56 protein-coding genes (1 of these 56 running past the window's edge) are annotated in these 54,923 nt (G+C 64.5%); 29 read left to right on the forward strand and 27 right to left on the reverse strand.

Features of this window, described 5'->3' with window-relative positions:
* The coding region (locus tag IVA74_RS13850) for a hypothetical protein (RefSeq protein WP_247344380.1) at nucleotides 1-211 on the forward strand (211 nt) is incomplete at its 5' end.
* Here the strand turns inward: IVA74_RS13850 and IVA74_RS13855 are convergent.
* Nucleotides 169-2,379, reverse strand: a complete 2,211-nt coding sequence (locus IVA74_RS13855) for a primosomal protein N' (RefSeq protein ID WP_247344383.1) — start codon at nucleotides 2,377-2,379, stop codon at nucleotides 169-171. The two genes, IVA74_RS13850 and IVA74_RS13855, sit on opposite strands and share 43 nt — an antisense overlap.
* A gap of 111 nt (nucleotides 2,380-2,490) precedes the next feature.
* Between IVA74_RS13855 and IVA74_RS13860 the strand changes: the two genes are divergently transcribed.
* The gene (locus IVA74_RS13860) at nucleotides 2,491-3,456 is read left to right on the forward strand and encodes a tyrosine recombinase XerC (protein WP_247344385.1); all 966 of its coding nucleotides are present in this window, start codon (nucleotides 2,491-2,493) and stop codon (nucleotides 3,454-3,456) included.
* Between the two features lie 4 nt (nucleotides 3,457-3,460).
* Here IVA74_RS13860 and IVA74_RS13865 read toward each other — a convergent pair whose 3' ends face one another.
* A complete protein-coding gene (locus IVA74_RS13865; protein WP_247344388.1) occupies nucleotides 3,461-4,024 on the reverse strand; it encodes a hypothetical protein in 564 nt (187 codons plus the stop codon).
* A 120-nt stretch (nucleotides 4,025-4,144) separates the two neighbouring features.
* Between IVA74_RS13865 and IVA74_RS13870 the strand changes: the two genes are divergently transcribed.
* Nucleotides 4,145-4,735 carry a DUF4337 domain-containing protein gene (locus tag IVA74_RS13870; protein WP_247344391.1) on the forward strand — a complete coding sequence of 197 codons (591 nt, stop codon included), beginning with the start codon at nucleotides 4,145-4,147 and terminating at the stop codon, nucleotides 4,733-4,735.
* A 97-nt stretch (nucleotides 4,736-4,832) separates the two neighbouring features.
* On the opposite strand, the gene IVA74_RS13875 is transcribed toward IVA74_RS13870, so the two are convergent.
* The 10 genes from IVA74_RS13875 to zapE form a co-directional block, all read right to left on the reverse strand.
* Nucleotides 4,833-5,363, reverse strand: coding sequence for a hypothetical protein (locus IVA74_RS13875; RefSeq protein WP_247344395.1), 531 nt, complete (start codon nucleotides 5,361-5,363; stop codon nucleotides 4,833-4,835).
* A 33-nt stretch (nucleotides 5,364-5,396) separates the two neighbouring features.
* Nucleotides 5,397-6,797, reverse strand: coding sequence for a dihydrolipoyl dehydrogenase (lpdA, locus tag IVA74_RS13880; protein WP_247344397.1), 1,401 nt, complete (start codon nucleotides 6,795-6,797; stop codon nucleotides 5,397-5,399).
* A 57-nt stretch (nucleotides 6,798-6,854) separates the two neighbouring features.
* Nucleotides 6,855-7,604, reverse strand: coding sequence for an SDR family oxidoreductase (locus IVA74_RS13885; RefSeq protein ID WP_247344400.1), 750 nt, complete (start codon nucleotides 7,602-7,604; stop codon nucleotides 6,855-6,857).
* A gap of 64 nt (nucleotides 7,605-7,668) precedes the next feature.
* Nucleotides 7,669-8,916: a 2-oxoglutarate dehydrogenase complex dihydrolipoyllysine-residue succinyltransferase gene (gene odhB / locus IVA74_RS13890; RefSeq protein ID WP_247344402.1), complete on the reverse strand. Its 1,248-nt coding sequence runs from the start codon at nucleotides 8,914-8,916 to the stop codon at nucleotides 7,669-7,671.
* Between the two features lie 181 nt (nucleotides 8,917-9,097).
* A complete protein-coding gene (locus tag IVA74_RS13895; RefSeq protein ID WP_247344404.1) occupies nucleotides 9,098-12,067 on the reverse strand; it encodes a 2-oxoglutarate dehydrogenase E1 component in 2,970 nt (989 codons plus the stop codon).
* A 137-nt stretch (nucleotides 12,068-12,204) separates the two neighbouring features.
* Nucleotides 12,205-13,089 (reverse strand): succinate--CoA ligase subunit alpha, encoded by an 885-nt coding sequence (sucD, locus tag IVA74_RS13900; protein WP_247344406.1) that lies wholly within the window; start codon nucleotides 13,087-13,089, stop codon nucleotides 12,205-12,207.
* Between the two features lie 34 nt (nucleotides 13,090-13,123).
* The gene (locus tag IVA74_RS13905) at nucleotides 13,124-13,603 is read right to left on the reverse strand and encodes a DUF1579 family protein (RefSeq protein ID WP_247344408.1); all 480 of its coding nucleotides are present in this window, start codon (nucleotides 13,601-13,603) and stop codon (nucleotides 13,124-13,126) included.
* A 4-nt stretch (nucleotides 13,604-13,607) separates the two neighbouring features.
* The gene (gene sucC, locus IVA74_RS13910; protein ID WP_247344410.1) at nucleotides 13,608-14,804 is read right to left on the reverse strand and encodes an ADP-forming succinate--CoA ligase subunit beta; all 1,197 of its coding nucleotides are present in this window, start codon (nucleotides 14,802-14,804) and stop codon (nucleotides 13,608-13,610) included.
* A gap of 202 nt (nucleotides 14,805-15,006) precedes the next feature.
* Nucleotides 15,007-15,975: a malate dehydrogenase gene (mdh, locus tag IVA74_RS13915; protein ID WP_247344412.1), complete on the reverse strand. Its 969-nt coding sequence runs from the start codon at nucleotides 15,973-15,975 to the stop codon at nucleotides 15,007-15,009.
* A 241-nt stretch (nucleotides 15,976-16,216) separates the two neighbouring features.
* Nucleotides 16,217-17,401, reverse strand: a complete 1,185-nt coding sequence (gene zapE, locus IVA74_RS13920) for a cell division protein ZapE (RefSeq protein ID WP_247344414.1) — start codon at nucleotides 17,399-17,401, stop codon at nucleotides 16,217-16,219.
* 139 nt (nucleotides 17,402-17,540) lie between these two features.
* Between zapE and IVA74_RS13925 the strand changes: the two genes are divergently transcribed.
* Nucleotides 17,541-17,795 carry a type II toxin-antitoxin system VapB family antitoxin gene (locus tag IVA74_RS13925; protein WP_247344416.1) on the forward strand — a complete coding sequence of 85 codons (255 nt, stop codon included), beginning with the start codon at nucleotides 17,541-17,543 and terminating at the stop codon, nucleotides 17,793-17,795.
* Between the two features lie 40 nt (nucleotides 17,796-17,835).
* On the opposite strand, the gene thpR is transcribed toward IVA74_RS13925, so the two are convergent.
* Together thpR and IVA74_RS13935 are read right to left on the reverse strand one after the other, a co-directional pair.
* Complete coding sequence (gene thpR / locus IVA74_RS13930) at nucleotides 17,836-18,372, reverse strand: RNA 2',3'-cyclic phosphodiesterase (protein ID WP_247344420.1); 537 nt, start codon at nucleotides 18,370-18,372, stop codon at nucleotides 17,836-17,838.
* Between the two features lie 175 nt (nucleotides 18,373-18,547).
* On the reverse strand, nucleotides 18,548-19,183 hold the full coding sequence (locus IVA74_RS13935) for an arylesterase (RefSeq protein ID WP_247344592.1): 636 nt from the start codon (nucleotides 19,181-19,183) through the stop codon (nucleotides 18,548-18,550).
* Between the two features lie 55 nt (nucleotides 19,184-19,238).
* On the opposite strand from IVA74_RS13935, the gene IVA74_RS13940 reads away from it, so the two are divergent.
* From IVA74_RS13940 to IVA74_RS13955, 4 genes are all read left to right on the forward strand, one after another.
* Nucleotides 19,239-19,961, forward strand: coding sequence for an ABC transporter ATP-binding protein (locus tag IVA74_RS13940; protein ID WP_247344424.1), 723 nt, complete (start codon nucleotides 19,239-19,241; stop codon nucleotides 19,959-19,961).
* Nucleotides 19,958-22,528 carry an FtsX-like permease family protein gene (locus IVA74_RS13945; protein WP_247344427.1) on the forward strand — a complete coding sequence of 857 codons (2,571 nt, stop codon included), beginning with the start codon at nucleotides 19,958-19,960 and terminating at the stop codon, nucleotides 22,526-22,528. Before IVA74_RS13940 ends, IVA74_RS13945 begins: the two co-directional genes overlap by 4 nt.
* 269 nt (nucleotides 22,529-22,797) lie before the next feature.
* The gene (locus tag IVA74_RS13950; protein WP_247344431.1) at nucleotides 22,798-23,589 is read left to right on the forward strand and encodes a Bax inhibitor-1/YccA family protein; all 792 of its coding nucleotides are present in this window, start codon (nucleotides 22,798-22,800) and stop codon (nucleotides 23,587-23,589) included.
* Nucleotides 23,590-23,880: 291 nt separating this feature from the next.
* Nucleotides 23,881-24,411, forward strand: coding sequence for a GNAT family N-acetyltransferase (locus tag IVA74_RS13955; protein ID WP_247344434.1), 531 nt, complete (start codon nucleotides 23,881-23,883; stop codon nucleotides 24,409-24,411).
* Nucleotides 24,412-24,527: 116 nt separating this feature from the next.
* Here the strand turns inward: IVA74_RS13955 and IVA74_RS13960 are convergent, their stop codons facing one another.
* The 3 genes from IVA74_RS13960 to acnA all read right to left on the reverse strand — a co-directional run bounded on the left by IVA74_RS13960 (nucleotide 24,528) and on the right by acnA (nucleotide 29,231).
* Complete coding sequence (locus tag IVA74_RS13960; protein ID WP_247344437.1) at nucleotides 24,528-24,896, reverse strand: DUF2794 domain-containing protein; 369 nt, start codon at nucleotides 24,894-24,896, stop codon at nucleotides 24,528-24,530.
* A gap of 617 nt (nucleotides 24,897-25,513) precedes the next feature.
* A complete protein-coding gene (locus IVA74_RS13965) occupies nucleotides 25,514-26,290 on the reverse strand; it encodes a DUF1223 domain-containing protein (protein ID WP_247344440.1) in 777 nt (258 codons plus the stop codon).
* A gap of 220 nt (nucleotides 26,291-26,510) precedes the next feature.
* Nucleotides 26,511-29,231: an aconitate hydratase AcnA gene (acnA, locus tag IVA74_RS13970; protein WP_247344443.1), complete on the reverse strand. Its 2,721-nt coding sequence runs from the start codon at nucleotides 29,229-29,231 to the stop codon at nucleotides 26,511-26,513.
* Nucleotides 29,232-29,474: 243 nt separating this feature from the next.
* Between acnA and ccmA the strand changes: the two genes are divergently transcribed.
* The 5 genes from ccmA (at nucleotide 29,475) to IVA74_RS13995 (ending at nucleotide 32,435) form a co-directional block, all read left to right on the forward strand.
* Nucleotides 29,475-30,077, forward strand: a complete 603-nt coding sequence (gene ccmA, locus IVA74_RS13975; RefSeq protein ID WP_247344446.1) for a heme ABC exporter ATP-binding protein CcmA — start codon at nucleotides 29,475-29,477, stop codon at nucleotides 30,075-30,077.
* A 76-nt stretch (nucleotides 30,078-30,153) separates the two neighbouring features.
* On the forward strand, nucleotides 30,154-30,822 hold the full coding sequence (gene ccmB, locus IVA74_RS13980; RefSeq protein WP_247344448.1) for a heme exporter protein CcmB: 669 nt from the start codon (nucleotides 30,154-30,156) through the stop codon (nucleotides 30,820-30,822).
* 76 nt (nucleotides 30,823-30,898) lie between these two features.
* Nucleotides 30,899-31,669, forward strand: coding sequence for a heme ABC transporter permease (locus IVA74_RS13985; RefSeq protein ID WP_247344451.1), 771 nt, complete (start codon nucleotides 30,899-30,901; stop codon nucleotides 31,667-31,669).
* Nucleotides 31,666-31,851, forward strand: coding sequence for a heme exporter protein CcmD (gene ccmD, locus IVA74_RS13990; RefSeq protein WP_247344454.1), 186 nt, complete (start codon nucleotides 31,666-31,668; stop codon nucleotides 31,849-31,851). The genes IVA74_RS13985 and ccmD overlap by 4 nt, the downstream gene beginning before the upstream one ends.
* Nucleotides 31,848-32,435, forward strand: a complete 588-nt coding sequence (locus IVA74_RS13995; RefSeq protein WP_247344457.1) for a DsbE family thiol:disulfide interchange protein — start codon at nucleotides 31,848-31,850, stop codon at nucleotides 32,433-32,435. Before ccmD ends, IVA74_RS13995 begins: the two co-directional genes overlap by 4 nt.
* A 102-nt stretch (nucleotides 32,436-32,537) precedes the next feature.
* On the opposite strand, the gene IVA74_RS14000 is transcribed toward IVA74_RS13995, so the two are convergent.
* A complete protein-coding gene (locus IVA74_RS14000) occupies nucleotides 32,538-33,140 on the reverse strand; it encodes a septation protein A (protein WP_247344460.1) in 603 nt (200 codons plus the stop codon).
* A gap of 127 nt (nucleotides 33,141-33,267) precedes the next feature.
* A complete protein-coding gene (ftsY, locus tag IVA74_RS14005; RefSeq protein WP_247344464.1) occupies nucleotides 33,268-34,215 on the reverse strand; it encodes a signal recognition particle-docking protein FtsY in 948 nt (315 codons plus the stop codon).
* Between the two features lie 60 nt (nucleotides 34,216-34,275).
* Here ftsY and IVA74_RS14010 point away from each other — a divergent pair, with 60 nt between their 5' ends.
* Both IVA74_RS14010 and IVA74_RS14015 read left to right on the forward strand, forming a co-directional pair.
* Nucleotides 34,276-34,977: an RNA pseudouridine synthase gene (locus tag IVA74_RS14010; RefSeq protein WP_247344467.1), complete on the forward strand. Its 702-nt coding sequence runs from the start codon at nucleotides 34,276-34,278 to the stop codon at nucleotides 34,975-34,977.
* 254 nt (nucleotides 34,978-35,231) lie between these two features.
* Nucleotides 35,232-36,341, forward strand: a complete 1,110-nt coding sequence (locus IVA74_RS14015; protein ID WP_247344470.1) for a DUF2336 domain-containing protein — start codon at nucleotides 35,232-35,234, stop codon at nucleotides 36,339-36,341.
* A gap of 133 nt (nucleotides 36,342-36,474) precedes the next feature.
* Here IVA74_RS14015 and mtaB read toward each other — a convergent pair whose 3' ends face one another.
* Both mtaB and dapF read right to left on the reverse strand, forming a co-directional pair.
* The gene (gene mtaB / locus IVA74_RS14020) at nucleotides 36,475-37,728 is read right to left on the reverse strand and encodes a tRNA (N(6)-L-threonylcarbamoyladenosine(37)-C(2))-methylthiotransferase MtaB (RefSeq protein WP_247344473.1); all 1,254 of its coding nucleotides are present in this window, start codon (nucleotides 37,726-37,728) and stop codon (nucleotides 36,475-36,477) included.
* A complete protein-coding gene (gene dapF / locus IVA74_RS14025; protein WP_247344475.1) occupies nucleotides 37,728-38,603 on the reverse strand; it encodes a diaminopimelate epimerase in 876 nt (291 codons plus the stop codon). Before dapF ends, mtaB begins: the two co-directional genes overlap by 1 nt.
* 220 nt (nucleotides 38,604-38,823) lie before the next feature.
* Between dapF and IVA74_RS14030 the strand changes: the two genes are divergently transcribed.
* Nucleotides 38,824-39,621 carry a GyrI-like domain-containing protein gene (locus IVA74_RS14030; protein WP_247344478.1) on the forward strand — a complete coding sequence of 266 codons (798 nt, stop codon included), beginning with the start codon at nucleotides 38,824-38,826 and terminating at the stop codon, nucleotides 39,619-39,621.
* Nucleotides 39,622-39,626: 5 nt separating this feature from the next.
* Nucleotides 39,627-40,346 carry an SIMPL domain-containing protein gene (locus IVA74_RS14035; protein WP_247344481.1) on the forward strand — a complete coding sequence of 240 codons (720 nt, stop codon included), beginning with the start codon at nucleotides 39,627-39,629 and terminating at the stop codon, nucleotides 40,344-40,346.
* Nucleotides 40,347-40,491: 145 nt separating this feature from the next.
* On the opposite strand, the gene IVA74_RS14040 is transcribed toward IVA74_RS14035, so the two are convergent.
* Nucleotides 40,492-41,556 carry an MBL fold metallo-hydrolase gene (locus tag IVA74_RS14040; protein ID WP_247344485.1) on the reverse strand — a complete coding sequence of 355 codons (1,065 nt, stop codon included), beginning with the start codon at nucleotides 41,554-41,556 and terminating at the stop codon, nucleotides 40,492-40,494.
* Nucleotides 41,557-41,886: 330 nt separating this feature from the next.
* Between IVA74_RS14040 and ffh the strand changes: the two genes are divergently transcribed.
* The 7 genes from ffh to IVA74_RS14075 all read left to right on the forward strand — a co-directional run bounded on the left by ffh (nucleotide 41,887) and on the right by IVA74_RS14075 (nucleotide 47,905).
* Nucleotides 41,887-43,434 carry a signal recognition particle protein gene (gene ffh, locus IVA74_RS14045; protein WP_247344487.1) on the forward strand — a complete coding sequence of 516 codons (1,548 nt, stop codon included), beginning with the start codon at nucleotides 41,887-41,889 and terminating at the stop codon, nucleotides 43,432-43,434.
* Nucleotides 43,435-43,520: 86 nt separating this feature from the next.
* On the forward strand, nucleotides 43,521-43,853 hold the full coding sequence (gene rpsP / locus IVA74_RS14050; RefSeq protein ID WP_247330959.1) for a 30S ribosomal protein S16: 333 nt from the start codon (nucleotides 43,521-43,523) through the stop codon (nucleotides 43,851-43,853).
* 9 nt (nucleotides 43,854-43,862) lie between these two features.
* Nucleotides 43,863-44,399: a ribosome maturation factor RimM gene (gene rimM, locus IVA74_RS14055; protein ID WP_247344490.1), complete on the forward strand. Its 537-nt coding sequence runs from the start codon at nucleotides 43,863-43,865 to the stop codon at nucleotides 44,397-44,399.
* A 107-nt stretch (nucleotides 44,400-44,506) separates the two neighbouring features.
* On the forward strand, nucleotides 44,507-45,262 hold the full coding sequence (gene trmD, locus IVA74_RS14060; protein ID WP_247344493.1) for a tRNA (guanosine(37)-N1)-methyltransferase TrmD: 756 nt from the start codon (nucleotides 44,507-44,509) through the stop codon (nucleotides 45,260-45,262).
* Between the two features lie 107 nt (nucleotides 45,263-45,369).
* On the forward strand, nucleotides 45,370-45,753 hold the full coding sequence (gene rplS / locus IVA74_RS14065) for a 50S ribosomal protein L19 (RefSeq protein ID WP_247344496.1): 384 nt from the start codon (nucleotides 45,370-45,372) through the stop codon (nucleotides 45,751-45,753).
* A 441-nt stretch (nucleotides 45,754-46,194) separates the two neighbouring features.
* Nucleotides 46,195-47,601 carry a 3-isopropylmalate dehydratase large subunit gene (gene leuC / locus IVA74_RS14070; RefSeq protein ID WP_247344499.1) on the forward strand — a complete coding sequence of 469 codons (1,407 nt, stop codon included), beginning with the start codon at nucleotides 46,195-46,197 and terminating at the stop codon, nucleotides 47,599-47,601.
* 94 nt (nucleotides 47,602-47,695) lie between these two features.
* Nucleotides 47,696-47,905: a hypothetical protein gene (locus IVA74_RS14075; protein WP_247344503.1), complete on the forward strand. Its 210-nt coding sequence runs from the start codon at nucleotides 47,696-47,698 to the stop codon at nucleotides 47,903-47,905.
* A gap of 54 nt (nucleotides 47,906-47,959) precedes the next feature.
* On the opposite strand, the gene IVA74_RS14080 is transcribed toward IVA74_RS14075, so the two are convergent.
* From IVA74_RS14080 to IVA74_RS14090, 3 genes are all read right to left on the reverse strand, one after another.
* Nucleotides 47,960-48,511 carry a hypothetical protein gene (locus tag IVA74_RS14080; RefSeq protein WP_247344506.1) on the reverse strand — a complete coding sequence of 184 codons (552 nt, stop codon included), beginning with the start codon at nucleotides 48,509-48,511 and terminating at the stop codon, nucleotides 47,960-47,962.
* Between the two features lie 152 nt (nucleotides 48,512-48,663).
* Nucleotides 48,664-48,930, reverse strand: a complete 267-nt coding sequence (locus IVA74_RS14085; protein ID WP_247344509.1) for a hypothetical protein — start codon at nucleotides 48,928-48,930, stop codon at nucleotides 48,664-48,666.
* Between the two features lie 51 nt (nucleotides 48,931-48,981).
* Nucleotides 48,982-49,263 carry a hypothetical protein gene (locus IVA74_RS14090; RefSeq protein ID WP_247344596.1) on the reverse strand — a complete coding sequence of 94 codons (282 nt, stop codon included), beginning with the start codon at nucleotides 49,261-49,263 and terminating at the stop codon, nucleotides 48,982-48,984.
* 155 nt (nucleotides 49,264-49,418) lie between these two features.
* Here IVA74_RS14090 and IVA74_RS14095 point away from each other — a divergent pair, with 155 nt between their 5' ends.
* The 3 genes from IVA74_RS14095 to IVA74_RS14105 all read left to right on the forward strand — a co-directional run bounded on the left by IVA74_RS14095 (nucleotide 49,419) and on the right by IVA74_RS14105 (nucleotide 51,382).
* Nucleotides 49,419-49,820 carry a metallopeptidase family protein gene (locus IVA74_RS14095; protein WP_247344511.1) on the forward strand — a complete coding sequence of 134 codons (402 nt, stop codon included), beginning with the start codon at nucleotides 49,419-49,421 and terminating at the stop codon, nucleotides 49,818-49,820.
* Nucleotides 49,821-49,910: 90 nt separating this feature from the next.
* Complete coding sequence (gene leuD / locus IVA74_RS14100) at nucleotides 49,911-50,516, forward strand: 3-isopropylmalate dehydratase small subunit (RefSeq protein WP_247344514.1); 606 nt, start codon at nucleotides 49,911-49,913, stop codon at nucleotides 50,514-50,516.
* Nucleotides 50,517-50,596: 80 nt separating this feature from the next.
* The gene (locus IVA74_RS14105) at nucleotides 50,597-51,382 is read left to right on the forward strand and encodes a hypothetical protein (protein WP_247344517.1); all 786 of its coding nucleotides are present in this window, start codon (nucleotides 50,597-50,599) and stop codon (nucleotides 51,380-51,382) included.
* A 229-nt stretch (nucleotides 51,383-51,611) separates the two neighbouring features.
* Here IVA74_RS14105 and IVA74_RS14110 read toward each other — a convergent pair whose 3' ends face one another.
* A complete protein-coding gene (locus IVA74_RS14110; RefSeq protein WP_247344520.1) occupies nucleotides 51,612-52,775 on the reverse strand; it encodes an MFS transporter in 1,164 nt (387 codons plus the stop codon).
* Nucleotides 52,776-53,081: 306 nt separating this feature from the next.
* On the opposite strand from IVA74_RS14110, the gene IVA74_RS14115 reads away from it, so the two are divergent.
* The gene (locus IVA74_RS14115) at nucleotides 53,082-53,600 is read left to right on the forward strand and encodes a hypothetical protein (RefSeq protein ID WP_247344523.1); all 519 of its coding nucleotides are present in this window, start codon (nucleotides 53,082-53,084) and stop codon (nucleotides 53,598-53,600) included.
* Between the two features lie 17 nt (nucleotides 53,601-53,617).
* Here the strand turns inward: IVA74_RS14115 and IVA74_RS14120 are convergent, their stop codons facing one another.
* A complete protein-coding gene (locus tag IVA74_RS14120) occupies nucleotides 53,618-54,505 on the reverse strand; it encodes a CoA ester lyase (RefSeq protein WP_247344525.1) in 888 nt (295 codons plus the stop codon).
* Nucleotides 54,506-54,616: 111 nt separating this feature from the next.
* Between IVA74_RS14120 and IVA74_RS14125 the strand changes: the two genes are divergently transcribed.
* Nucleotides 54,617-54,923: the 5' portion of a carbonic anhydrase gene (locus tag IVA74_RS14125; protein WP_247344528.1), read on the forward strand. It continues 338 nt past the right edge of the window; 307 of the gene's 645 nt are visible here — the first part of the coding sequence; it begins with the start codon at nucleotides 54,617-54,619; the stop codon falls past the right edge of the window.

Here is a 54,923-nt window from a genome sequence, read left to right on the forward strand (position 1 = left end):
TCCGAAAGACCCAGCGGTCGGGACGAAAAGCTGGCAGCAATCAAACAAAAAGCTGAACATCCGCCTTGACACACCAAATCCCCATGTGAGCAATCCAGACGGCTTCCGTGGAGAGAATCTGGATTGCTTCGCTGCGCTCGCAATGACGGGGAGAGAGTTTTGTAGTCCCTATAAAAAGCTCTGCGGATCGACGTCGACTTCGAGCTTTTGATTGCCTTTCGGCTTCGGGCACACGGCAAGCCAGTTGCGCAAATAATCCGACAGGTCGAAGCCGCGCGCCGATTTCACCAGGATGCGGAAGCGGTAGCGGCCTTTGATGACCGCGAGCGGGGCTTCCGCCGGGCCCAGCACCACCACGCGCTCGTCGCGCGGCGCGAGCGCCACGAGACGGCGGCCAAATCCTTCGGCGCTCGGTCGGTCGCCGGCGGAAATGATCAGGCTCGCGAGCCGCCCGAACGGCGGATAGAGCGTGCGCTCGCGCAAGTCGATCTCGCTGTCGTAGAAGGCTTCGCGGTCGCAGGCGATCAACGCCTTCATCACGGGATGGTCGGGCTGGTGGGTCTGGAGATAGCCGACGCCGCGGCCCTGCTCGCGCCCGGCGCGGCCGATCACCTGGTTGAGCAATTGCCAGGTGCGTTCCGATGCACGCGGATCGCCATTGGACAGGCCGAGATCCGCATCGACCACGCCGACGAGATTGAGCCGCGGGAAATTGTGGCCCTTGGCGACCAGCTGCGTGCCGATGATGATGTCGACGCGGCCCTCCGCGATATCATTCAGCTCGGAGCGCATCGTCTCGATCGAGGTGATGAGATCGCTCGACAGCACCATGGTGCGCGCTTCCGGGAATAGCGCGGCCGCTTCCTCCTGCAAGCGCTCGACGCCGGGACCGACCGCGACCAGCGTTTCTTCCGCCGAACAATGCGGACAGATCTGCGGACGCGGCATCGAGAAGCCGCAATGGTGACAGACGAGCCGCTGGCGAAAGCGATGATCGACCAGCCAGGCATCGCAGATGGTGCACGCGAAGCGATGACCGCAGGCGCGGCACAGCGTCAGCGGCGCATAGCCGCGGCGATTGAGGAACAGCAGCGCCTGCTCGCGCTTTTCGATCGCGATTTTGATCTCGGAAGCGAGTCGCGGCGAGATGAAGCGGCCGCGCGCCGGCGGCCCGCGGCGCATGTCGATGGCCTCGATATGCGGCATGTGCTGACCGCCGAAGCGCGACGGCAGCGCGATGCGCTGATAGCGGTTCTTGCGCGCATTGACCTCGGATTCGACCGACGGCGTCGCCGAGGCCAGCACGATCGGGACCTTTGCGATATGCGCGCGCACCACCGCCATGTCGCGCGCGTGATAATGGACGCCCTCGTCCTGCTTGTAGGCCTGGTCGTGCTCTTCATCGACGACGATGAGGCCGAGATTGCCGTAAGGGAGAAACAGCGCCGAGCGCGCGCCGACCACGACCGGCGCGCTGCCCTCGGAGATCGCCGCCCAATTGCGCGCGCGGGTGCGCGGCGTCAGCTCCGAATGCCATTCCAAGGGGCGCACGCCAAAACGCTGCGCGAAGCGGTCGAGGAACTGGCCGGTCAGCGCGATCTCCGGCATCAGGATCAGCGACTGTCTTCCGCGGCGGATCGCCTCGGCCACGGCTTCGAAGTAAACCTCGGTCTTGCCCGAGCCGGTGACACCGTCGAGCAGCGCGACGTGGAAGGTGCCGTTGGCCGCGAGCGCGCGCATCGTATCGACAGCAATGCACTGGAGCTGTGTGAAATCCGGCCGGCTGAAATCCGGATCGGGAGCCGGCGGCGGCGGAGGCGGCGGCATCGGCTCGACCGTCAGCGTGCCTTCGTCGACGAGGCCGTCGATCACGCCGGCCGAAACGCCGGCTTCCTTGGCGGCTTCCGATTTGCCGTGCAGCAGCCGGTCCGACAGCACCTCGATCAGGCGCTGCCGCGCCGGCGTCAGCCGCCGCGGGGAATCACCGACCAGGCGCACGCCGGCGCGCACCCGCTCTGGGCCGAGGTTCTCGCCCATTCGCAGGCACATGCGCAGCACCATGCCGCGCGGGCTCAGCGTGTAATTGGCGACCCAATCGACCACGGAACGCAGCTCGGGCTTCAACGGCGGGATGTCGAGCTTTTCGCTGACCTCCTTGAGACGGTTGTGCAGGCGCGGATCCGGATTGGCGTTTTCGGCCCAGACCACCGCGATCACCTCGCGCGGGCCGAGCGGCACGCCGACGAGATCGCCCGCCTTCAGCTCCATCCCGCGCGGCACCTTGTAGGAATAGGTCTGGTCGAGCGCGACCGGCACCAGCACGTCGACCATGCGGGTCGCGTTGGCGGGGGCGGTCTGGCTGCGCGACGAATGATCCATGAGGGAGAATCGGAACCTGGGGGCCTTGAAGCTAACGCCTGGGGGAGGCCTTAGCGAACAGTAAACGGGTGTGATGCGATATACTGAGTGGAATCATTACGTCCAGAGCGCATGAGCAAAGCGGCCGCCCCACAAATCGAGCTCGCCAGCGCCGATCCCTCGATCGCGCAGGAGATGACGCGCTGGCTGTCCCATCTCGGCGCGGAGCGGCGGCTGTCGCCGAAGACGCTGGAAGCCTATAGCCGCGACTTGCGGCAGTGCCTGGATTTCCTCTGCGCCCATTGGGGCGAGCGCGTCACGCTCAAGCGTTTCGCCGCCCTTGAGGCCACCGACATCCGTGCCTTCATGGCGATGCGCCGCGCCGACGATATTGCCGGCCGCTCGCTGATGCGCGCACTCGCGGGCCTGCGCTCGTTCGGCCGCTTTCTCGAACGCGAAGGCAAGGGCAAGGTCGGCGCACTCTCGGCGATCCGCGCGCCGAAAGTCGCCAAGACCCTGCCAAAACCGTTGCCCATGGCGTCGGCCAAACGTCTTGCGGACGCCGACGAACGCGCCGGCGAGGATCGCGAGACCTGGATTTTGGCGCGCGATGCCGCGGTGATGGCGCTTCTGTATGGATCAGGCCTGCGTATCTCCGAAGCGCTTGGCCTGACGCGCCGCGAGGTGCCGCGTCCCGGCGAGGGCGACGTGCTGATCGTGACCGGCAAGGGCAACAAGACCCGCATGGTGCCGGTGCTCCAGAACGTGCTCGCGCTCGTGCAGGAGTACGTCGCGATGTGCCCGTATCCGCTGCCGGCCGAAGGCCCGATCTTCGTCGGCGCACGCGGCGGGCCCTTGAGCCCGCGCATCATCCAGCTCGCGATGGAGCGGCTGCGCGGCGCGCTCGGCCTGCCCGACAGCGCCACGCCGCACGCGCTTCGCCATTCCTTCGCGACGCATCTGTTGTCACGCGGCGGCGATCTGCGCGCAATTCAGGAATTGCTCGGCCATGCCTCGCTCTCGACCACGCAGATCTATACCGGCATCGATTCCGAGCGGCTGCTGGAAGTCTATGCCAGCGCGCATCCGCGGCGGTGAGGCATCAGTCGGCGAGATACTCAATGTCAAAGATGTAGTTCGAGCCGCGGCCGATCTCGGCGCGAACATAGGGCTTGAACTTGAGGCGGTCATAGACCGGCGTCGTCGCCTTCACCGTGTGACCCCCGATATCGGCAAGATGTTCGGCGATTCGCTTGCCGGACCCGCGTAAGCTCTCCACGCGCCCCTCAATCACGAGGCGCGGCTCGGCATAGTCCGAATACAATGTGCTGGCGAATAGCCAAGTCCCGGCAGCACCAAGCACAAGGGCGACCACAAGCTTCCACTTGGAAAGCCGTGGCGAACCCTGGCCGCCGTTCATCAACCTGCGCAGGGCCAATCCAAACATAGTCAGCGAGAACATCACGCCGAACAGATAGGCATCCGTGACGCCCGCGATCGAGCTGCGCCAGTAGAGAAGGCCGAGGACGAAGTAGACGAAGAACGCGCTGATCGCGGCCACGATGACGTAGAGGCGCAGCCGGGGATGGCTGATCGCCGCCAGCAGGACGACGAAAAGGGCCACGATCGGCCAAAACGCCCAGGCGATGAATTCCGCTGTAGTCATGCGCTGAACGTAAGACGCATGACAAAAAAATCCCTTAAAGCATCCGCTCAAATGATCGCTTGGCGCTTGCGCCGGAACAACGGTTCGGTCAATCGTGGGGAACCGAGCCAGGAGGGACTTATGAGCGCACATGAAAGCATGGAGCATGCCGAGCATGCCGAGCACGCGTCCGGCTCGAACAAGAAGATCGCCCTCCTGATCGCCGTGCTGGCGCTGTTCCTGGCGATCTCGGAGACGCTCGGCAAGGGCGCCCAGACCGAATCGATCAGCAAGAACGTCGAGGCCGCCAATCTCTGGGCGTTCTTCCAGGCGAAGAGCGTTCGCCGCACCGTGGTGCTGACCGCGTCCGAGCAGGGCAAGCTCACGCTCGGCGCCACCACCGACGACGCCATGAAGGCGACGGTGCAGAAGCAGATCGACGACTGGACCAAGACCGCGGCGCGCTATCGCTCCGAGCCGGAGACCGGCGAAGGCACCGAGCAGCTCGCCGAAAAGGCCAAGCACGCCGAGCACGAGCGCGACGAGGCGACCGCGAAATACCATCACTTCGAACTGGCGTCGGCCGCCTTCCAGATCGGCATCGTGCTGGCCTCGGCCACCATCATCACCGGCATCATCGCGCTCGCCTATGTCGCCGGTGTTTTGACCCTGGCCGGCATCTTCATGACGGCGCTCGGCCTGTGGATGCCCCATCTGCTGCATTTGCATTGATGCGCTGAAGAGACGTACACCGCTGTCATGCTCCGCGAAGGGGCACCCAGTAGGCCGCCCGCCTTCGCGGGCAATGACACCGAACAAGTGGCGATGATCAGCGCGCTTCGTGCACGCTCTTGCGAAAACGCTGGATCAGGCGGAGCGTGCGGGAGGACCAGCCTTCGCCGTTGCCGGCGATCAGCTCCCTGATGCGGCGCTTGACCGGATCGACCAGCTCGGCGGCCTTGGCGCGCAGCTTCATCACGAGCTGATAGAGCCGCTCGAACCAGCCCATCTCCATCAGCTTGTCGCGCGTCACGTCGAACACGAAAGCGGTGACGCCGACCCCGAGCAGCTTTGCGAACAGGATCGTGACGACCGCGCTGGTCCAGTATTCGTGCGTGAGCAGCCACAGGCCGACCAGCTTGAGCGGAAACAGCGGAACGATCGGGACCGCGAACACGATCAGCGTCATCGCCGGCGACAGCGCGTCGACACGCTCCGACAGCCATTGCTTGAACCGCGCGAGCGGAATGATTGCGACAGCCCGCGCGACGATCGGTTCGAGATGATCCCACAGCCAGGCTTCGATCAGGAAGATGATCGCAAGCAGGACCCAGACCGGTTGAAGCAGGCGGCGCAGCATGTGTTTCCCGCCCGATTCGGAGCTGGGCGCGACCTACATATGGATGGCCCGCTTGCCGACTGCAAGCGCGGCCTCCTTGATGGCCTCCGAGCGGGTCGGGTGCGCGTGACAGGTGCGGGCAAGATCCTCGGCGCTGCCGCCAAACTCCATGAGAACGGCCGCTTCATGGATCATTTCGCCGGCTTCGCGGCCGATAATGTGCACGCCGAGCACGCGATCGGTCTTCGCATCTGCGAGAATCTTCACAAAGCCGTCGGTGGTCTGGTTGACCTTGGAGCGGCCGTTGGCGGTAAAGGGAAACTTTCCGACCGTATAAGCCACGCCCGCCTGCTTCAGCTCCTCCTCGGTCTTGCCGACGCAGGACACTTCCGGCGTGGTATACACGACGCCCGGGATAACATCGTAGTTCACGTGACCGGCCTGCCCGGCGATGATCTCCGCGACCGCGACGCCTTCATCCTCGGCCTTGTGTGCAAGCATCGGGCCCGCCACGACGTCACCGATGGCATAGACGCCCTTCACGCTGGTGGCGAAATGCGGATCGATCTGCACGCGGCCGCGATTGTCGAGCGCTACACCCGCTTCCTTCAGCCCCAGCCCGTCCGTGTACGGCGCGCGGCCGATGCAGACCAGAACGACGTCGGCTTCCAGCGTCTCGGCAGCGCCGCCGGCGGCGGGCTCGACCCTCGCCTTCAGCATCTTGCCGGAGGTGTCCACGCCTGTGACCTTGGCGCCGAGCTTGAACGCAAAACCCTGCTTCTCCAGGATGCGCTGGAATTGCTTGGCGATCTCGCCGTCCATGCCGGGCAGGATGCGATCCAAAAATTCGACGACGACCACTTCGGCGCCGAGACGATGCCAGACCGAGCCGAGCTCAAGGCCGATCACGCCGGCGCCGACGATCAGCAGCTTGCCGGGGACCTTGTCCAGCGAGAGCGCGCCGGTCGACGACACGATGCGGGTCTCGTCGATCTCGATGCCCTTCAGACGCGCGATGTCCGAGCCGGTGGCGATCACGATGCTCCTGGTTTCGACGACCTGCGACTTGCCGTCGGCGGAGATCTCGACCTTGCCGGTGCCCAAGATCTTGCCGGTGCCCTTGAGCACGTCGATCTTGTTCTTCTTCATCAGGAACTCGACGCCCTTGACGTTGCCGTCGATGCCCTGCTGCTTGAAATTCATCATCGAGGGCAAATCGAGCTTCGGCGCCGACACCGACACGCCCATCTTGGCGAAGGAGTGCCCGGCTTCCTCGAACATTTCGGAGGCGTACAGCAGCGCCTTCGACGGCATGCAGCCGACATTGAGGCAGGTGCCACCGAGCGTGGCGTTCTTTTCGACCACGGCGGCTTTCATGCCGAGCTGGCTTGCGCGCACCGCGCAGACATAACCGCCCGGTCCGGTGCCGATGACGACGAGATCGTAGGTAGCCATGAGAGAAAGTCCCGTGAGTTTAGCGTGATGAGGATGTGTCAGCGTCCGCGCGGCGCGTCAGCGTCCGCCGGACACATCGAGAGTGGCTGCGGTGACGTAGGAGGCCTCGTCCGACATCAGCCAGACGATGGCGTTGGCGATTTCGTCGGCGGTGCCGACGCGCTTCATCGGCACCATATGGGCCAGACGATGATGCCGATCGGGCTCACCGCCGGAGGCGTGGATTTCGGTGTCGATCAGCCCGGGGCGGATGCCCGCGACGCGGATGCCTTCGCTTGCGACCTCGTAGCCAAGGCCGATGGTGAAGGAATCGATCGCGCCTTTGGAGGCAGCATAATCGACATAGGTATTGGGTGCGCCGAGCTTGGCGGCAACCGATGACAGATTGACGATGACGCCGCCCTGGCCGCCATGCTTGGTCGACATCCGCTTCACCGCTTCGCGGGCGCAGAGGATAGAGCCGGTGACGTTGACCGCCATGACGCGCTGGATGCGCTCGGCCGACATCTCGTCGACACGCACGCCGCTGGTCCCGACGATGCCGCCATTGTTGACGAGCGCGCCGAGCGTGCCGAACTTGTCCGCCGCCTGGAACAGCGCGAGGATGTCGCTTTCCTCCGCGACGTCGCATTTGACCGCGATCGCCTTGCCGTTGCTGGCCTCGATCGCGGCAACCACCTCGTCGGCGGCCTGCTTGTTGCTGGCATAGCCGACCACGACGCGGAAGCCGCGCGCGGCCGCCGCAATCGCGGTCGCGCGGCCGATGCCGCGGCTGCCGCCGGTGATGACAACGACTTTATCCGTCACGCGCGCCTCCATGGTTCGACACGCGCCGCCGCGAAAGGCGACGGCGCTCGCAGAGCATTAGGGATCAGAGATCGAGCACCAGGCGAGCCGGATCTTCCAGGCTCTCCTTGACGCGAACCAGGAAGGTGACGGCTTCCTTGCCGTCGATGACGCGGTGATCGTAGGACAGTGCCAGGTACATCATCGGGCGGACCTCGACCTTGCCGCCGATCGCCATCGGCCGCTCCTGGATCTTGTGCATGCCGAGGATGGCCGACTGCGGCGCATTCAGGATCGGGGTCGACATCAGCGAGCCGTAGATGCCGCCATTGGTGATGGTGAAGGTGCCGCCCTGCATCTCGTCGATCTTGAGCTGGCCGTCGCGGGCGCGGCGGCCGAAATCGGCGATGCCCTTCTCGATGTCGGCGATCGACTTGTTGTCGCAGTCGCGCACCACGGGCACGACGAGGCCCTTGTCGGTGCCGACGGCGACGCCGATGTGGTAGTAGTTCTTGTAGATCAGATCGGTGCCGTCGATCTCGGCATTGACAGCCGGGATGTCCTTCAGCGCCTGCACGACGGCCTTGGTGAAGAAGCCCATGAAGCCGAGCTTCGAGCCGTGCTTCTTCTCGAACGCATCCTTGTAGTGGGCACGCAGCGCCATGACGTTGGTCATGTCGACCTCGTTGAAGGTCGTGAGCATCGCCGCGGTGTTCTGCACGTCCTTGAGGCGGCGCGCGATGGTCTGGCGCAGCCGGGTCATCTTGACGCGCTCTTCGCGGGCGGCGTCATCGGCCGGCGACGGCGCGCGGACCTGAACGGCGGCGGCGGGCTGGTTGACCGGGGTCGGCGCAGACGCCGCACGCTCGATCGCGGCGAGCATGTCGCCCTTGGTGACGCGGCCGTCCTTGCCGGAGCCCGGAACGGTCGAGGCGTCGATGCCGGTCTCAGCCGAGAGTTTGCGCACGGACGGGGCGAGCGGGGCGTCGGCCGGCGGCGCCTTTGACGCCGCAGCGGGAGCAGCCGCGGCGGCGGCGGCAGGAGCGGCAGCCGCGGGCTTTGCGGGCGCAGCGGCAGCCGGCTTGGCAGCGCCAGCGGCGCCCTCGGTGATCTGGCCGAGCAGCGCACCAACCGCAACGGTCGCGCCATCGGCGGCGACGATCTCGCTCAGCGTGCCGGCGGAGGGCGCCGGGACTTCGATGGTGACCTTGTCAGTCTCGAGCTCCACCAAGGGCTCGTCGACGGCGACGGGATCGCCGGCCTTCTTGAACCAGCGGCCGATGGTGGCCTCAGTGACGGATTCGCCGAGGGTCGGCACACGAATTTCAGTCATGGTCTTTTCCTTAAGGAGATCGCCAATGCGGTCGGGAATTTTCAGGTGTCATCGGCCGGCGAAAAGCAGGCCATCCAGCAAGCCCAAACGTTCGCATTCACCACGGACGCCACGGTTTGCCGGATGCCCCGCTCCAGTGCGCCATTGCGCACAAGGCGGGGCATGACGCAGCTCGAAAAGCTCAGCTCAATGCTTCGTCCAGGAACGCCTTCAACTGCGCCTGATGCTTCGACATCAAGCCAGTGGCGGTCGCGGCGGAAGCGGCGCGGCCGACATAACGCGGACGCCGGCTCACACCGTTCACCTGGTTCAGGACCCATTCCAGATAAGGCTCGATGAAGTGCCAGGCACCCATGTTGCGCGGCTCTTCCTGGCACCACACCATTTCGGCCTTCTTGAAACGCGACAGCTCGGCCACCAGCGCCTTCAGCGGCACCGGATAGAGCTGCTCGACGCGCATCAGGTAGATGTCGTCGATGCCGCGCTTCTCGCGCTCCTCGTAGAGATCGTAATAGACCTTGCCGGTGCAGAGCACGATGCGACGGATCTTCTCGTCGGGAACGAGCTTGGTCGCCTCGCTTGGCTGCATCTGGGCGTCATCGTAGAGGATGCGGTGGAAGGTCGTACCCTTCGCAAGCTCCTCGAGACGCGACACCGCCCGCTTGTGACGCAGCAGCGACTTCGGCGTCATCACGATCAGCGGCTTGCGGATCTCGCGATGAAGCTGCCGGCGCAGCACGTGGAAGTAGTTCGCCGGCGTGGTCGGATAGACCACCTGCATGTTGTCTTCGGCGCACATCTGCAGGAAACGCTCGAGCCGCGCCGAGGAATGCTCCGGTCCCTGGCCCTCATAGCCGTGCGGCAAGAGGCAGACGAGGCCGGACATGCGCAGCCATTTGCGCTCGCCCGAGGAGATGAACTGATCGAACACGACCTGCGCGCCGTTGGCGAAGTCGCCGAACTGGGCTTCCCACAGCGTCAGCGTGTTCGGCTCGGCGAGCGAGTAGCCGTACTCGAAGCCGAGCACCGCTTCTTCCGACAGCAGCGAGTTGATGACCTCGTAATGACCCTGCTCGTGGCCGAGATGGTTGTACGGCGTGTAGCGGCTCTCGTCCTCCTGGTCGATCAGGACGGAGTGGCGCTGCGAGAAGGTGCCGCGCTCGGAATCCTGACCCGACAGGCGGACATGGTGGTTCTCGTTGAGCAGGGTGCAGAACGCCAATGCCTCGCCGGTCGCCCAATCGATGCCAGCGCCGGTGTCGATCGCCTTGGCGCGGTTGTCGAGGAAGCGCTGGATGGTGCGGTGGACGCGGAAACCGTCCGGCACCTTGGTGATCTTGCGGCCGATATCCTTCAGTTCTGCGGTGTCGACGCCAGTGACGCCGCGCCGCGCATCTTCTTCCTGATCGGCGATCTTGAAGCCGGCCCATTTGCCGTCGAGCCAGTCGGCCTTGTTGGGCTTGTAGCCCGAGCCGGCTTCGAGCTCGGCATCGAGCCGCGCGCGCCAGTCCGCCTTGGCCTTCTCGACCTCGCCCTCGGTCAGCACGCCTTCGCTGATCAGGCGACGGGCATAGAGTTCGAGCGTCGACGGATGGGCCGCGATCTTCTTGTACATCACCGGCTGGGTGAAAGCCGGCTCGTCGCCCTCGTTATGGCCATGCCTGCGGTAGCAGAACATGTCGATGACGACGGGCTTGTGGAATTTCTGCCGGAACTCGGTCGCGACCTTGGCCGCGAACACCACGGCCTCCGGATCGTCGCCGTTGACGTGGAAGATCGGCGCGTCGATCATCTTCGCAACATCCGACGGATACGGCGAAGAACGGGAATAACGCGGATAGGTGGTGAAGCCGATCTGGTTGTTGACGATGAAGTGCACGGAGCCGCCGGTGCGGTAGCCCTTCAGGTCCGACAGGCCGAAGCATTCCGCGACCACACCCTGGCCGGCAAACGCTGCGTCGCCGTGCATCAGGAGCGGCATCACCGAGATGCGCTGGTCCGGCGGATCGCCGTGCTGATCCTGCTTGGCGCGGACTTTTCCGAGCACGACGGGATCGACGATCTCGAGATGCGAGGGGTTGGCAGTCAGCGACAGATGGATGCGGTTGCCGTCGAACTCGCGATCCGAAGATGCGCCGAGGTGATATTTGACGTCGCCCGAGCCTTCGACCGCGTCAGGGTTGGCCGAGCCGCCCTTGAACTCGTGGAACAGCGCGCGATGCGGCTTGCCCATCACCTGGGTTAGCACGTTGAGGCGGCCGCGATGCGGCATGCCCAGCACGACCTCCTTCACACCGAGATTGCCGCCGCGCTTGATGATCTGCTCGAGCGCGGGGATCAGCGATTCAGCACCGTCCAGGCCGAAGCGCTTGGTGCCGGTGAACTTGGTGTCGCAGAATTTCTCGAAACCTTCGGCTTCGACTAGCTTCATCAGGATGGCGCGACGGCCTTCGCGGGTGAAGGAGATTTCCTTGTCCGGCCCCTCGATCCGCTCCTGGATCCACGCCTTCTGCGCCGCGTTGGTGATGTGCATGAACTCGACGCCGAGCGTCTGGCAGTAGGTGCGCTCGCAGATCGCGGTGATTTCGCGCAAGTTGGCGTATTCGAGACCGAGCACATGGTCGAGGAAGATCTTGCGGTCGAAATCGGCTTCGCTGAAGCCGTAGGTCCGCGGATCGAGTTCTTCGCGATTGCGCTGGGCTTCGATGCCGAGCGGATCGAGCTTGGCGTGGAAATGACCACGCATGCGGTAGGACCGGATCAGCATCAGGGCGCGGACCGAGTCGCGCGTGGCCTGGAGCAGGTCGGCGGAGGAGAGGCCGCCGCCCTTGTCGCCGCCCTTGGCCTGCGCCTTGGCGGCGATCTTGGCACCGACCGACTTCTCGACTTCCGCCCAATTGCCGTCCAGGGCGGAGGTCAGATCGTCCTGCGGGGTCAGCGGCCAGTTGGCGCGCTCCCAGGACGGGCCTTCGGCATTCTTGCTGATGTCGGCCGGCTGGTCGTTGAGGCTCTTGAAGAAGTCCTGCCACTCGGCATCCACCGACGACGGATCCTTCTCGTAGCGGGCGTAGATTTCATCGATGTAGGTGGCGTTGGTGCCCTGCAAAAAGGAGGAGAGGGCAAAGGCTGCGTTCGCGTCTTGGCGAGACATACTTGAGTTCCTGGCGATTTCGGTTCGCGCATAACAAACGGCGCTGGCGCTGGGCTCCCCGGCAGAGGACCAGCGCGACAGGCACCATTTACCCTATTTGCTGCGAAACTTCGCCCGGAAAAGTGCGAAGGAGTGAATTAGCCCTTCAATTTTTCGGCAAGCGTGTGCCCAAGGCGGGCGGGAGACGGAGACACTGTAATTCCTGCCGATTTCATCGCGTCGGTCTTGGAACCCGCGTCGCCCTTGCCGCCCGAAATGATCGCGCCGGCATGGCCCATGCGGCGGCCGGGAGGGGCCGTAACACCGGCAATGAAACCGACCATCGGCTTCTTGCGGCCGCGCTTGGCTTCGTCCTTGAGGAACTGGGCGGCGTCTTCCTCGGCGGAACCGCCGATCTCGCCGATCATGATGATCGACTCGGTCTTGGGGTCGCCCAGCAGCATTTCCAACACGTCGATGAACTCGGTTCCCTTGACCGGGTCGCCACCAATGCCGACCGCGGTGGTCTGGCCGAGGCCTTCCTGGCTGGTCTGGAACACGGCTTCGTAGGTCAGGGTGCCGGAGCGGGAGACGATGCCGACGCTGCCGGTCTTGAAGATGTTGGCCGGCATGATGCCGATCTTGCACTCGCCGGCGGTCATGACGCCCGGGCAGTTCGGCCCGATCAGGCGCGACTTGGAACCGGCCAGCGAACGCTTCACGCGCACCATGTCGATGACAGGAATGCCCTCGGTGATGCAGACGATCAGCGGGACCTCGGCATCGATGGCTTCGCAGATCGCATCGGCCGCGCCCGGCGGCGGCACGTAGATCACGGACGCGTCGGCGCCGGTCTTCTCACGCGCCTCGCGCACGGTGTCGAACACCGGCAGGCCCAGATGCGTCGCGCCGCCTTTGCCCGGCGAAGTGCCGCCGACCATCTTGGTGCCGTAGGCAATCGCGGCCTCCGAGTGGAAGGTGCCGTTCTTGCCGGTAAAGCCCTGGCAGATGACCTTGGTGTTCTTGTCGATCAGGATGGACATGAGGTCTGCTTTCGGGAAACTAACGTGTGAGAGGTCAGTGGATGCGGCGGTAGACGCCGGTGAGGACGTCGGCCCAGCCTTCCGCGTCCGGCGAGAACTGGATCTTCAACGAATAGGAATCGTCGTCGATGATTTCGTAGACGTGGCGCGCATTGCCGCGGAGCGAGCCGCGCACCAGTGTCAGGGTCTTCCCGACCCAGCCGCCGGAGGCAGGCGAGGGCGGCGTGTAGCCGAGCGAGTCGTACCAGAACAATTTGTAGGTCCGGTCCTCGCGGTCGAAGGTGAAGATACCGTGGGTGGCGAAGACCTGCTTGCCGTCGCGCATCTGAACCGAGTCCTGGATCAGGTAGAACCCGTTGAGATCCATTTGCGCCACGACGTGCGAGGTCGCCGGCCCGCCTTCCGTCCAGCGCGACGGAAAGACCACCTCTTCGCCATTCCATTCGCCGGCGAACGCGGCAAGACGCGCGTGCTCCGGCAGCGGGGATGATGCGGCGAGATGGTCCTGGGTCATGGCCTTAGCCTCCCTTGACGGCCTTCACGATCTTCTGCGCGGCGTCGTCGAGATTGTCAGCCGGCACCACGTTGAGGCCGGATTCGCGGATGATCTTCTTGCCCAGTTCGACATTGGTGCCTTCAAGGCGAACCACCAGCGGCACGCTGAGGCCGACTTCGCGCACCGCAGCCGTGACGCCTTCGGCGATCACGTCGCACTTCATGATGCCACCGAAGATGTTGACCAGGATGCCCTTCACGTTGGGATCGGCGGTGATGATCTTGAAGGCGGCCGCGACCTTTTCCTTGCTGGCGCTGCCGCCGACGTCGAGGAAGTTCGCCGGCGCCATGCCGTAGAGCTTGATGATGTCCATCGTCGCCATGGCGAGACCGGCGCCGTTGACCATGCAGCCGATGTTGCCGTCGAGCGTGACGTAGTTGAGATCGTACTTCGACGCCTCGATTTCCTTGGCGTCTTCCTCGGTCTCGTCGCGCAGCGCCAGCACCTCGGGGTGACGGAACAGCGCGTTGTCGTCGAACGACACTTTTGCGTCGAGCACGCGGAGCTGGCCCTGCTTGGTCACGACCAGCGGGTTGATCTCCAGCATCGACATGTCCTTGGCGACGAACGCCGCGTAGAGCTGCGCGGTGAGCTTCTCTGCCTGCTTGGCGAGATCGCCGGAAAGCTTCAGCGCGTTGGCGACGGTGCGGCCGTGATGGCCCATGATGCCGGTCGCGGGATCGATCGAGAAGGTCACGATCTTTTCGGGGCTGTTGTGCGCGACGTCCTCGATGTTGACGCCGCCCTCGGTCGATACCACGAACGAGACGCGAGAGGTCTCGCGGTCGACCAGGATCGAAAGATAGAATTCCTTGTCGATGTCGGAGCCGTCCTCGATGTAGAGGCGGTTGACCTGCTTGCCGGCGGCGCCGGTCTGGATCGTCACGAGCGTGGCGCCGAGCATCTGCTTGGCGAACTCGGAGACCTCCGCGGCCGACTTGGCGATGCGGACGCCGCCCTTGTCGCCGGCGGATGCTTCCTTGAACTTGCCCTTGCCGCGGCCGCCGGCGTGGATCTGGCTCTTGACCACCCAGACCGGGCCCGGGAGGGCCTTGGCCGCTGCGTCTGCGTCTGCCGCCTTCAGGACCGCAACGCCCTTGGAGATCGCCACGCCGAACTCATTCAGCAGCGCTTTGGCCTGATATTCATGGATATTCATATGGTCGCTCCCTGAACCCGCGGGCGGTGACCGCAGGGGCCCACCTCAGTCTTGTGGCTGGCATACCATATACCACAGGAACTGCAACTCGGATTCTTTGACATCGATCTCTGGACCTGCGGACCCGGAACCCGCCCGACGCGGCCCCCGGAAATGAAACCGCCGAAGACCGGTTTCGGTCTTCGGCGGGGACGTTTTGACCTTAGCGGCCGAGAAGATCGGGTGCGATCTTCTTGCAGGCGTCGACCAGGCCTTGAACCGCGCCGACCGACTTGTCGAAGGCCTCGCGGTCCTTGCCGACGAGTTCGATCTCGACGACGCGCTCGACACCCTTGGAGCCGATCACGACGGGCACGCCGACATACATGTCCTTCACGCCGTATTCGCCGTTCAGGTAGGCGGCTGAGGCCAGCACGCGCTTCTTGTCGCGCAGATAGCTCTCGGCCATCGCGATCGCGGAGGCCGCGGGCGCGTAGAAGGCCGAGCCGGTCTTGAGCAGATTGACGATCTCGGCGCCGCCGTTGCGGGTGCGGTCGACGATCTCGTCGAGGCGCGCCTGCGAGGTCCAGCCCATCTTGATGAGGTCGGGCAGCGGGATGCCGGCGACGGTGGAGTACTTCACCAGCGGCACCATGGTGTCGCCATGGCCGCCCAGCACGAAGGCGGTGACGTCTTCGACCGAGACGTTGAATTCGTCGGCCAGGAAGTAGCGGAAGCGCGACGAATCCAGCACGCCGGCCATGCCGACGACCTTCTTGTGCGGCAGGCCGGAAGCCTTCTGCAGCGCCCAGACCATCGCGTCGAGCGGGTTGGTGATGCAGATGACGAAAGCGTCGGGGGCGTACTTCTTGATGCCGGCGCCGACCTGCTCCATGACCTTGAGGTTGATGGAGAGGAGGTCGTCGCGGCTCATGCCGGGCTTGCGCGGCACGCCGGCGGTGACGATGCAGACTTTTGCGTTGTCGAGCGCCTCGTAGGAGTTCGCGCCGGTGAAATGCGCGTCAAAGCCGTCGACCGGCGAGGACTGCGCGATGTCGAGCGCCTTGCCCTGCGGCACGCCCTCGGCGATGTCGAACATCACCACATCGCCCAGCTCTTTCAAGCCGATGAGATGAGCCAACGTTCCGCCGATCTGACCGGAGCCAATCAAAGCAATCTTGTCGCGCGCCATGTGAACCTGTCCTTTAGACACGTCAGGAGGGGAAAACTGAGACGGGTGGTTATCCCTTTAGCCTCCCCCGTTCAAGTCGCCGGTTGCCCATTTGTCGGGCTTGCCGCGTATTGGAGCGCATCCCTGTCATTCCAGAGCGCATCCAACCGGTTTGCACGAAACATGGCCCGATGACGGGCTCCGTCGCGGCCCCCGGAATGACAGCGCTGGCAAATAGGACTTAAGTCTCCACCAAGCCCTTTTAAGTCTCCACCAAGCCCTTGGTCGAGCCGCTGGCGGTGGAATCCTTGCGGCCGTGGGGCAGCGCCAGATAGGATTCCGAGCTCATTTCAATCAGGCGCGACGACGTCCGCTTGAACTCGTTGGCCTCGTTGCCCTCGTGGGCGAGGTACAGCGAGATCGGGTTGGCATCGGCGGAAGCCATCAGCTTCACGGCATTGTCATAGAGTGTGTCGATCAGCGTGATGAAGCGCTTGGCGGCGTTGCGCTGGGAGAGGTCCATCACTGGAATATGGTCGACCAGGATAGTGTGATAGTCGTGCGCCAGCCTGAGATAGTCGGATGCGCCGAGCGGCTTCTCGCAGAGATCGGCGAACGAAAACCGCGCCACGCCGGGGGCCGAGCACGGCACGTGCAGGATGCGCCCCTTGATCGAAATATCGCGCGGCTTGCATTTGGCGCTGCCGGACATCTTCGACCAGGCGCGGTCGAGCGCGGTGTCCGCCTCAGTGTCTGCCGGCGTCAGCCACATCGGCACGCCCTGAAGTTTTTCCAGCCGGAAGTCGGTGCGCGCGTCGAGCCGCAGCACGTCCATGTGGTCGGTGATCTGCTGGATGAACGGCAGGAACAGCGAACGGTTCAGGCCGCCCTTGTAGAGATCGTCAGGCGCGACGTTGGAGGTCGCGACCACCACGGTGCCGAGTTCCAGCAGCTTTGCGAACAGGCGGCCGAGGATCATCGCGTCGGCGATGTCGGTGACGTGGAATTCGTCGAAGCAGAGCAGCCAGCTCTCCTCGAAGATGGCGTTCGCGGTCAGCATGATGACGTCGCCGTCGGCGATCTCGCCGCGCGCGATGCCCTGGCGATAGTCGTAGATGCGCTCGTGCACATCGGCCATGAACTCGTGGAAATGCGCGCGCCGCTTGTGCTCGACGGTACTGTGCTGAAAGAACAGGTCCATCAGCATGGTCTTGCCGCGGCCGACCTCGCCATGGACGTAGAGCCCGTGCGGCGCCTCGTCCTTGTCGCTGCTGAACAGGCGACTGAGCAGGCCCTGCTTGCGCGGCGGCTTGTAATCGGCGAGCCGCTGGTCGAGCGCCGTGTAGGCTTCGGCGATTTCGGCCTGCGCAGCGTCGGGCTCGATCGCGCCTGATACGATCAGGGCCTGATACGCCTCGCGGAATGGGGAACTGGGAGTCGAAAGCATGGCTCTTTACGGCCAGAGACCGGCGTGAATTGCAACTGTGTATTGGCGCAACGGGCGTATGCGCTTACCCTCGTCCACGTGGGTGCGGGCGGATGATTGAAATATCAGAGAGTTAAGCGGCTCCTTTGAGGTTCCTGACATGGCTCTTAGTATCGAGGACCCCGAGACCGAGCATCTCGCGTGGAGGCTGGCGCAACTCACCGGCGAGACCGTTGTTGTCGCGACGAAGCGAGCTATCGAGGAGCGGCTTAGCCGGATCGACAATCAGCATCGCAAAACTGCTCTCTTGGACGACATGGCCGCGATCCGCCGACGCTGGAGCGAGCTACCTGTGGTAGCCGACCAGACGGCAGGCGAAATCGTTGTCTATGACAAACACGGATTGCCATCCTGACGCGACAGACGCCACGCGCCATATGGCTTGCGAGCCAAGCTCACTCACACAACTCGTAAGCGTCTTCGACCACATACGGCCCGCCGCCGGTGGAGGCGCGGGACGAGAACAGCACGAAGCGTTCGGCCGTGAACGCCTTGCTGGGAAAATAGCCGCGCAGCGAGAGATAGTCGGCGACATCTCGGTCGGTGGCGTCGTGCAGACGAGCCAGCGTGACATGCGGGATGAACTTGCGGCCTTCAGGGTCGAGGCCGATCCGCTGCATCATGCGCTCGAGCTCGGCCTGCAATTCCATCAGCGGCTTGCTTGGCACGATGGTTGCGACCACCGCGCGCGGCTTGCGCCCCCCGAAACTGGTGAGGCCCTGCACCTTCACCTCGAACGGCTTGCGGTCGACGCGAAACAGCATCGAGGCGATTTCGTTGGCGGACATGCCGTCGATATTGCCGATGAAACGCAGGGTGACGTGGTAATTTTCGGGATCGATCCAGCGGGCGCCGGGAAGCCCGCCCCGCAAATTGGAAAGCGACTGGCCAATCTCGGCCGGAATTTCCAGACCGGTGAACAAACGCGGCATCGTTTCGCACTCCCGATGCTTGGGCATGATCCCTTCGGAAAGACCATATCCAAATTTTAGAGCCGGCGACGAATCACCGGTACCCCAATTCCTATCGCAGTTGTGTGACCCTGCGAAGCATCGCGCGCCTTACCCCGGTAAAACCCTGGGAATTACGGTCGGCGCTGCCTGCTTTTCAACGCCGTTGCTCAGCTATCGTGCCAAGGAATGCCTCAACCGTGGGCAAGATATTCTTGACGATGATGTCGACGCCCGCCGCGGTCGGATGAATGCCGTCGGCCTGGTTGAGTTTGGCGTCGGCTGCGACACCGTCAAGAAAAAACGGATAGAGCGGCACGTCGAATTTTTTCGCCAGATCCGGATAAATCGAATTGAAGCGTGCCGCATAATCCGGGCCGTAATTCGGCGGCGCCAGCATGCCGCACAGCATCACCGCGATCTTGCGCGCCTTGAGGCGCTGGACGATCTCGGTGAGCGCGGTGCGCGTCAAATCGGGATCGATGCCGCGCAACGCGTCGTTGGCGCCGAGCTCGATGATGACACCGTCGGTTCCGTCAGGGACCGACCAGTCGAGCCGGTCACGGCCGGCGGACGAGGTGTCCCCGGACACCCCCGCGTTGGTCATGTCGATGTCTATGCCTTTGGCCTGCAAGGCTTTTTTAAGCTTTGTGGGGAATGCTTCCTGGGCCGGGAGACCGAGACCGGCGCTTAAAGAATCGCCCAGAACGACAAGCTTGACCGATTTTGTCGATTCCGCCCAAGCCGGATTTGCGACCGTCATCAAAGCGAACATCAACACGGCTATGTGCATGAACAATCCGTAACGCCTCTCGACCGCGCGTACGGAGTTGCCATATGACCGGACCATGGACACTCGCATCTCTTCCTCTTCGCTCGCCGCCAGCTCGGCAGACACCATCGCCATCTCCAACGTCAATCTGTCATTGGGTACGGGCGCGGCACGCGTTCACATTCTCAAGGATATCAGCTTGCGCGTCGGCCGTAGCGAGACGATCGGGCTGATCGGCCCGTCAGGCTCGGGCAAATCCACGCTGCTCATGGTGATGGCTGGGCTGGAGCGTCCTGATAGCGGAGAGGTGGTGGTCAGCGGCACGCCTTTCAATGGCCTCGACGAGGACGCGCTGGCCCGCTTCCGCGGCCGCCAAATCGGCATCGTCTTCCAGTCCTTCCATTTGATCCCGACGATGACGGCGCTGGAGAACGTCGCCGTGCCGCTCGAGCTCGCCGGCAATCCCGACGCCGCCAAGCGCGCGGCGCAGGAGCTGCAATCGGTCGGGCTCGGCGATCGCCTGCATCATTACCCGACACAACTCTCCGGCGGCGAGCAGCAGCGCGTTGCGCTGGCGCGCGCGCTGGCGCCCGATCCCGCGATCCTCGTTGCCGACGAGCCGACCGGCAATCTCGACGAAGCCACCGGCAAGCAGATCGTCGATCTCCTGTTCAGCAAGCATGCCGAGCGCGGCATGACCCTGGTGCTGGTGACGCACGATTCCTCACTCGCGCATCGCTGCGATCGTGTCATCCGCCTGCGTTCGGGGCGCATCGACACGCAGGCTGCACCCGCATGAGCGCAGCAGTCGAACCGTTCGCGAAGCCCAACGGCGTCGCGCTGTCGCTGCGCTACGCGCTGCGCGAATTGCGCGGTGGCCTGCGCGGCTTTTATGTATTCATTTCCTGCATCGCGCTCGGCGTGATGGCCATCGCCGGCGTCGGCTCGGTCTCGGCGAGCCTGAGCGACGGCCTCGCTCGCGAGGGCCGCACGCTGCTCGGCGGCGACGTGTCGTTCGTCTTGTTTCAGCGCGAAGCGAAGCCGGAGGAAGTCGCCTTCCTGCGTTCGCGCGGCACGGTCTCGAGCGCCGCCACACTGCGCGGCATGGCGCGGTCGGCGGAGGGCCAGCTCGCACTGGTCGAGATGAAGGCGGTCGACGACACCTATCCGATGCTCGGACAGTTGACGCAGGCGCCGCCGCTGCCGATGTCCGACCTGCTCGCGGAGCGCGACGGCGCGTTCGGCGCCGCCGCCGATCCGACGCTGCTGGCGCGGCTCTCGCTCAAGACCGGTGATCGCGTCACCGTCGGCGCAGCAACGTTCCAGATCCGCAGCACGGTCGAGGCCGAGCCCGACAAGCTCGCTGGCGGCATCGGCTTCGGCCCGCGCTTCCTGATCAGCGAGGCAGGCCTGCGCGCGACAGGCCTGATCCAGCCCGGCAGCCTGGTGCGCTGGGTCTATCGGGTGAAGCTGCCGGAGATCGCCAACAGCGAGCGCGACACCGAAACCTTCATCGCGGATGCGCGCAACGCCGCGCCGCAGGCCGGCTGGGAGGTCCGCAGCCGTTCCAATGCCTCGCCGCAGCTCGAACGCAATATCAGCCGCTTCACGCAGTTTTTGACGCTGGTCGGCCTCGCTGCGCTGCTGGTCGGCGGTGTCGGCGTCGCCAATGCCGTCAAGAGCCATATCGACCACAAGCTCGAGGTGATCGCGGCCTTGAAGGCCGTCGGCGCCACCGGGCGCGACGTGTTCGGCATCTATCTCGCGCAGGTTCTCTTGCTCGCAGCGATCGGCTCGTTGATCGGCCTTGCGCTCGGCGCCGCCATGCCCTTTGCGATCGTCGGCCTGTTCGGCAAGCTGCTGCCGCTGCCGGTGGTCCCGGCGGTGCATGCCGACGAGCTCGCGCTGTCGTTCGTCTACGGGCTGCTCACTGCGCTTGCCTTCGGCCTGTGGCCACTCGGGCGCGTGCACGACGTGCCGGTGGCCGCGCTGTTCCGCGACACCATCAGCAACGAATGGCACCGGCCACGCTGGAGCTACCTCGTTTTCATGGCCGTCGTGGTCGCGCTGCTCGTCGCGGTCGTGATTGGCCTGTCGTTCGACAAGCGCATCGCTGCGGTGTTCGTGGCCTCCTCCGTCGTCGTGTTCGCGCTGCTGCGCGGCATTGCCGTGCTGCTGATGGCGATCGCGCGGCGGCTGCCGCGCACGCGGTTGCCGATGCTGCGCCTCGCGATCGCCAACATCCACCGGCCGGGCGCGCTGACGCCCTCGGTCGTGCTGTCGTTGGGCCTCGGGCTTGCGGTGCTCGTCACCATCACCCAGATCGACGGCAATCTGCGCCGGCAGTTCCTGGCAGCATTGCCCGAGCACGCACCGTCGTTCTTCTTCATCGACATCCCGAGCACGCAGGCCGAGCAGTTCGACGGTTATCTGCGCCAGATCGCCCCTGGCGCGAAGGTCGAGGACGTGCCGATGCTGCGCGGGCGCATCGTCGGAGCCCGCGGCGTCCGCGCCGAGGAGCTCAAGCCCGCCACCGATTCCGAGTGGGTGCTGCAGAGCGACCGTGGCCTGACCTATACCGCCGATCTGCCGAAAGGCTCCAAGGTGGTCGAGGGCGAGTGGTGGAGCGCCGATTATACCGGTCCACCGCTGGTTTCGATGGAGAAGAAGATCGCGGACGGGCTCGGCCTCAAGCTCGGCGACGAGGTCGTGGTCAATATCCTCGGCCGCGACATCCCCGCGAAGATCAGCAATCTGCGCAGCATCGACTGGCAGGGCCTCGGCATCAATTTCGTCCTGGTGTTCTCGCCGAACGCATTCAAGGGCGCGCCGCACACCCACATCGCGACGCTGACGGAAGCCGGCGGCGATGCGGCCGGCGACGGCAAGATCATCAAGGAGGTCGCCGACGCCTATCCGATGGTGACGAGCGTGCGTGTGCGCGAGGTAATGGAGACGGTCGGCTCGGTCGTGACCAATCTGGCGCTGGCGATCCGAGGCGCCAGCGCGGTGACCCTGATTTCGGCGATCCTGGTGCTGGGCGGCGCGCTTGCCGCCGGCCATCGCCACCGGGTCTACGATGCGGTGATCCTCAAGACCCTGGGCGCGACCCGGCTGCGGCTGCTCGGCGCCTATGCGCTCGAATACCTCCTGATCGGCCTCGCCACTGCGGTTTTCGGCGTTTTCGCCGGCAGCGTCGCTGCATGGATGATCGTGACCCGGCTGATGACGCTCACCTTCGTCTGGCAGGCCGGCAGCGCGGCCGGCGTGGTCGCGGCCGCCCTGGTCGTCACGGTCGGCCTCGGGCTCGCCGGCACGCTCCTGGCGTTGAACAAAAAGCCCGCCACGGTGCTGCGGAATTTGTGACAAATGGTAGCGGGCGGCTGCGCGGGGGCGGAATCGCACGATTCCGGCGATTAACCACGTTTGCTCGCCAGGATTGCGGGCGAGGGCGACATTCAGCCGCGCGTGGACGGTTGCAGCGAATGTGTTAGTTTCCCACATATCGAATGGGTTCGGAGCCCCGATTGTTAGCCAAAATTTAGTCGGCAGACATCGGTATCCGAGATAGAATTTGACGAACCGGTGGCATGGAGCCCTCATGCCGGACCGGGCTAACCAACGGGAATTCGACCATGTCGGACCTAGACCGTAACTACGCTTCTCCTTTCGGCAGGGCCGCCGGGCGTGTTGACGCCGCGACGGTCGATGCCGGCCTGCGCGCCTACATGCTGCGCATCTACAACTACATGAGCATCGGCCTGGCCATCACCGGCCTTGCCGCACTCGGCGTCTACATGGCCGCCGTGACGGATGTTCCGACCCCGGAAGCCGTCCGTGTCGGCAAGCTGTTCCTGACGCCGTTCGGCTACGCGATGTTCGTCAGCCCCCTGAAGTGGCTGTTCATGCTCGCGCCGCTCGCCATGGTGTTCGTGATCTCGGCGGGCATCAACCGTCTCGCGCCCTCGACCGCCCAGATCCTGTTCTGGGTGTTCGCGGCGCTGATGGGCGTCTCGCTGTCCTCGATCTTCCTGGTGTTCACCCACACCTCGATCGTGCGGGTGTTCTTCATCACCGCGGCGACCTTCGGCGCGCTCAGCCTCTACGGCTACACCACAAAGCGTGACATGAGCGGAATGGGTTCGTTCCTGTTCATGGGCCTGATCGGCATCGTCATCGCGAGCCTGGTCAACCTGTTCCTGGCGAGCTCGTTGCTCCAGTTCGTCGTGTCGGTGGTTGGCGTGCTGGTGTTCGCGGGCCTCACCGCCTGGGATACCCAGCGGCTGAAGAACGACTACATCTACGGCTACGCCTCGGCCGGCGGTGAAGTCGCGGAGCGTGCGGCCATCACCGGCGCGCTGTCGCTGTACCTGAACTTCATCAACCTGTTCACGCTGCTCCTGCAGCTCCTCGGCCAGCGCGACTAAGCGCAAGCCCAGAGCGAACAACACGAGCCCCGGCCGAAAGGTCGGGGTTTTTGCTTGGGGCCGGACGTCGCAGCACCCGCCGCTGTCATGCCCCGCCTTGTCCGCAATTGCGCACTGGGGCGGGCGATCCAGTACGCCGCAGCGGCTCCGTTCTAGCCGCGCTGTCTCGGAGTACTGGATGCCTATGCGGGGCATGACAGCGGAGAAGATGGGGCCTGCGGCGCTCGCAAAGACGACGCCGAGAAGCCGTTGCCTCTTCCAGCCGTCTCGGGAACGCTCTAATCTCGCCCCATGTCCGCACCTGAAATCAGGCCCACCCTCGAGGCCGACCTTCCCGCCATCACCGCCATCTACCAGCAGGCCGTCCGCGAGGGCACCGCGACCTTCGAGCTGGACCCGCCCGATCTCGCCGAGATGACGCGCCGCTATCGTACGCTGATCGACGGCGGCTATCCCTATTTCGTCGCCATCCTCGACGGCCGCGTTGCCGGCTATGCCTATGCGGGGGCCTACCGGCCGCGGCCGGCCTACCGCTTCACGGTCGAGAACTCGATCTATCTCGATCCAGGCTTTCACCGTCGCGGCGTCGGACTTCTGTTGCTGGAGCGTCTGGTTGTCGAATGCGAGGCGCGAGGCTTCCGCCAGATGATCGCGGTGATCGGCGATTCCGCCAATGCCGGCTCGATCGGCGTGCACACCAAGGGTGGCTTCAAGATGATCGGCACGCATCCCAGCGTCGGGCTGAAATTCGGCCGCTGGCTGGATACGGTGATGATGCAGCGCGACCTCGGCGAGGGTGCGGGTACGGTGCCGGGGAAGTAGGCTCGCTCTCGCAGGATGGGCAAAGCGAAGCGTGCCCACCTAGCGCGCCGATTGAGGAGAGATGGTGGGCACGGGCGCGCTGCGCCTTTGCCTACCCTACGGCGCTGTTCGTGCAGTTACACCACCGCCAGCTTGCGATCGATCACCAGCAGCACGCGTTCGAGCTCGTGGCCGCGGCGCAGGATCAGACCCGTCGCCGAGATCACGCTGTACATGCCCTGCTTGCGCGCGAGGCGCGGATCTTTTTCGATGCGATAGATCGGCACTTCCGAGGCGCGGCGAAACACCGAGAACACGGCGCGGTCTTTCAGGAAGTCGATGGCATAATCACGCCACTCGCCGTCGGCGACCATACGGCCGTAGAGATTGAGAATACGATGCAACTCGAGCCGGTTGAACGTCACCCGGCCCAGTTGCGCATTCGCAGCGGCTGGGCGCGCCGCCGCGCGCTGTTCGCTCGGATCGGCATCCTCCGACAGACTCATAGAAAGCCTCCTGTCGCCACAGCATGATCACGTCCGCGAAGACCGTCCCCGGAACCGCGGATCATGACAGCTGCATGATTGCCCCAACTGTTCCCCACCGCAAGGGGGCCTTGAGAGGGCGCATAGAATCCGGTGCGAATTCCGGGCACACGCAGGGTGGAACTCTGTCGCGCAAACCGTCACGGGATCGTTAGCAAGAATCATAGTGTCGCCGCTTTTCCGCCAAGCGACTGCCGCCCTGCCCTGACAAAAAGCGGGTGTGCGTTGACCCGGTCCTTTCGGTTCCGGATTCCTCAGCCCCCAGCCCCCCGGGGTCGTCAGGATCGGGTCTGTTCGCACGACAAGGAGGGCCAACGCAAGTTGGTCCTTTTTTGTTTGTGCCGGGATGTTTCTGGCTCGACCAATTCCTCTCCACACCGCGCAAACTCCCCTCATCCTGAGGAGCCGCGAAGCGGCGTCTCGAAGGATCGAGGCCGGGCTGCATCAGCGGGGCCTGCATGGTTCTCGCGGCGATGCGCAGCATCGCCCGCCACGCGCGCGAGGGCGCGCTCCTCACCATGAGGGTTGAGAGCGCAGTACGCCGCTCAGGCAGTACGACTCTTAGAGAGAGAATCGAATCAGTGCAGCGACGTATACGCCGCGCCCAGCATCGGCCCCGGCTTTTCCCGGCTGCCGTCCTGGACATAGACCACAGCGCCGTCGACGCCGTCGCGCGTGAGGTTCTCGATCGGCACCGTCCAGCTTTCCGAACGGCCGGTCCAGTCGCCGACCTTGAGTAGGTTGCGAACCACGTTGTGATAGATGACCTGCTGTCCGCGATTTTCGCCGCGGCTGATCGCGATCGGCACCGATTTCGCAATCGAGCAGATCCAGACCTCGCCACGCGAGACCGCCGGTTCCTTGCTCGCGGCCACCGAGACATTGATCTGCTTGCCCGCGAGCGACATCGTCACCGGCACGCTCATCACGCCCGTGCCCTTGTCGGTCTTGCCGATCGCGCTTTCGATGCCGGTGCGGTCGCTGCCGACGACATGCGTGGAGCCGTTGACCACGACCTGGGGCGTATAGACTTCGCGGTCGCCGCGCATGCGCGAATAGGCCCGCTGCCGTGCAGAAAAACGCGAATCCGCCAGTGTGTCCTTCCAGCCGAGATAATCCCAATAGTCGATCGGCATGCTCAGCGCGATGATCGAGGGATCGCTGGAGAGGTCGCCGATGATCTTGTCGGCCGGCGGGCAGGAGGAGCAGCCCTGCGAGGTAAACAATTCGACAACGGCGCGGGGCTCAGCTTCGGCAGGACGAATGACGGCGACGATCGCGCAGATCCCGAGTGCGCCCGACCAGAGGGCACCGGACCAACGCGAAATCAGATGAGAAGCCGTCATTGTTGTCATGTCGAACGCCGCACACCATTACTCGTGAGAGGGGAAATCTTACCGCCGGATGGTCACCGTAATCTTACGGGTCTCACACATCGACCGTCCTTGACGAAGTTCTCTGCCGGACGGGCCCATCTGAAGCCTGCCGCAAAGGCGCGAAGGCGGCCTTGTGATAGGCCGCCTTCGTGTAACCTACTACTCACTTCGCAGTGAGCCACCGTTCACAAATCCGCGCTTACGCCGCGAGCTTGCGCAGCACGTAGTGCAGGATGCCGCCGTTGCGGTAGTATTCGAGCTCATCCAGCGTATCGATGCGGCAAAGCAGCGAAATGCGCTGCAACGAGCCGTCGCCGGAGACGATCTCCGCGGTCAGCTTCTGGCGCGGCTTCAAATCGCCGACGAGACCACGCAACGTGACCTTCTCGTCGCCCTTCAGACCGAGCGACGACCAGGAGGTGCCGTCCTCGAAGGTCAGCGGCAGCACGCCCATGCCGACCAGATTGGAGCGGTGGATGCGCTCGAAGCTCTGGCAGATCACGGCGCGCACGCCGAGCAGACGGGTGCCCTTCGCGGCCCAGTCGCGCGAGGAGCCGTTGCCGTATTCCGCGCCCGCGAACACCACCAGCGGCACCTGCTCCTGCTGGTACTTCATCGCGGCGTCGTAGATCGACATCTGCTCGCCGTCGGGCCAGTGCTTGGTCAGGCCGCCTTCAGGGATATTTCCGTCCGCACCTTTGAGCATGAAGTTCTTGATGCGGATGTTGGCGAAGGTGCCGCGCATCATGACTTCGTGGTTACCGCGCCGCGTGCCGTACTGGTTGAAGTCGGCCGGACGCACCTGGTGCTCGCTGAGGTATTTGCCCGCGGGCGAGGTGAGCTTGATCGAACCGGCCGGCGAGATGTGGTCGGTGGTGATCTTGTCGCCGAACATGGCGAGGATGCGCGCCTCGACGATGTCGGTGACCGGTTCCGGCTCCTTCTTCATGCCGTCGAAATAGGGCGGGTTCTGCACATAGGTCGAGCTCATGTTCCAGCGATAGGTCTCGCTCTCGACCGTCTTGATCTTGCGCCAGTTGGTGTCGCCCTTGAACACGTCGGCATACTTCTTCTTGAAGATCGCCGCGGTCACGAACTTCTTCATGAAGGCGTTGATCTCCTTCGTCGTCGGCCAGATGTCCTTCAGGTAGACCGGCTTGCCGTCCTTGCCTTCGCCGAGCGGCTCGACGGCGAGATTCTTGGTGACGCTGCCCGCGAGCGCGTGGGCGACGACGAGCGGCGGCGAGGCCAGATAGTTCGCCTGCACGTCCGGCGAGACGCGGCCTTCGAAGTTGCGGTTACCGGAGAGCACGGCAGCCGCGACGATGCCGTTGTCGTTGATCGACTTCGATATCTCCTCGGGCAGCGGGCCGGAATTGCCGATGCAGGTGGTGCAGCCGAAGCCAATCAGGTTGAAGCCGACCTTGTCGAGATCGGCCTGGAGACCGGAATCGGCGAGATAAGCCGCCACCACCTGGCTGCCCGGGGCGAGCGAGGTCTTCACCCACGGCTTCGCCTTGAGGCCCTTCGCGGCGGCATTACGCGCCAGCAGACCGGCGCCGATCAGCACGCTCGGATTCGAGGTGTTGGTGCAGGAGGTGATCGCCGCGATCACGACGTCGCCATGGCCGAGGTCGAAGTTCCTGCCGTCGACGGCAAAGCGCTTCGTCGGCTCGTCGGTCTTCTTGTATTCGCTGGCGAGGGCGACCGAAAAGCCTTCGGCGACCGACGGCAGCGCAATGCGGCCTTCGGGACGCTTCGGACCGGCCATCGAAGGCACGACGTCGCCGAGGTCGAGCGTCAGCGTCTCCGTGAACACCGGATCGGCCGACTTGGCGGTGCGGAACAGCCCTTGCGCCTTGGCATAGGCCTGCACCAGCGCGACGCGCGCCGGGGCGCGGCCGGAGGTCTTGAGATAATCGAGCGCGGCGGCGTCGACCGGGAAGAAGCCGCAGGTCGCGCCGTATTCGGGCGCCATGTTGGCGATGGTCGCCTTGTCGGCGACGGAGAGATGGTCGAGGCCGGGGCCGAAGAACTCGACGAACTTGCCGACGACGCCGAGCTTGCGCAGCATCTGCGTCACTGTCAGCACGAGGTCGGTCGCGGTGACGCCTTCCTTCATCGCGCCCTTCAGCTTGAAGCCGACGACGGTCGGCAGCAGCATCGACAGCGGCTGACCGAGCATGCAGGCTTCCGCCTCGATGCCGCCGACGCCCCAACCGAGCACGGCGAGACCGTTGACCATGGTGGTGTGGGAGTCCGTGCCGACCAGCGAGTCGGGATAGGCGACCTCGAAGGTGCCGGTCTTCTTGCCGACCGTCATCTTCTCCTTCTTGGTCCAGACCGTCTGCGAGAGATATTCGAGATTGACCTGGTGGCAGATGCCGGTGCCGGGCGGCACGACGGAGAAGTTCGTGAACGCCTTCTGACCCCACTTCAGGAACTCGTAGCGCTCCTGGTTCTGCTTGTATTCCTCGGTGACGTTCTTGCCGAAAGCCTTGTTGTCACCGAAGAAGTTCACGATCACGGAGTGGTCGATAACGAGATCGACCGGCACCAGCGGATTGATCTTCTCGGCATCGCCGCCAAGCTTCTGCATCGCGTTGCGCATGGCAGCGAGGTCGACCACCGCCGGCACGCCGGTAAAATCCTGCATCAGCACGCGAGCCGGGCGGAACGCGATCTCATGCTCCAGCGACTTCTTGCGCAGCCATTTCGACACCGCGACGATGTCTTCCTTCTTGACCGAGCGACCGTCCTCGTTGCGGAGCAGGTTCTCGAGCAAAACCTTCATCGAGTAGGGGAGTTTGGAAATTCCCTTCAGACCATTCTTCTCGGCCGTGGGCAGGCTGTAATAGACATAGGTCTTGGCGCCGACCTTGAGGGTCTTTTTGCATTTGAAGCTGTCGAGCGAGGTCATGAAAGGAAATCCCAATTGTTAGTTATACCCGGCAAGGGGTATTTTAACACCGTCAGCGATTCCGGCTAGGTCGCTTGCAGGGGCAGGTTAAGTTGCTGCATCAAGTAGTTCCGGGCTTATAGAAGCTTTCTAACGGCGCCGCCACAGCCACAATGGTGCCGCAGCAATTCGCGAGCCAAAAATTCCCATGCGCTACCCCAAGATTTCCTGAGGCCGGGCTTGAGCGGATTGATACGAGGCACGATGCAGCTTTCCGGACGCGGGGTCATTTGCGTGCGGGGCGGACGCGACGTGTTTTCCGGGCTCGATTTCGAGGCCAGCTCCGGCGAAGCCGTGGCGGTCGTGGGCCGCAACGGATCGGGCAAGACGTCGCTGCTGCGGCTGATCGCGGGCCTGCTCGTTCCGGCGGGCGGCACGATCGCGCTGGATGGAGGCGATGCCGAGCTGACCCTGCCGGAGCAGTGTCACTATCTCGGTCATCGCGACGCCCTGAAGCCGGCCCTGAGCGTGGCGGAGAATCTGGCATTCTGGGCCGATTTTCTCGGCGGCGAGCGTTTTGACCCTGCCGAAAGCCTCGCCATCGTCGGCCTCGATCACGCCGCCCATTTGCCGGCCGCCTTCCTGTCCGCCGGCCAGCGCCGCCGGCTCTCGCTGGCCCGCCTGCTGACGGTCCGCCGTCCGGTCTGGCTGCTCGACGAGCCGACCACGGCGCTGGATGTCGCCGGCCAGGACATGTTTTCCGGATTGATGCGCGAGCACCTCGGCCGCGGCGGCCTGATCATCGCCGCCACCCATGCCCCGCTTGGCATCGATTCGCGGGAGCTTCGGATCGGGGCTGTGACATGAGACGGTCCGACCCTCAGATTTCCACGCGGTCGGGTCTAGCCTCGTCCTTCCGCCGCTGCCTTGCGAGAGCCACCCCATGACCGCCCTGTCCGCCCTGATTCGCCGGGACATCCGGATCGCGCTTCGCGTCGGCGGCGGGGCGTTGATTGGCGTGCTGTTCTTCCTGACCGTGGTGGTACTGATGCCGTTTGCGGTGGGGCCGGATCTGGCGCTGCTGTCGCGGCTCGGGCCGGCGATCCTGTGGCTGGGCGCGCTGCTGGCGAGCCTGCTGACGCTCGACCGGCTGTTCATGGCCGACCACGAGGACGGCTCGCTCGACCTGATCACCATGAGCCGGACGCCGCTGGAACTCGCCTGCGCGTCGAAAGCGCTGGCGCATTGGCTCGCCGCCGGTCTGCCGCTGATCGTCGCAACCCCCGTGCTCGGCCTGCTGCTTAACCTCGACATGGTCGCAACCGGCGCTGTGGCGCTGACGCTGCTGGCCGGCACCCCGGCGCTGACCTTCACCGGCATGATCGGTGCGGCGCTGGCGGTGACGCTGCACCGCGGCGGCTTGCTGATGGCCGTCCTGGTGCTGCCGCTGTCGATTCCGGTCCTGATTTTCGGGGTCGCGGCCTCGCAGGCCGTGATCGTCGGACCCATGTCGTTCGGCGCGCCGTTCTCGATCCTGTGCGCGCTGTCGCTGATCAGCCTCGTGGTCGGCCCTTTCGCGGCCGCCGCGAGCCTGAAGCATGGACTGGACTGACCTTGACCCCGATCAACTTTCGCTCCGGACTTTCGTGCTGATTGCCTGAGCGCTTACCTGTGATTATCAGAATACCATGACGCTGATCGACCTCGCCAACCCCACACGGTTCCTCGCGCTGACGGCGCGGGTGTTGCCATGGCTTGCGGCCGCGACTGCCATCCTGCTCACGATCGGGCTCTATCAATCGGCCTACGCGCCGGACGACTACCAGCAGGGCGCGACGGTGAAGATCATGTTCATCCACGTGCCCAATGCGTGGCTGTCGATGTTCGTATGGGGCGTGATGAGCCTGGCCTCGCTCGGCACGCTGGTGTGGCGGCATCCGCTCGCCGACGTCGCCGCCAAAGCCGCCGCTCCGATCGGCGCCGCCTTCACCTTTCTTGCGCTGCTGACGGGATCGCTATGGGGCCGGCCGATGTGGGGCACCTATTGGGAATGGGACGCGCGGCTGACCTCGGTGCTGATCCTGTTCCTGATGTATCTCGGCCTGATGGCGCTGTGGCGCGCGGTCGACGATCCCTCCCGCGCGGCGCGCGCTGCGGCCGTGCTGACCCTGGTCGGTGCGATCAACCTGCCCATCATCAAGTTCTCGGTCGATTGGTGGAATACGCTGCACCAGCCGGCATCGGTGATGCGGATGGGCGGCTCGTCGCTCGACAAATCCTTCTTGATCCCGTTGCTGGTGATGGCGATCGCGTTCACGCTGCTGTTCGTCACGCTGCATCTGGCAGCGATGCGCAACGAGATTTTGCGCCGCCGTGTCCGCTCGCTGCAAATGATGCAGGCGAGCCGTGTGGCGTTTTCGAGCGACGTGGGCGCATCGAAAGAAATTGGGGCTGCATGACGATGTCGCTTGGCCCCTACGCATCCTTCATCGTGACGTCCTACGCGGCAGCCGCCCTCGTGGTCGTGATCCTGATCGGCTGGATCGTGCTCGACTACCGTAGCCAGATCCAGCGCCTGCGCGATCTCGACCGCAGCGGCATCACCCGCCGTTCGGGGCGCAGCGGGAGTGATCAGCGATGACGAGCGATCAACCGACGTCCGCTCCGCCGCAGCGCCGCATCTTCCTGATGGTGCTGCCGCTGGTCGCCTTTATCGGCTTGGCACTGTTATTCTGGTTCCGGCTCGGCAGCGGCGATCCCTCGCGGATTCCTTCCGCGCTGATCGGTCGTCCCGCGCCGCAAACCACGCTGCCGCCGCTCGATGGATTGCAGGCTGACAACGCGCAGATCCCCGGCCTCGATCCCGCCGCCTTCAAGGGCAAGGTCAGCCTCGTCAATGTCTGGGCGTCCTGGTGCGTGCCGTGCCACGACGAGGCGCCGCTCCTGACCGAATTGGCAAAAGACAAACGCTTCCAGCTCGTCGGCATCAACTACAAGGACGCCGCCGACAACGCGCGGCGCTTCCTCGGGCGCTACGGCAACCCGTTCGGCCACGTCGGCGTGGACGCCAACGGCCGCGCCTCGATCGAATGGGGCGTCTATGGCGTGCCGGAGACGTTTGTCGTCGGACGCGAAGGCACCATCGTCTACAAGATGGTGGGACCGATCACGCCGGACAATCTGCGGACGGTGTTGTTGCCGCAGATGGAGAAGGCGCTGAAATAGTCACCGTCATTGCGAGGAGCCCTTGCGACGAAGCAATCCAGACTGTCTCCGCGGAGGGATTCTGGATTGCTTCGCTTCGCTCGCAATGACGAGTTGGGAAATTCAACCCTTCCGCACATCCCCCGCCTCGGCCTCGCTCGTTTCCAGCGACGCCGGCTCGAGGTGATAGCGCTTGGTCAGCGGCATCTGGGCGATGGCGAAGACCATGGTCAGCGGGGTGACGCCGAACACCTTGAAGTTCACCCAGAAGTCCGTGCTCTGGGTGCGCCAGACGATCTCGTTCAGCACCGCCATGCCGGCGAAGAACAGCGCCCAGCGCAGTGTGAGGATGCGCCAGCCCCGCGGCGTCAGGTTGAACATCTGGTCGAACATGACGGCGATGAAGGAGCGACCGAACAACAGGCCACCGCCGAGGATCGCGGCGAACAGGGCGTAGATGATGGTCGGCTTGAGCTTGATGAAAGTCTCGTCGTGCAGCACCAGGGTCAGCGTGCCGAACACCAGCACGATGACGCCTGTCACGATCGCCATGATCGGGATGTGCCGCGTCACCACATAGGAGGCGATCATCGCAATGACGATCGCGACCATGAAAGCGCCGGTCGCGGCGAACAGATTGAACTTCGCATTCATAAAGAAGAACACGAGCAGCGGGCCGAGCTCGGTCGCAAGCTTGAACAGCGGATGCGGCTGGGTCTTGTCCATTCCTTGACCTTTGTTGCTGTCAGCCCCCGCGGAGGCGGGGGATCCAGTATTCCGAGGCGCTTGTGATCCACAACTAACGGCGCGGCGTACTGGATGCCCCGCCTGCGCGGGGCATGACGATAGAAACCTACGATTCGATTCCGGCGATGGCGCGGGCGAAGTCGCGCGCGGTGAACGGCGCGAGATCGTCGACGCCTTCGCCGACGCCGATGAAATGCACCGGCAGTTTGAATTTTTCCGCAAGCGCCACCAGAATGCCGCCGCGAGCGGTGCCGTCGAGCTTCGTCATCACGAGGCCGGTGACCCCGGCAGTGCGATGGAAGGCCTCGACCTGAGAGAGCGCGTTCTGGCCGACGGTGGCATCCAGCACAAGCAGCACCGCATGGGGCGCAGTCGCGTCCACCTTGCGGATGACCCGCACGACCTTTTCGAGCTCGTTCATCAGCTCGGCCTTGTTTTGAAGCCGACCGGCGGTGTCGATCAGGAGCACGTCGACGGCCTGCTCCTTCGCCGCCGTCAGCGCGTTAAAGGCGAGGCTCGCTGAATCCGAGCCCTGCGCGCCCGATATGACGGGCGTCTTTGTGCGTTCGCCCCAAACCTTGAGCTGCTCGATCGCCGCGGCGCGAAACGTGTCGCCGGCGGCCAGCATCACCTTGCGGCCTTCGGACGCGAATTTTTGCGAGAGTTTTCCGATGGTGGTGGTCTTGCCGGAGCCGTTGACACCGACCACGAGGATGACGAAGGGCTTCTTGCCGGCGTCGATCTCGAGCGGCTTCGCCACCGGCGCCAGCACCTTCTCGACCTCGGTCGCGACGACGTCCTTGACTTCGTCCGCCGAGATCGCCTTGTCGTAGCGCCCCGTGCCGACGGCCTCCGCAATCCGCACCGCGACCGAGGTGCCGAGGTCGGCACGCAGCAGCACGTCCTCGATGTCGTCGAGCATGGCGCGGTCGAGCTTGCGCTTGGTGACGAGGTCGGCGACCGCGGTCCCGAGCGAGGACGAGGTGCGCTTCAGCCCGTTGGACAGGCGGCGCCACCAGCTCTGCTTGGGGGTCTCAGGGGTGGTATCGTTCATGGTGGCGGTGTGTTAGCCGTTCCGGCTCCCAAACGAAAGTCTTGACCGAAAGTCCTGCAATTGCTCGATGTTCCCGAATTGACCGCCGACGAAATCCTGGCGCGCGTGCTCCATCGCGACGGATTGATGCTGGTCATCGACAAGCCGGCCGGCCTGCCGGTGCATCGCGGCCCCAAGGGTGGCGCCAATCTGGAAACCTCCTTCGACGCGCTCCGTTTCGGCCTGCCGCGGCCGCCGGTGCTGGCCCACCGGTTGGACAAGGACACCTCCGGTTGCCTCGTGCTCGGCCGCCATCGCAAGGCGACCGCCTCGCTCGGCTTGTTGTTCAAGCATGGCAAGATCGGCAAGACCTACTGGACCATCGTCGAGGGCGGCCCCGCCCAGGACGAAGGCACCATCGATATGCCGCTCGGCCGGCTCAATGCCGAACGCGGCTGGTGGCAGAAGCCGGACCCGGAGGGCCAGAAGGCTGTCACCAACTGGAAGGTGATGGGCCGGAGCAATGGCCTCACCTGGCTCGCCATGGAACCGGTAACCGGGCGGACCCATCAATTGCGGGTGCATTCCTCAGCCACCGGCTGGCCGATCTTCGGCGATAACATTTACGGCAGCGGCCCGCGCTTCGGGGAGCCGAAGTTACATCTGCATTCCCGCGAGATCGTGGTGCCGATCTCCCGGAACAAGGAACCGGTCCGCGTCGTGGCGCCGGCCCCGCCCCACATGCATGAGCGGCTCCGCGCCTGCGGGTGGAACGGAGAATAGCCATTTCAGACCCTCATGGTGAGGAGCGCGGAACGCGCGTCTCCGGACGATGCCTTGCATCGCCGGGCGAACCATGCAGGCCCGGATCTCGCCCTGCGGCCATCCTTCGAGACGCCCGCTTCGCGGGCTCCTCAGGATGAGGAGCAGTGCCCGCCGGGCTTCCTATAGTTTACGAAACGTTCAGTGCTCGTCCCTCATGATAGCGGTTGCTTAGAACAAGCTTCCGTCAATCTGCTCAGGACGAGCTGCGCGTCATGTCCACGGCCGGGTTATCGATCATCGACGAGGTCGAGTCCGCGCTTCGGACAGGCTCCGCGGAAAAGGGGCTGGCGACCGCCCGCCGCGTCACCGACCTGTTCCTGTCCTCCGCCGCCAGTTTTGACGACGAGCAGATCGCACTGTTCGACGACGTGCTCGAGCGCCTGATCGGCACCATCGAGCTCCGGGCCATCGCCGACATGGCCGCGCGCGTTGCTCTCGCCGAGATCAGCGCGCAGCTCGCGCCGATCGCGCAGGCGCCACCATCGGTCATCCGCCGCCTCGCCAACAATGACGAGATCCGCATCGCCGGTCCCGTGCTCCAGGAATCCGCGCGCCTCGACGATGGCGAGCTGGTGAAGATCGCATCGAGCAAAGGCGAGCCGCATCTGCTCGCGGTCGCCGGGCGCTGGTGGTTAAAGGAGATCGTCACTGATGCGCTGCTGGCGCGGCGTTATCCCAGCGTCAGCCGGCGACTTGCCGCCAATCCCGGCGCGCGCGTTTCCGGCAACGGATTTGCCGTCATCGTCGGACAGGCCGAGGCTGATCCCGAACTCGCCGTCAGCGTCGGCGTCCGCGTCGACCTGCCATCGGATCTGCGCCGCGAGTTGCTGCGCTCGGCGACCGACGCCGTGCGCACCCGCCTGTTGTCGCGCGCGCCGACGCATCTGTTCGACGAGATCCAGGGCGCGATTGCAGCGGTCACCGTCGGCGTCGAGCGCGAAATGTCGGGGGTCCGCGACTTCGAAGGTGCCAAACGGGCAATTGCAAACCTCAAGGCGGGCGGCCAGCTGACCGAGACGACATTGCTCGGCTTCGCCACGCAGCGGCGCTATGAAGAAGCCGTGGCGGCGTTGGCGGCACTGTCCGGATCGACCGTCGAAGTGATTCGCCCACTGATGCAGAGCCTGCGTGAGGACGGCCTGCTGGTGCCGTGCAAGGCGGCACAGCTCAGCTGGGAAACCACCGCCGCCGTGCTCGAAAGCCGTTTTGCGACGGGCGCGATGAAGCCGGCGGACATCGCGAGGGCGCAAGGCCAATACGCACGCATGACGCCGGAGAATGCGCGGCGGACGCTCAGGTTCTGGCAGGTGCGGGCGTTGTAGGCGTACGCTGCGTACCAAGTTGAAGATGTCGTCATCCGCGAAAGCGGGTGATCCAGTATTCCAGAGACATTCGTGAGGTACGGAGGGGCCGCGGCGTACTGGGTCGCCCGGTCAAGCCGGGCGACGACACTGACTATGTGGCTAACCGCTCGCCATCACTAGCCGTAATTCTGAGCGGCACGACGCTTCCCACCTCTTCGCCCGCAATCGCCACCGGCAGATAGTGCTCCGTCCGTCCCTGCTCCGCGCTCTCGATCAGCACCTCGCGCGTGGCGCCGATCTCGGCTTGCAGCCGCTGCAGAAGCGCAGCCTCACCCGCCGAGCGTAGCCGCTTCGCGCGTTCCTTGATGACTGGCCCCGCGACCTGCGGCATCCGCGCGGCCGGCGTGCCGGGGCGTGGCGAATAGGGGAAGACGTGCAGGAAAGTCAGGCCGCATTCCTCGACCAGATCGAGCGAGCGCGAGAACATCTCCTCGGTCTCGGTCGGAAAGCCCGCGATGATGTCGGCCCCGAACGCGATGTCCGGCCGCAGACGGCGCACCTGGTCGCAGAACGCAATTGCGTCGCCACGCGAATGCCGCCGCTTCATGCGCTTCAAGATCATGTCGTCGCCGGACTGCAGCGACAGATGCAGATGCGGCATCAGCCGCGAATCGTCGGCGATGGCATCTAACAGATCACGATCTGCCTCGATCGAATCGATCGAAGAGATGCGCAGCCGCTTGAGCTCCGGCACATGCCGCAAAATCTGCTTCGTCAGCATCCCGAGTTTCGGTGCGCCCGGCAGATCACTGCCGTAACTGGTGAGATCGACGCCGGTCAGCACGATCTCGGCATGGCCGCGCTCGACCAACGCCCGCACCTGATCGACGACGGCGCCCATCGGCACCGAGCGCGAATTGCCGCGCCCGAACGGAATGATGCAGAAGGTGCAGCGATGGTCGCAGCCGTTCTGCACCTGCACGAACACGCGCGGCAAGCCGCTCGCAAAACCGTCGATAAGATGCGGCGCCATCTCCTTCACTGCCATGATGTCGCCGACGGCGATTTTTTCGCTGGCACCGAGATCAAACGCCGCACGCGCCTCGCGCCAGGCGCCGCTGCGCATCTTGTCGTCATTGCCGACGACGCGATCGACCTCGGCCATAGCGGCGAACATGCCGCTTTGCGTCTGCGCGGCACAGCCGGTGACGACGATGCGCGCTCCCGGCCGCTCGCGCTTCAATTTGCGGATCGACTGGCGCGCCTGCGCCACCGCCTCGTTGGTGACGGCGCAGCTGTTGATGACGATGGTATCTGAAAGGCCCGCGCTCTCGGCCTCGCGGCGGATCACCTCGGCCTCGAAGGCATTGAGGCGGCAGCCGAAGGCGACGATGTCGACGGCCATCAGCCGACCGGCGCGAACAGCGCCGGATCGAAACTGCCTTCATATTCGAAGGTCGCCGTGCCCGTCATCAACACGTGGTCGTCGCGCTCGCGCCATTCGATACCGAGCTTGCCGCCGGGCAGCGTGATCTCGACATTGCGCCCGGCGCGCTTCAGCCGCGCCGCCGCGACTGCGGTGGCGCAGGCCGCGGAGCCGCAGGCCCTGGTGAGGCCCGCGCCGCGCTCCCAGGTGCGGATCGTGATATGGTCGCGATCGACGATATGGGCCAGCGTGATATTGGCGCGCTCGGGGAAGATCGGGTGATTTTCCAGCAGCGGACCAAAGCGCTCGAGATCGTAGGCGTTGACGTCATCGACCCAGAACACCGCATGCGGATTGCCCATGCTCACCACCGAGGGCGAATGCAGGATCGGATTGTCGATCGGACCGATCTGCAGTTCGATGTAGCGGGTGTCGCGGAATTCCTGGTCGAGCGGAATGTCCTGCCAGCCGAACTTCGGCGCGCCCATGTCGACAGTGTAGAGATCGGGCGCAGGACCCTGCCAGCAATTGAGCAGGCCCGCGGCCGTCTCGAACGTCACCGTCGTCTGGCCGGTCTTCTCGAACAGGCGCCGCACCACGCAGCGCATGCCGTTGCCGCAGGCGCCGGCCTCGGAGCCGTCATTGTTGTAGATGCGGATGAAGGCTTCGGTGCCGTCGAACCGCGGCTTCTGCAGCACCATCAACTGGTCGTAGGGCACGCCGCCTTGAGCCGACGCCACCGCGCGGGCATCGTCCGGGGTGACCGGCGCGGTGGAATCGCGCATGTCGACAACGACGATCTCGTTGCCGATACCGTTCATCTTGGCAAATGCGTGATTAGCCAGCGCGCTCATGAAAATTCCCGAATTTCGCCTGCCTTATATGGCGATCCTTGCCGGCTTGGCCAGTGATTTGCCACCTGACGTCAGGACGTCTGCCATGACGCATCTGTCATGGGACGAATTCGGCGCTCGCGTGTTAGAACGACGCAATTCGCGCAAACCGGGACGCGCAGCCGGGTTAAGCCCTTGGTGGATTAAGGCCTTGGTGCATAAGGTTTTGGGGAGAGTAAAAATGTTCAGGTTTCGTTGTCTCGCTTTGGCCGCGCTGATCCCGGCAGCGGCCTTGTCGTTTGGTCTGTCCGCCACGCTGGCCCAAACGCCGAGCCCGGCGCCGGCCGCATCAGCGAGCCCCTCGCCGGCCCCGTCGGCTTCGCCCTCCCCGGCGGCAAGTGCCTCGCCCGCACCCGTGGCTACGCCCTCGCCGGCGGCCAGCGCCTCGCCAAGCCCTGCGACGTCAAGCCCTGCGACGTCAAGCCCTGCAACGTCGTCCTCACCCGCAGCCAGTGCCTCACCGAGCCCCGCCGCCCCGCCGCCCGCTGCCGCCGCAAACCCGGCTCCCGTGCAGACCGCCGATCCCTTCGGCCAGGAGGCTACGCTCGAGCCCAAGAAGGTCGTGATGGTCAAGGGCACCGCCAATTGGGACTCGGCCTTCGACACGCTGGTCGACGCCTTCAAGGCGCTGAACACGCTGCTGGACAAGCAGGGCATCAAGCACGCCGGCAATTCGATGATCGTCTACACCTCGACCGACGACACCGGCTTCACCTTCCTTGCCGAGATCCCGGTCGAGCAGGACCCGAAGAACCTGCCCAAGGACATGAGCATCGGCAAATCGCCGGAGGGCAAAGCCCTGAAATTTGTCCATCGCGGCTCCTACGACAACATGGACAACACCTACGAGGCGATCACCAATCACCTCGACGACAAGAAGCTGGAAGCCAAGGACACCTTCATCGAGGAGTACCTCACCGATCCCCTGAAGACGGCGGAGGACAAGCTCGTGATCAATGTTTTCGTGCCGCTGAAGTGAGACCGATGAAAAAGCCCGCGATCCTTTTTACCTCCCTTGTTGCGTCCTTTGCCGCCGCGCTGCCGGCAACGCCTGCGCTCGCCGACGATTTTCCGTCCGCGATTTCGGTGAGCGGCGAAGCCACGATTTCCGCCGCGCCTGATCTGGCGCAGATCAATGCTGGCGTAGCCAACGACGCCAAGTCGGCGAAGGAAGCTTCCGACGCCAACAACGCCGCGATGGGCAAGGTGCTGCTGGCGCTGAAGGGCGCAGGCATTGCCGAGAAGGATTACCAGACCTCGCGGCTGTCGCTGCAACCGCAATATGGCCAGAACAAATCCACCGGCGCCTCGCCCGTGGTCGGCTTCCGCGCCTCGAACCGCGTCACCGTGAAAATCCGCGACGTGACCAAGGTCGCTGGCATCATCGACACGCTGGTCGGCGCCGGCGCCAACGATATCGGCAATATCTCCTTCGAAGTGACGCAGGCGTCAAAACTGCTCGACGACGCCCGCGAGCAGGCGGTCACCGATGCCCGCCGCAAGGCGGAGATCTATGCCAGGGCCGCCGGTGTGACGCTGGGTGCGCCGCTCAGCGTGTCCGAAGGCGGTGCCCCAATGCCGCTGTTCAAGGGCCGCATGGCCGCTGCTCCAATGGCCGCAGGCGGCGCCGCCGTCGCACCGGGCGAGGAAACACTGTCGGTGACGGTGAATGTGAGCTGGGCGATCAAGCCAAAAGAGCAGTAGGTCTCGTGTCCCGGACGCGCTGCAGCGTGAAACGCTGCTGCGCAGAGCCGGGACCCAGCGTGCCGCAAGCATGGGCCCCGGCTCTGCAGCGCACCGTCGAAGAGACGCTGCGCTGCGTCCGGGGCACCAGCGGTTTGCCAGGACGTTAAATCTCCACCACCTGCCCCGGCTTCATCGCCACGAACCGCTCTTGCTGAATCTTTGCTGCATCCAGCGCCTCGACCAGCGCCTTGGCCGGCGCGTCGATTGCCTCATCGGTCAGCTGGAACGTGCCGTGATGATGCCCCAGCGCGGCTTGCGCGCCGCAATCCGCCAGCGCCTTCACCGCATCTTCCGGATTCATGTGCTGGTCGCGCATGAACCAGCGCGGCTCGTAGGCGCCGATCGGGAGGATCGCGAGACGCAACGGTCCATACTTCTCGGCGACGCGGCGAAAATGCTTGCCATCGCCGTAGCCGGAATCGCAGACGACGTAGATTTTCCCCGCTGGCGTCTCCAGCACGAAACTCGCCCACAGCGCCTTGTTGCGATCGAACATGCCGCGCGCCGACCAGTGTCGGGTCGGCACTAGCGTCACGGCGATGCCGCCGCCGAGCTCGACGCGATCGTGCCAGTCGAAGGCTTCCACCTTGAGCGTGGAATCGGTGCTCCGCATCGTGACGTCGTTGCCGAGCGGGGTGACCACGCGCGGGGCAAAATTCTTGGCGAGCCGCGACAGCGTCGCGATGTCGAGATGGTCGTAGTGGCCGTGCGAGACCAGCACGATATCGATCTTCGGCAGCTTGTCGAAGGCAATGCCGGGATCGTTATGCCGTTTCGGTCCCGCGAAGCTGACGGGCGAGACCCGCGTCGACCAGACGGGATCGACGAGGATGTTGAGGCCGCCGGTCTGGATCAGCCAGCTGGCATGGCCGACGAAGGAGAGCCGCACCTTGTCGCCGTCGACGCGCGCCGGCGGGGCATCGGCGTGGGGGCTCGGCGCCCAGTCCGGCCAGGCCGCGCGCTGTCGCTTGCCGCCGAACTGCCAGCGCAGCACCTCGCGAAGCGATTTCGGCGGCGCGCCGTCCGGATCGAAGAAGGTCAGCCCGTCGAAATGGTCGGAGGCGGGACCGTCATAGGTTTTCATGCGGGACATCCAAAGAGAGGGCACGCCAACCAACGCGCTGGCCCCGGCAAGCAGTCCGAAAAGGCGGCGGCGGGTGATCTTCACGGGTCAAGCTTCAGGGCTGGTCGGAGCGGCCGGACATCACCCTCATATGGGCCGGGCCAGAGAAAAAGGAACCTGCGGTCAAAAGAATCATCTTTTCAGTGACTTACCCTGGCGAAGGCGTTCCGCCCCCCTAACTTTCCTTGACTTTTGAGCGTCAGCGGCGTTTAACCCCGCCACTTCTCGGAAAGGCTTTCTTTTCGACCCGCCGACTGGTCCCTGAGGCCAGAGGCCAACGCCCGACAGCGCTATGCGCCCTCGGGCGTGAAGGTGTTTGGATTTTCTGCTCCCTCGCCCCGCGCTCGCGGAGAGAGGTGAAAAAGGACAACGGCATTGTTCGACAATCTGTCGGAACGGCTTGGCGGCATTCTCGATCGTCTGACGGGGCGCGGTGCGCTGACCGAAAAGGACGTCGACGCCGCGATGCGCGAGGTGCGCCGCGCGCTGCTGGAAGCCGACGTCGCGCTCGAAGTGGTGCGCAGCTTCACCGAGCGGGTCCGCGAGCAGGCGATCGGCGCCACCGTCGTCAAGTCGGTCACGCCCGGCCAGATGGTGGTCAAGATCGTCCATGACGAGCTGATCAACATGCTCGGCGCCGAAAGCCAGACCATCGACGTCAATTCCGTGCCGCCGGTGCCGATCATGATGGTCGGCCTGCAAGGCTCCGGCAAGACGACCACCACCGCAAAGCTCGCCCGCCGCATGGTCCAGCGCGACAAGCGCAAGGTGCTGATGGCGTCGCTCGACATCTACCGTCCCGCGGCGATGGAGCAGCTGGCCGTACTGGGCCGCGACCTCGACATTCCGACGCTCCCGATCGTCGCCGGCCAGCAGCCGGCTCACATCGCGAAGCGTGCGCTGGAGGCCGGCAAGCTCGGCGGCTACGACGTCGTGCTGCTCGACACCGCCGGCCGCACCACGCTCGACGAAGAGATGATGGCGGAAGCGGCAGCGATCAAAGCCGCCGCCAATCCGCATGAAGTGCTGCTGGTGGCAGACAGCCTCACCGGCCAGGACGCCGTCAACCTCGCCCGCGCCTTCGACGAGCGCGTCGGCCTGACCGGCATCGTGCTCACACGTGTGGACGGCGACGGCCGCGGCGGCGCCGCGCTGTCGATGCGCGCCGTCACGGGCAAGCCGATCAAGCTGCTCGGCACCGGTGAAAAAACCGATGCGCTGGAGGATTTCCATCCCGACCGTATCGCCGGCCGCATCCTCGGCATGGGCGACGTGGTCTCGCTGGTCGAACGCGCCGCCGCTAATATCGACGCCGAAAAGGCCGCGCGCACCGCCGAGCGCATGCGCAAGGGGCAGTTCGACCTCAACGATATGCGCGAGCAGCTGTCGCAGATGGCGAACATGGGCGGCATCAGCGGGCTGATGGGCATGATGCCCGGCATCGCCAAGATGAAGAACCAGATCGCGGCCGCCGGCATCGACGACAAGATTTTGAAGCGCCAGGTCGCGGTGATCGATTCCATGACGCGCGACGAGCGCCGTCATCCCGATTTGCTCAAGGCCAGCCGCAAGAAGCGCATCGCCGCAGGTTCCGGCCAGAGCGTCGAGCAGGTCAACAAGCTGCTCAAGATGCACCGGAACATGGCCGACATGATGAAGGCCATGGGTTCGGGCAAGCGCGGGCCGCTCGCCGGTATCGCACAGGCGATGGGCTTTGGCGGCGGCATGAAGCCGCCTTCGCCGGAAGAGATGAAGGCGCTGCAGGAGAAGATGCAAGGTGGCGGCGGACAAGGTCTGCCCAGCCTGCCGAAGGATTTGCCGGCTGGTCTGCGCACCGGTCTGCCGAACGTTCCCGGCCTGACCGGGCTGAGCGGCAAGCCGATGCTTCCGGGCCTCGGCGGATTTCCGGGCAAGAAGAAATGAGGAATTCGTCGCACGGGTCGTAGGTGTCCCGCGCGGCGCGAAAATACCAATCAATCGAACAAACTGTACTTTTAAGGAGAACTAAGATGTCCGTCGTTATCCGCCTCGCCCGCGCTGGCACCAAGAAGCGCCCCGTCTATCACGTCGTCGTCGCCGATTCGCGCTTTCCCCGCGATGGCCGCTTCATCGAGCGTCTCGGCTATTTCAACCCGCTGCTGCCGAAGGACAACGAGACCCGCCTGAAGCTCGACATGGACAAGGTCAAGGCCTGGCTCGCCAAGGGCGCGCAGCCGTCGGACCGTGTGTCGCGCTTCCTCGACGCCGCCGGCGTCAAGAAGCGCGAAACGCGCAACAACCCGGAAAAGGCCGTGCCGCGCAAGGAGCGCAAGGCGCAGGCCGAAGCCGCCGCGAAGGGTTAAGGCCAGACCATGCCGGAGCTGGTCTGCGTCGCGCGGATCGGCGCCGCGCATGGTGTGCGCGGCGCGGTCAAACTGTGGACCTTCACCGAAGATCCCTTTGCCATCAGGCGCTACGGTCTGCTCTCGTCGAAGGACGGCAAGCGCCAGTTCGAGGTCGCACAGGCGCGCGAGGCCAAGGATCATCTGGTCGCGACGTTCAAGGGTGTCACGACCCGCGATGAGGCCGAACGGCTCAACGGCATCGAGCTCTACGTCGCGCGCGAAAAGCTGCCCGCGACCGACGCGGACGAATATTACCACACCGATTTGATCGGGCTTGCCGCCGTCACCCCTGACGGCGACGCGCTCGGCCGCGTGCTCGCGATTCATAATTTCGGCGCCGGCGACCTCATCGAGATCGCTCCACCCAAAGGCCCGACGCTGCTGCTGCCGTTCACGAACGCGGTGGTGCCCGAGGTCGATCTTGCCGGCGGCCGCGTCGTGATCGCGCTGCCGCAGGAGATCGAGGGCGAGGACAAGGACAAGGACCAAGGCCGGGACGCATAACCACAGGCCGTGGTTTTGGTTAAGCTGGTGGCGCCGATCATCGCAAAACGGGCAGCGGTGACTGTGGGTCCCGGGCCTTCGCCGGGACGACGGATTTCTTAGGACCAATGACCAATCCCCTACCCTGGCGCGCGACGGTGCTGACGCTGTTTCCGGAAATGTTTCCGGGGCCGCTGGGCGTGAGCTTGGCCGGCCGGGCGCTGGCGTCCGGGCTTTGGGAGCTGGAGGCGCGGGACATCCGGGCCTCGGCCACCGATCGCCACCGCAGCGTCGACGACACCCCGGCCGGCGGCGGGCCGGGCATGGTGCTCCGGGCCGATGTTCTGGCGGCGGCCATCGATGCCGCCGAAAGCGAACAGGATCGGCCGAAACTGCTGATGAGCCCTCGGGGTCGGCCATTGACCCAGGCCCGCGTCCTGGAGCTGGCCAAGGGTCCGGGTCCCCTGGTCGTCTGCGGGCGGTTCGAGGGGGTGGATCAGCGGGTGATCGACCGGCGAGGCCTGGAGGAGGTCTCGATCGGCGATTACGTGCTGTCCGGGGGTGAAATCGCCGCGCTGGCGCTAATAGATGCCTGCGTCCGGCTGCTGCCGGGCGTGATGGGCAAGGAAGCCTCGGGAACCGAGGAAAGCTTTTCGGACGGCCTGCTCGAATACCCCCAATACACCCGTCCGCAGCTGTTCGAGGGAACTCCGATCCCCGAAATCCTGACCTCAGGCGACCATGCCAAGGTCGCTGGCTGGCGGCGGGCGGAATCCGAGGCCCTGACGGCAGCCCGGCGACCCGATTTGTGGGCCCAAATCCCGAGCAAGGCCCCGAATCGGGCCGGACGCCAAAAAACGCCAAAAAACAAGACAGACGGGTGACAAACGCTCCGGCTTGTCCTATAGGAGCGCCACATCCGCAATAGCTGGATAGACGAATTTCGCGCAGCCCCCGTCCTGCGGCTGGGGGCGCCGATGGAGACTTACCCATGAACCTGATCCAACAGCTTGAAAAAGAGCAATTCGACAAGCTCGCCGCCGGCAAGGAGATTCCGGAGTTCGGACCGGGTGACACCGTGATCGTCAACGTGAAGGTGGTCGAAGGCGACCGATCCCGCGTGCAGGCCTATGAAGGCGTCTGCATCGGCCGCTCCGGCGGTGGGCTCAACGAGAGCTTCACCGTCCGCAAGATTTCCTACGGCGAGGGCGTCGAGCGCGTGTTCCCGGTGATGTCGCCGATGATCGACTCGATCAAGGTGGTGCGCCGCGGTAAGGTGCGTCGCGCCAAGCTCTATTATCTCCGCAGCCTTCGCGGCAAGTCGGCCCGCATCGTCGAGAAAAAGCAGGACCGCGCCACCGCCGTCAACGAGTAAGCTTTCGCTTACAGGCGAGTTTCGGAGAGCGCGGGGCCAAACCCCGCGCTTTTTTGTTCCCTGCTCGCAGGTCTCGCCCTCATCCTGAGGAGCGCGTCTCGAAGGATGCAGGCCCGCCTGTGGCCTCGCCCTTCGAGACGCGCGCCGAGGCGCGCTCCTCAGGGTGAGGGGCATGTCTTGCGCGAGCCTTGAAAGCCCTCGCGATTCCAATTCGGCCTGCTATATATTCTTGGAATGTTTCCAGATCCGACCAGCCTCTCGTCCGCCAAGCGCATCGTCATCGACGATCGCTCACGGCTGCCTGGCCGGTTCTTCGGGCGCTTCGCGACCTCGGCAACGTCAGAGCTTACGCGCGCAGCCTAAAAGCTGCGCTGACGATTTTGTTGCCCCGCGCGCCACCCGCGCAACCCGCTCTACACAACATTCCTGGAGCTGACGCTCATGTCCAAGCCGACCACATTGTACGACAAGATCTGGAACGACCATCTGGTGCACGAAGCCGAGGACGGCACCTGCCTGCTCTATATCGATCGCCATCTGGTGCACGAGGTGACCTCACCGCAGGCGTTCGAAGGCCTGCGCACCACCGGGCGCAAGGTCCACGCGCCCGAGAAGACGCTCGCTGTCGTCGATCACAACGTCCCGACCACCGACCGCACCAAGCCGAATCCGGATCCGGAGAGCATCGAGCAGATCAAGGCGCTGGCCGACAACGCCAAGGAATTCGGCATCGAATATTACGACGAGTTCGACAAGCGCCAGGGCGTCGTCCACGTCATCGGACCCGAGCAGGGTTTTACGCTGCCCGGCACCACCATCGTCTGCGGTGACAGTCACACCTCGACGCATGGCGCGTTCGGCGCGCTCGCGCACGGCATCGGCACGAGCGAGGTCGAGCACGTGCTGGCGACGCAGACGCTGATCCAGAAGAAGGCGAAGAACATGCGCGTCACCGTCGACGGCAAATTGCCGGACGGCGTGACGGGCAAGGACATCATCCTGGCCATCATCGGCGAGATCGGCACCGCGGGCGGCACCGGCTACGTGCTGGAATACGCCGGCGATGCGATCCGTGCGCTCAGCATGGAAGGCCGCATGACGGTCTGCAACATGTCGATCGAAGGCGGCGCGCGCGCCGGCCTGGTCGCGCCCGATCAGAAAGCCTACGACTTCCTGCGCGATCGTCCCAAGGCGCCGAAGGGTGCCGCCTGGGACACGGCGATGCGCTACTGGGAAAAACTGCGCTCCGACGAGGGCGCGCATTTCGACCAAGAGCTGCGCCTCGATGCCGCCAAGCTGCCGCCGATCGTGACCTGGGGCACGAGCCCCGAGGACGTGATCTCGATCACCGGCATCGTGCCCGACCCCGACAAGATCGCGGACGAGGCCAAGCGCCTGTCGAAGCACCGCGCCTTGAAGTACATGGGCCTGACCGCGGGCACGAAGATCACCGACATCAAGCTCGACCGCATCTTCATCGGCTCCTGCACCAACGGCCGCATCGAGGATTTGCGCGCGGCAGCAAAGATTGCGCAAGGCAAGACCGTTTCAGCGCATGTCAACGCCATGGTCGTGCCGGGCTCCGGCCTCGTGAAGGAGCAGGCCGAGGCTGAAGGTCTGGACAAGATCTTCATCACGGCCGGATTCGAATGGCGCGAGCCCGGCTGTTCGATGTGCCTCGCCATGAATCCGGACAAGCTGGCTCCGGAAGAGCGCTGCGCCTCGACCTCGAACCGCAATTTCGAGGGCCGCCAGGGCTTCAAGGGCCGCACCCATCTGGTGTCGCCGGCGATGGCGGCGGCCGCGGCCATCGCGGGTCACTTCGTCGACATCAGGGAGTGGCGCTGAGCCGCTTCCTGCAATTTGAACGATCGCGGCAAACCGCCGTTAATCGGCAGCGCCGATACTGCGTCCTCGCGACGGTTTCGCGAGGACACGCCTCATGGTCAACAAGCCTGAATATGTCGATCTGATCAGCGCGGCGACGCCCCAGCATCGGCGGCGCACCGCACCGCTGCGCATCGTCGCCAAACCCGAGGTCGAGGAAACCTCAAGGCTCAGCCGCTGGCCGCCGGCGATGTTCAAGCAGTGGAAGCTAGAGAACCTCACACGCTGGAAGTCGGCTTCGTGGAAGCTGAAGGATTGGCTTTAAGCCACCGAATGAAAAAAGGGCGCCACCGAGGCGCCCTTTTCATTTCGATCGTGCTTACCAATACCGGTACGGATGGTGCCAGCGATGCCAGCGGCAGACGCGGCGCGGGCCGTAATAGGTCCAGATGACCCGGCAGCGACGCGGATAGCTGTAATAGGGATAGTAGCCGCCGTAATAGCGCCGGTGGAAATGGCGATGGCCGTAGTAGGCGGGACGATAGCCGCCATAACGGTGATAGCCGCCAAAGCGATGAACTCCGCCGTAGCGATAGCCGCCACCATGAAAGGCGGGCGCGGCGCGGAAGCCACCACCGTGGATGCCACCGCCGCGGAAGCCGCCGAAATGTCCTCCGCCACCGTGGAAGCCGCCTCCTCCATGGAAGCCGCCGCCATGTCCACCACCGCCATGTCCACCGCCGCCACCGCCGCCGTGGCGAATCTGGATCATGTCGTCGCTTGCGGCCTTCGCCGCCGGCAACGCCGTCGGATTGATCGGAGTCATTGCTTCAGCACGACGCGTGGTCCCGGCCGACAGCATCAGCGTCGTGGCGGCCGCAATCCCGAGCAAGCGGATCGGGCTTGCTCTGAGACCCAATATCCTCAGCATCGATTTCTCCCTGAATCTGGACAGCGGAGTTGCGACGCTCGTTCGCGCCGTGCGTCTGCGCTGTTCATTGACGGTCGCTCCCGAGATTAAATTAGGGACGGCGACGTGAATGCCTCATGAATGAACGATGTTCCCGGCGTCGTGCTGCGACGTCACCACCACGGCCCGAAGCTGAGCACGAACGGTGCGGGCACGCCGTAAGGATAAGGGCGGTAGTAGACAGGCCGCGCGTAGTAACGCGGCTCGTGAGGTGCGACGCGGCGCACAGCGTCATGATGGCGTCCGTGACGCCGCGCACCGAGGTCCGTTGCGGACGCCGACGCCTTTCTTGTCGCGGCATCCTGCGTCGCGGCAATGGAGACGCCGGGTAAAGCGACGATCAGCCCGAGGGCAACCGCTACTCCGATCCATCTCGTCATGATCGACCTCTGCTGCGCCCGCATGCGGTGCTGCCGGCGGGATCGGCCAACTCAGCCCCGACGCCAGTAGCAGCTCATATGCGGCACGATCACCGTGCCGCTGGGGCGGTATTCCTGCACATAGGTGGCGTTGCACTCGCGGACCGCATCGGGACCGGGGTTGTAGCGCGGATAGACGCCGTCAGGAGTGTAGTAGGGCGTAACGCGCAGACGCGCCGGCCGCCGCTTGCGCGGCGGCGGGACATCGTCTGACGAGGCCGCCTGGGCCAGCCTGATGCCGTGGGCCGCGGTCTGGGCTTCCGCGCCAACGCAAAACTGCGAAAACAACCCCATGCACAGTAGCGTCAGCGCTGTTTTCGTTCGCATTTTTCCGCCCACTTGAACGTCCTATTCGAGGCCCTACGCTCCCCGTTTTGACGGCGCCCGTCAACCTCGCCGCGCTTATAATGCCGGATGCATCGGCGCGGAACCCGCGCTAAGAGGGATCCATGTGGACGGAATTGAAAGCGCCTTCGCTGGCCGAGATGGAAGCGACGGCCCATGACATCTTCGAGCGCCTGCCGGCGGAATTTCGCAAGCTCTGCGAGGGCGTGATCATCCGCGTCGACGACTTCCCGACCGAGGAAGTCCTGGACTCGATGGAATGCGAGAGCGAGTTCGACCTGCTCGGCCTGTTCCAGGGCATCGGCCTGCCGCAGCAGAGTTTTGGCGATGTGGCGCGTTTGCCCAACATGGTCTGGCTCTACCGCCGGCCGATCCTGGATTACTGGGCCGAGCACGACGAGAGCCTCGGCTATATCGTCCGCCACGTCCTGATCCACGAGATCGGCCATCATTTCGGCCTCTCGGACGACGATATGGCCGCGATTGAGGCCCAAGAGCCGGGTTGAGCAGACGAGATCTGCCGAATTCGGCCTAGGATTTGGGGCTCGATCGCGATAAATATCGGTTCTTCTGAGCCACCCCGGGAAAGCGCAACCATGGACAAGTTCACCAGGCTGGAAGGCGTCGCGGCGCCGCTGAAGATCATCAATGTCGATACCGACATGATCATTCCGAAGCAGTACCTCAAGACCATCAAGCGCACCGGCCTCGGCAAGGGGCTCTTCTCCGAGCAGCGCTACAAGGACGACGGCAGCGAGAATCCGGATTTCGTCCTCAACCAGCCCGCCTATCGCAATTCGAAGGTGCTGGTCGCCGGCGACAATTTCGGCTGCGGCTCGAGCCGCGAGCACGCGCCCTGGGCGCTGCTCGATTTCGGCATCCGCTGCGTGATCTCGACGTCGTTCGGCGACATCTTCTACAACAACTGCTTCAAGAATGGCATCCTGCCGATCCGCGTGTCGCAGGAAGACCTCGACAAGCTGTTCGACGACGCCGAGCGCGGCGCCAACGCGACGCTGACGATCGACCTGCCGAACCAGGAGATCCGCGGCCCCGACGGCGGCACGGTCAAGTTCGAGATCGACCCGTTCCGCAAGCACTGCCTGATCAACGGCCTCGACGACATTGGTCTCACGATGGAGAAGAAGTCCTCGATCGACACTTATGAAGAGAAGCTCAAGAGCGACCGCGCCTGGGCTTGATCGCAAGCTTTTACACGAGCCCCGGTGCCATCAGCGCCGGGGCTTTTTCTTTGCCCTCATTATCCCGTATAGCTTCGCGCATGCTGCCCGACATTGTCACCTTCTGGCATGGCCCGATGGACACCCTGCGCCAGACCTGTCTGCGTTCGCAGCTCGCGGCCGGCCACAAGGTCACGGTCTACAGCTTTGACACCACTCCCGGCCTGCCCGCCGGCATCGACAATGCGGATGCCGAGGCGATCCTGCCGCACGCGTTCTCCGAACGATTGCGCCCGCCGCAGCCGGATGGAAGCTGGCGCGACTGGACCACGCTTCAGTTCAGTGACTTCTTCCGCATGAAGCTGATGGCGAAGGGTCTTGGTCTCTGGCTCGACGCTGACGTGCTGCTGCTCAAGCCCGCCGAGATCGATCCGGCAAAACCCTACTTCGCCTGGGAGCGGCCGCGCCAGCTCGGCAATTCCGTGATCTACCTGCCGCCCAAGCACGGCATCGTTGCCGCCTTCGAAGAGCTGATGGAGCAGGAGGAGCTGACGCCGGACTGGCTGTCGCTGCGCCATCGCGTCACGTTTGCGGTGCGCCGCCTGCGCGGCGGTTCGAACCGCCTCTCCGACATCCGCGTCGCGATCTTCGGACCAGCGGCATTGACCGCGCTCGCCCGTCGCACCGGCGAGCTGAGCTGCGCGCTACCGAAACAATCGTTCTATGCCGTGCATGCCGAGCCAAAACTGTTCTTCGACCCCTCGAACTATCTCGGCCTCGTCAGCGACCCCGATATCATAGGCCTGCACATCTCGCCGAAAGGGCGCGGCGGCGAAAAGCCGATCCCGGGCAGCCTGTACGCATGGGCGGCGGAGCGGTTCGGCTGAACACGCCGTTTGATCCAGCGCGGCGGAGAACTATCAGGGCTACCGTGCCAATGCGTCGACGTTGGAAACGCTCGATCGGGTGACCCACGGCGCACTGAATCTGCCCTGCGCATTGCTGGGTTCCTGTGCCTGCTGCCCGTCTCTACGGATGCGAGTCATTTGTCGGGGCACCTGCTCTATGCCAACGGAGCGGACGCGCGGCAGCGATGATTGCGGCGCCGGTGACCCGCTAACGCTGTAAGCGGCTGGCAAGGACAAACATCGGCAAAGATGCAAGCTGCGCGGCGATTGCGAAGATGACCAGCGCCAGAATCGAGCGCTCATAGAGCAGACCCGTCACGACACTGCCGATCAGCCAGCCAATGCCATAGCCTCCATAGAACAGACCGAAGGCAAGGTTGCGCCTGCCTTCCGGCAGGACGGTGGCAACCAGCGCCTTGAGCAGCGTGTCCTGAGTGGCGTAGCCGATTCCCCACAATACGATGCCCACAAGCGCCGTGCCGAAGCCGCCGAAGAACACGAAGGGCGAGAACGTCGCCGACAGCAGAACTGCAACGAGCACGACCGGTAGCCCGAAGCGATCGAACAGCTTCCCGAAAGCAAGACTGACGAGGACTCCGCATCCGGTGGAGATCGCGAGGAAGACAGGTATCCACTGCCCGGTCACGACGTGCGTTCGATCGAAATGATACGAGATCAGCTCAAAGCTCATAAGGCCGGCAGCAAAGAATGCGCCTGCGATCATGTAGCCCCAGAAGGCAGGCGAGAAATCACCGGCCGAAGCGGTCTGACCCTGCTCGAGCTTCGAAGGCACGGGAAAGCCGGCGCGCGCCACAGCAAGCGACAGGAATGCAAGCAACGCCGGAATCAGCAGCAGCAGATAGCCCAGCTGATAGCTGCCATTCCAGAAAAGGACGGCGGCAATCATGAGCGGTCCGATCGTAGCTCCGACCTCGTCGAGCGCGGTGTTGAGACCGTAAACCCACCCCTTGCCGAGTTCGCCGGTCGTGTACGAGATCATCGCCTCGACCGTCGGCTTGCGGATCGCGCGCCCGACACGCTCGGCCAGCACCAGCAAAGCGGCGACCTGCCAGTTTCCTGCAACCGCCATCGCAGGCACCGCAATCAGGTTGATGCCATAGCCAATGAAGGTGATGAGCCAATAGCGCCCGCTCTTGTCGGCAACGTATCCGGAGAAGGGCCGCAGCGCATAGCCAAGAAACTCTCCCGCGCCGGCGGTGATGCTGACTACGGCGGCGCTCGCCCCCAGCGTCGCCATGAACGGGCCATTGATGCTGCCGCCGCCCTCATAGGTGACATCGCCGAACAGATTGACGATGCCCATGGTGAACACGAACGTGAAGGCCGGCGAACTTCCTTGCCAAATGCGCATGCAGCGATAGCCCGCGCCAAGGCGGGCTCCGATTGTCCCAGCCGCTCGATGCAAAGCAACGGCCGATGACGGCGTCGGTTCCCCAAGGGACCCGCGCCTATCGTATGGGAAGCGCCGAGTGACGAGGCTGAGCTACGGCTTGCTCATCGCTGCGATCGCGTCCGCGAAGATCGCGTTGCAGGCGTCGATCTGCGACGGATGAATCAGCGTCTTGCCGTCAAAACCGAGATCGCGGCCGAAAGGCGAAGATGACTAAGAACAAAAGCTGAGCCGCGCGGTTAGAGAGCAAACTCGCGAGGTGAGATCATGCGCCGTTCAGACTTAGCAACCGTCCTGTTCCTGCTCTCTGGCTTCGTTCCCGTCACCGCGTCTGCTCAGCAGACGACGCCGGATACGAACCAATCTTCCAGCCAAGCTGGCCCTGATCGCACCCCTCAACAGTCGGGCCAATCCCAAACCCAAAACACCCCAACTCAGCCGGACCGCACACCTCAGCAGTCGGACCAATCCCGCGACCGAGACCGCCGCAGCGCCGAAGACACGCGGATCAATCGAGATTGGACGACGCGGCAGCGTGGCGAGGACCGCATGGACATGGACCGCATGCGTCAGCGCCAGATGGGACGCATGATGGACCGGGATGAGGATCATCAGACCACGGGACGAAATTGGCGGCGCGACGATGATGACATGGATCGCGGCCCCGGATATGGCTCTGCGAATCGCAGCGAAGGCCGCAATTACCACGAAGTCCGGCCTCGTCCTCGCGTAAAGACCTGTCTCGAATACGAAAACGGGGACGAGTTCTGCCGATACCGCGACTAGCTGATGCGGTACGCGCCCTAGCCCTGACCCTTGCCCATCGCGGCGATCGCATCCGCGATCTCGATCGTGCGTCGGGCCATGTCGGCGTGCAGGCGCTCCACCATGGCGCCGTCGAGACGGATCGCGCCGCGCGAGACGTTCTCCGGCAATTCGAACGCCGCGATGATTTTTCGCGCGCGCGCGACTTCCTCCTCGGGCGGCGTGAAGATCGCGTTGCAGGCGTCGATCTGCGACGGATGAATCAGCGTCTTGCCGTCAAAACCGAGATCGCGGCCTTGCGCGCATTCGGTGGCGAAGCCGTCGGAATTGGCGATGTCGCTGTAGGGACCGTCGAGGATTTCGAGGCCGTGGGCGCGCGTTGCCAGGATGCAATGCGTGATCATCGGGATCATCGCGGTGCGGCCCGGCAGCATCTTGATCCGGGTCTCGCGCGAAATGTCGTTCGGACCGAACACAAAACCTGACAGGCGCCTCTTGGGATCGCGCCCGGCGGCAGCCAGTTCCTCCGCATGCAGCACCGCGCGCGCGGTCTCGATCATGGCCCAGACTTTTACGGTCGGCGCCGCGCCGAGCTCGGCGAGACGGCGGCCGATCGTGTCGAGGTCCTCGACGCTGGAGACCTTCGGGACCAGGATGCCGTCGGGCGAGGCCTTGGCCGCCATCGCGAAATCGTCGGCCCACCAGGTCGTGTCGAGGCCGTTGGTCCGGATCAGGATCTCGCGCTTGCCGAACCCTTTGGCCGCGATCGCGGCAGCGATCCCGTCGCGCGCCAATGCCTTCGCATCGGGGGCGACGGAGTCTTCCAGATCGAGGATCAGGCCATCGGCGGCGAGATTGCGCGCCTTTTCCAGCGCGCGGGGGTTGGAGCCGGGCATGAACAGATGGCTGCGGCGCGGGCGGGTCATGCAAGCGTTCCTTCCGGTTTCCTCGTCTCACTTCCGACCGAAGCCGATAGCATCTGGCCTGCCTATTCGAAAGGCTTGTTCGCCCCTGCGGTATATGATTAGGCATAGGCCATGAACACATTCCCAGAGCACTTGCTGGAAGGCTACAAGGCCTTCGCGACCCAGCGGCTGCCGACCGAGCAGACCCGCTACCGCGAGCTGTCGGTGAAGGGGCAGTTCCCGGAAGTGATGGTAATCGGCTGCTGCGATAGCCGCGTCTCGCCCGAAGTGATCTTCGACGTCGGCCCGGGCGAACTCTTCGTGGTCCGCAACATCGCCAATCTGGTGCCGGTGTATCAGCCCGACGGCAACGCGCACGGCGTCTCTGCGGCGCTGGAATATGCCGTGACGGTGCTGAAGGTGAAGCACATCGTGGTGC

This window comes from Bradyrhizobium sp. 132, assembly GCF_023074185.1.
Taxonomy (GTDB): domain Bacteria; phylum Pseudomonadota; class Alphaproteobacteria; order Rhizobiales; family Xanthobacteraceae; genus Bradyrhizobium.

Bases quoted from the DNA above. Each gene is read 5' to 3' on its own strand.
- lpdA (WP_247344397.1), bottom strand. From the start codon at position 6,797: ATGGCTACCTACGATCTCGTCGTCATCGGCACCGGACCGGGCGGTTAT.
- IVA74_RS13865 (WP_247344388.1), bottom strand. From the start codon at position 4,024: ATGACTACAGCGGAATTCATCGCCTGGGCGTTTTGGCCGATCGTGGCC.
- leuD (WP_247344514.1), top strand. From the start codon at position 49,911: ATGGACAAGTTCACCAGGCTGGAAGGCGTCGCGGCGCCGCTGAAGATC.
- IVA74_RS13960 (WP_247344437.1), bottom strand. From the start codon at position 24,896: ATGAGTCTGTCGGAGGATGCCGATCCGAGCGAACAGCGCGCGGCGGCG.
- IVA74_RS13925 (WP_247344416.1), top strand. From the start codon at position 17,541: ATGGCTCTTAGTATCGAGGACCCCGAGACCGAGCATCTCGCGTGGAGG.
- IVA74_RS13955 (WP_247344434.1), top strand. From the start codon at position 23,881: ATGTCCGCACCTGAAATCAGGCCCACCCTCGAGGCCGACCTTCCCGCC.
- ftsY (WP_247344464.1), bottom strand. From the start codon at position 34,215: ATGAACGATACCACCCCTGAGACCCCCAAGCAGAGCTGGTGGCGCCGC.
- rplS (WP_247344496.1), top strand. From the start codon at position 45,370: ATGAACCTGATCCAACAGCTTGAAAAAGAGCAATTCGACAAGCTCGCC.
- dapF (WP_247344475.1), bottom strand. From the start codon at position 38,603: ATGAGCGCGCTGGCTAATCACGCATTTGCCAAGATGAACGGTATCGGC.
- IVA74_RS14110 (WP_247344520.1), bottom strand. From the start codon at position 52,775: ATGCGCATTTGGCAAGGAAGTTCGCCGGCCTTCACGTTCGTGTTCACC.
- IVA74_RS14105 (WP_247344517.1), top strand. From the start codon at position 50,597: ATGCTGCCCGACATTGTCACCTTCTGGCATGGCCCGATGGACACCCTG.
- thpR (WP_247344420.1), bottom strand. From the start codon at position 18,372: ATGCCGCGTTTGTTCACCGGTCTGGAAATTCCGGCCGAGATTGGCCAG.
- acnA (WP_247344443.1), bottom strand. From the start codon at position 29,231: ATGACCTCGCTCGACAGCTTCAAATGCAAAAAGACCCTCAAGGTCGGC.
- mdh (WP_247344412.1), bottom strand. From the start codon at position 15,975: ATGGCGCGCGACAAGATTGCTTTGATTGGCTCCGGTCAGATCGGCGGA.
- IVA74_RS14030 (WP_247344478.1), top strand. From the start codon at position 38,824: ATGTTCAGGTTTCGTTGTCTCGCTTTGGCCGCGCTGATCCCGGCAGCG.
- rimM (WP_247344490.1), top strand. From the start codon at position 43,863: ATGCCGGAGCTGGTCTGCGTCGCGCGGATCGGCGCCGCGCATGGTGTG.
- IVA74_RS13855 (WP_247344383.1), bottom strand. From the start codon at position 2,379: ATGGATCATTCGTCGCGCAGCCAGACCGCCCCCGCCAACGCGACCCGC.
- sucD (WP_247344406.1), bottom strand. From the start codon at position 13,089: ATGTCCATCCTGATCGACAAGAACACCAAGGTCATCTGCCAGGGCTTT.
- ccmA (WP_247344446.1), top strand. From the start codon at position 29,475: ATGCAGCTTTCCGGACGCGGGGTCATTTGCGTGCGGGGCGGACGCGAC.
- trmD (WP_247344493.1), top strand. From the start codon at position 44,507: ATGACCAATCCCCTACCCTGGCGCGCGACGGTGCTGACGCTGTTTCCG.
- IVA74_RS13870 (WP_247344391.1), top strand. From the start codon at position 4,145: ATGAGCGCACATGAAAGCATGGAGCATGCCGAGCATGCCGAGCACGCG.
- IVA74_RS13895 (WP_247344404.1), bottom strand. From the start codon at position 12,067: ATGTCTCGCCAAGACGCGAACGCAGCCTTTGCCCTCTCCTCCTTTTTG.
- IVA74_RS13995 (WP_247344457.1), top strand. From the start codon at position 31,848: ATGACGAGCGATCAACCGACGTCCGCTCCGCCGCAGCGCCGCATCTTC.
- IVA74_RS14115 (WP_247344523.1), top strand. From the start codon at position 53,082: ATGCGCCGTTCAGACTTAGCAACCGTCCTGTTCCTGCTCTCTGGCTTC.
- IVA74_RS13935 (WP_247344592.1), bottom strand. From the start codon at position 19,183: ATGCACATAGCCGTGTTGATGTTCGCTTTGATGACGGTCGCAAATCCG.
- IVA74_RS13860 (WP_247344385.1), top strand. From the start codon at position 2,491: ATGAGCAAAGCGGCCGCCCCACAAATCGAGCTCGCCAGCGCCGATCCC.
- IVA74_RS13965 (WP_247344440.1), bottom strand. From the start codon at position 26,290: ATGACAACAATGACGGCTTCTCATCTGATTTCGCGTTGGTCCGGTGCC.
- leuC (WP_247344499.1), top strand. From the start codon at position 46,195: ATGTCCAAGCCGACCACATTGTACGACAAGATCTGGAACGACCATCTG.
- mtaB (WP_247344473.1), bottom strand. From the start codon at position 37,728: ATGGCCGTCGACATCGTCGCCTTCGGCTGCCGCCTCAATGCCTTCGAG.
- IVA74_RS14035 (WP_247344481.1), top strand. From the start codon at position 39,627: ATGAAAAAGCCCGCGATCCTTTTTACCTCCCTTGTTGCGTCCTTTGCC.
- IVA74_RS13945 (WP_247344427.1), top strand. From the start codon at position 19,958: ATGAGCGCAGCAGTCGAACCGTTCGCGAAGCCCAACGGCGTCGCGCTG.
- IVA74_RS13950 (WP_247344431.1), top strand. From the start codon at position 22,798: ATGTCGGACCTAGACCGTAACTACGCTTCTCCTTTCGGCAGGGCCGCC.
- rpsP (WP_247330959.1), top strand. From the start codon at position 43,521: ATGTCCGTCGTTATCCGCCTCGCCCGCGCTGGCACCAAGAAGCGCCCC.
- IVA74_RS14080 (WP_247344506.1), bottom strand. From the start codon at position 48,511: ATGCTGAGGATATTGGGTCTCAGAGCAAGCCCGATCCGCTTGCTCGGG.
- sucC (WP_247344410.1), bottom strand. From the start codon at position 14,804: ATGAATATCCATGAATATCAGGCCAAAGCGCTGCTGAATGAGTTCGGC.
- IVA74_RS14085 (WP_247344509.1), bottom strand. From the start codon at position 48,930: ATGACGAGATGGATCGGAGTAGCGGTTGCCCTCGGGCTGATCGTCGCT.
- IVA74_RS13940 (WP_247344424.1), top strand. From the start codon at position 19,239: ATGGACACTCGCATCTCTTCCTCTTCGCTCGCCGCCAGCTCGGCAGAC.
- IVA74_RS14075 (WP_247344503.1), top strand. From the start codon at position 47,696: ATGGTCAACAAGCCTGAATATGTCGATCTGATCAGCGCGGCGACGCCC.
- ccmB (WP_247344448.1), top strand. From the start codon at position 30,154: ATGACCGCCCTGTCCGCCCTGATTCGCCGGGACATCCGGATCGCGCTT.
- ccmD (WP_247344454.1), top strand. From the start codon at position 31,666: ATGACGATGTCGCTTGGCCCCTACGCATCCTTCATCGTGACGTCCTAC.
- IVA74_RS14095 (WP_247344511.1), top strand. From the start codon at position 49,419: ATGTGGACGGAATTGAAAGCGCCTTCGCTGGCCGAGATGGAAGCGACG.
- IVA74_RS14015 (WP_247344470.1), top strand. From the start codon at position 35,232: ATGTCCACGGCCGGGTTATCGATCATCGACGAGGTCGAGTCCGCGCTT.
- odhB (WP_247344402.1), bottom strand. From the start codon at position 8,916: ATGACTGAAATTCGTGTGCCGACCCTCGGCGAATCCGTCACTGAGGCC.
- IVA74_RS13905 (WP_247344408.1), bottom strand. From the start codon at position 13,603: ATGACCCAGGACCATCTCGCCGCATCATCCCCGCTGCCGGAGCACGCG.
- IVA74_RS14000 (WP_247344460.1), bottom strand. From the start codon at position 33,140: ATGGACAAGACCCAGCCGCATCCGCTGTTCAAGCTTGCGACCGAGCTC.
- IVA74_RS13875 (WP_247344395.1), bottom strand. From the start codon at position 5,363: ATGCTGCGCCGCCTGCTTCAACCGGTCTGGGTCCTGCTTGCGATCATC.
- IVA74_RS14120 (WP_247344525.1), bottom strand. From the start codon at position 54,505: ATGACCCGCCCGCGCCGCAGCCATCTGTTCATGCCCGGCTCCAACCCC.
- IVA74_RS14090 (WP_247344596.1), bottom strand. From the start codon at position 49,263: ATGGGGTTGTTTTCGCAGTTTTGCGTTGGCGCGGAAGCCCAGACCGCG.
- IVA74_RS13985 (WP_247344451.1), top strand. From the start codon at position 30,899: ATGACGCTGATCGACCTCGCCAACCCCACACGGTTCCTCGCGCTGACG.
- zapE (WP_247344414.1), bottom strand. From the start codon at position 17,401: ATGCTTTCGACTCCCAGTTCCCCATTCCGCGAGGCGTATCAGGCCCTG.